Raw genomic sequence first — 57671 nt, 5'->3', positions numbered from 1 at the left:
CGGCGGAGCTGGACGCCGGCCCAGAGCACCGGGAAGGCGAGGAACGCCTGACCCCCGGCGGAGGGATCGCGGGTGATCCAGTTCATCCCGCAGCACAGCACGACGCCCAGGAGGGCGATGAGCACGTAGCCGCCACGGGCGTCGACCCGGGCCGGGTCGGTGCGCCGGTAGACCAGGGCCAGGACGGCGAGCACCGCGGCGCACACCCAGGAGGCGACCACACCCCGCGCCGTCACCGCGTTGGGCCCGAACAGCGAGAAGACCAGCAACGTCACCGCACAGACCAGCAGCACCGGGACGGCGGTCCGCGCCGCCGCACGGGGGGTCCGCGCCCTCATCCGCTGGGTGATCTGCACCCTCAGGTGATCGGCACCCCAGGAGATCGCCCGGACCCGCCCGTCCGGTCGGCCCCCCGGACGGGTGAGGCCGGCCACCGACGGCGACGGGCCCCCCACCGGAGTGGGGGGCCCGCCGTGGTGGATGGTGCGGTGTCAGTGCCTCAACTCGGGCCGGGCCTGCACCCGAGCCGAGGCACCGGTGGTCACCGCAGCCAGGTGCCGAACAGCTGGCGCAGCAGCGAGGCCAGCTTCTTCACCACGCTGCCGCCCGTGCTGGGCTCCGCCTCCTCGGTCACCTGCACCTCGACCGTCGCGGTCGAGCCGGAGGTGACCCCGGTGCCCGTGACCTCGACCGTGCCGGTGGCCACCGAGCCCGGGACGCGCACCCGGACCGTCGCAGCACCCTCGGCGTCGGTCGTGACCCGACCCAGTCGCCGGCCGTCCACGGTCACCTCGACCCGCTCCGAGGGGCCGAAGCCGCTCACCGAGAAGGTCACCAGGTCGCCGCGGCTGAAGGTCGACGGCGAGACCGCCACCTCGGCCGTCGGCTGCTGCGGCTCCTCGGAGGCGTCCCCGACGGTCACCCGGCCGGTGAACTCCTCCGGGCTGAGCGGCGAGTTCTCCTCCAGGTAGGCCTGGAAGGAGTCGAAGTCGATCAGACCGGTCTGCTCCGTGGTGCCCTCGGCGAAGGTGGTGAAGTTGTCGCCGCCGGAGGCCAGGAAGCTGTTGGTCGCCACCCGGTAGGTGCCGTCGAGGTCGATCGGCTCCCCCGAGATCCGGATGCTGTCGACGATGATCCGCTCACCGGCGGCCGCCTCCGGGTCGTAGGACCAGGTCAGCTCCTCCGACGTGCCCAGCGCCAGGAACGGCCGCGAGCTGCCCTCGGGCTGCCACTGCTGCTCCAGCACCTGCACCAGCTGCGCCCCGGTCAACGAGACGACGACCAGGTCGTTGGCGAACGGGGTGACCTCGTTGGCCTCGGCCAGCGTGATCTCACCGTCCTCGCCGTAGAGCAGGTCGGCCCGCAGACCGCCGGGGTTGACCAGGCCGAGGTCGGCCGGCTCGATCGCACTGTCGGCTGCGCCGGCGACGTAGCTGTCCGCGACCAGGCCACCGAGGGCCGAGTACGAACCACGGTCCTCGGCCGGCTGACCGTCCGGGCCGGTGGTGAAGGCCCGGGTGATGTCGGCCGTGACCGACCCGACGACCTGGCTGCCGACCTCCTCGGCGATCGCCTCGGCGGCCGCGACCGTCTCGGCGACCTCGGCCACCCGCGGGTAGGCGACGACCAGCTCCTCCTCGGGAACCTCGGTCAGTGCCAGGTTCTCCACCGTCGAGGCGGTGACCTCGTCGGTCGACTCGTCGTAGCTGAGCACGATCCGCCCGAGGTCCGCGGCGTAGGAACCGGTCTGGATGACCGGACGGGTCTCGTCGGTGCCCGGGACCGGCGCCTGCCAGGCGTAGGTCTGGTGCGTGTGCCCGGTGAAGATCGCGTCCACATCGGCGTCCACGCCGTTGACGATCGCGGCGAACGCGGTGTCGGCGGCGAGCTCGGCCTCCAGCGTGCTGGTGGCCTCACCCCCCGGCGCGCCCTCGTGGGCGACCAGGACGATGACCTCGGCCTCGTCCCCGACCCCGTCGGTGAGGACGTCGGTCACCCGGTTCGCGGCCTCGACCGGGTCGCCGAACGTGATGCCCTCGATGCCCGCCGGGGAGACCAGCGAGCTCGTCTCCTGGGTGACGACGCCGATGACCCCGACGGTGACGCCGGCGGCCTCCACCAGCTCGTACTCCGGCAGCACCGCCTCACCGTCGCTGCCGTAGACGTTGGCGCCCAGGTAGTCGAAGTCGGCCAGACCGCTCTCGCCGTCGACCCCGACCCGGCCGGTCAGGTCGGCGAAGCCGCGGTCGAACTCGTGGTTGCCCACGGCCGAGGCGTCGAGGCCCATCTCGTTGAGCACCTCGATCGTCGGCCGGTCCTGCTGGCTGGAGGAGACGAACGGTGAGGCACCGATGTTGTCCCCGGCCGACAGCAGGACGGTCGCGTCGACGTCGTCCCGGGCCCGCTGCTGCTCGATGGTGCCCGCGAGGGCCACCGCGTCGCCGAGCCGGCCGTGGAAGTCGTTGATGCCCAGCAGCTGCAGGTCGACGGTGTCGCCGTCGTCCCCGGTGCCGCCGCCGGCGCCCGGCTCACCCAGGTCCAGACCCAGGATGATCGGGTCGTGGTCGGAGGACCGGAACGGGTCCGCGTCGTACCAGCCCGGGTACCCGTCGTACTGGTAGCCGTAGGACTCGACGGAGTTGATGTTCCAGATGTCGACGCCGGTGACGTCGGTGACCAGCGCCGGGGAGCCGAACGCGTGGTCCAGGGAGCCGACCCGGCCGCTGAAGACGTAGGTGCTCTCGCCGGTCACCGCCCCGAGGTTGGTGTACCCAGCCCCGACGAGGACGTCGAGCGGGTCCTCCATCGTGTAGCTGTTGAAGTCACCGATCAGCAGGGTGGAGTCGGGCGCGCTCTCCAGCGAGTCGACGAAGGCGACCAGGCGCTCGGCCTCGGCGACGCGGGTGGCGTTGGCGTTGCCCTGGCCGTCGCCGCTGTCCTCGTCGCCCTCGGGCGCCGAGCCCTTGGACTTGAAGTGGTTCACCACGACGGTGAACTCCTCACCGGCCGCGCGGAACGTCTGCGCCAGCGGCTGGCGGGCCAGCCCGGCCCACACGTCGTCGGTGTCGACCACCGACTCACCCACCAGCTCGACCGCGGCCGGCTGGTAGATGAAGGCGTTGCGGATGACGTCCTGGTCCTCGACCGGCGGCAGCACCGCCGGCGAGGGGACGAACGCCCAGCGGTCCTCGCCGGCCGCGGCGTTCAGCGCGGCGGTGAGTGCGGCCAGGGCCTCGTCGCGGTCCTCCCCGAACTTGACCGAGTTCTCGATCTCCTCGAGGGCGACGACCTCGGCACCGAGGGAGTTGATCGCCGCGACGATCTTGGCCTCCTGCTCGGCCAGCTCCGCGGCGTTCTCGGCCCCGCGGGCATCGCCGCCGAAGCTGGTGAAGTAGTTGAGGACGTTGAACGAGGCGACCTGGACGTCGCCGCCGACCTCCTCGGGAGCGTCGGTCCGCGGGTTGCTGTCGTCGAAGGACGCCGTGCCGGCGGTCTCCGCGGTGACGACGGTGGCCGGCTGCGCACGCCAGGCGTCGAAGCGGTAGTCGAGGACGTAGGGCACGTCGCCGAAGGAGGTGACCTGGTCCCCGACCCGGATGGCGTCCTCGGCGGAGCCGTAGCTGGGCGCCAGGCCGGCGGTCGCGAGGTTGGTGCTGCGGCCGTCGTCCAGCAGGAGCACCTTCTCGGCGTTCTCCGCCTCGTAGGCGATGGCGGCCTCGCCCGGCTCGACGACGTCGGTGGCCTGGCGCAGCGGCTCGGTGCCGGCGGCCAGCATGACCTCGCCGTAGCGGTTGAGGTTGTAGACCTCGGTGACCGTGTACGCGCCGGTGGGCTGGAAGAGCATGCCCTCCAGCGACTCGCGCTCCTCGCCGCCGGTCTGCGCCCAGTCGATGCTGACCGGGGCAGGCAGGGCGGCGTCCTCGGCGCACAGCGCCACCGCGGTGGCCTCGACCTGGGTCAGGCCGAAGTACTCGGCGACCTCGCCGGTGACCTGGACGGCGTCGCCGATCTCCAGGCCGTCGGCGGAGCCGAAGACGTTGACCGCGGTGGACGCGTCGCCCTGCGTCGCCGTCGGGTCCTGCACGTACACGCTGCCGAAGCCGTCGGGGCTGCTCGTCACGACGCCGGCGACGGTGACCGTGTCGCCCACCAGCGGGCTCTCGTCCCCGGTGCCCTGCACGTCGGTGATGGCGGTGAGGCCGTCGGTGGCGCAGTCGACCGGCTCCGGGTCGGGCTCCGGCTCCGGCTCGACGACCGCGTTGGCCGCGCCGAACGTGTTGGTGGCGGTGACCACCCAGACGCCGTCGATCAGCTGGATCGAACCCTCGGCGGGGCTGCTGGCGGTCTCGGCGACCCCGACGTCGGTGGAGTCGACCGGCTGGCCGCTGATGGTGCCGGTGAACGTGCCCTCGTAGGAGAGGAACTGCACGACCGTGCCGCTGGCGTCGACGAGCGCGATGCCGTCGGGAGCGCCGTTCTGCAGGCCGGAGAACTCCACGACCACCGTGCCGGACTCGCCGACCACGCCGGAGAGGGCCTTCGTGTCGTAGACCTGGCCGTTGTTGCCGTTGACACCGACCAACGTCCAGCCAGTGAGGTCGGTGCCCGGCGCCGCGGCGACCTCGACCCGCTCGTTGACGTCGGTTCCGTCGTTGTCGTAGTGGAACTCGCTGATGAACGGGCTGCCCGCGGGCGGCTCGAGCGCCAGTGCGGGGGACGCGCCGAGCAGCGCACCCCCGACGGCGACGGCGGTGACGGCAGCGACTCTGCGCGCTGTCATCGAGTGGGCAAAGGGCACGTGTGGCCTCCGGGTGCGACGGATCGGTACGACGCCGAGGACTGTCACCTAGTGGTGTGAACGCGACGTGTCGACATGAAAGCAGTCAGTCGTCGCGACGGACAGGTCCTGTTCATCTCCGTCTGCACCGAACCTGCCCGGTCTGCACCGGACCTGCCCGAGACCAGCCGGCCCGATCAGCCGCATCAGTCGCCGTGGAGCAGGTCGGCGACCGCCTGGGTGACCGCCCGGGCGGCCCCGTGGGCCGCGACCGCCGGCCCCGGCGCCCGCTCGGCGTCGACCGACATGCCGAGGGCGACGAGGACCGCGTCGGGCCGGGCCCGGAGCAGCCGGTCCAGCCACGCCGTCTGCCAGGGGCTGCGGTAGGCGTCCCGCACGGCGACCACCACCGGCCGGCCGGTCGCCGCGGTGACCACGTCGTCGGCCGAGACGCCGTCCTCGGTGACCGTCTGCAGCCCGGCCAGCAGGCCGTGCTCGGCCAGCGGCTCGGCCAGGCTCCAGGCGGCGTCCCCGACCGCCAGGTTGGTGCCGGCCCGCAGCTCGACCACGACCGCCGGCCCGGTCAGCGGGACGACCCCCCGCGCACGGAGGGCGGCCCGGGCGGCGGCCCGCCCGGTGTCCGGCGCGGGCACCGGCGGGGCGGGGCGTCCGGCCGCGGCCAGTCGCTGCCGCAGCGCGGTCACCCGGGCCGCGGCGTCCTCCAGCCGGTCCTCGGCCAGCGTGCCGTCGGCGACGGCGGCCCGCACCGCCGACCGGACAGCCGCGCAGTGCTCCTCGCCGTCCTCGGCGCCCAGCAGCAGCAGGTCGGCGCCGGCGGCCAGGGAGCGGACGGCCGCCCCGGCCAGCCCGTGCGCGGCCCGGACCCCGGCCATGTCGAGCGCGTCGGTGACGACGACCCCGGTGAAGCCGAGCTCGTCCCGGAGGAGGTCGACCAGCAGCCGGCGGCTGAGCGTCGCCGGCGCCGCGTCCAGCGCCGGGAAGACGACGTGCGCGGTCATCACCAGGTCGACCCCGGCGCGGACGGCGGCGGCGAAGGGCGGCAGCTCCCGTGCCCGGAAGGTGGCCTCGTCGGCGTCGATGACCGGCAGGCCGAGGTGCGAGTCGACCGTGGTCGACCCGTGCCCGGGGAAGTGCTTGGCGGCTGCGGCGACGCCGGCGGCCTGCAGCCCCTGGACGTAGGCCACCCCGTGCCGGGCGACCAGCGCCGGGTCGGCGCCGAACGAGCGGACGCCGATGACCGGGTTGCGCACGTCGCTGTTCACGTCCACCGACGGCGCGAGGTCGACGTTCACCCCGACCTGGCGCAGCTGCCCGCCGATCCCGGTGGCCACCGCGGTGGTCAGCGCCTCGTCGTCGACGACACCGAGGGCGGCGTTGCCCGGCCAGCTGCTGCCCACCGTGTACTCCAGGCGGGTCACGTCCCCGCCCTCCTCGTCCAGCGCCACCAGCACGTCGCCGCGCACGGCCCGGGCTGCGGCGGTGATCGCCGCGACCCGTTCGGGCACCGGCGGGTCCTCGCCGGTGAGGTTCTGGCCGTACAGGCAGATCCCGGCGAGTCCGTCGTCCAGTGCGTCGGTGACCCAGGCCGGGAGCGTCGGGCCGGTGAAGCCCGGCATCAGGCAGGCGTTGACCAGCCGGTCCAGGTCGGAGGTGTCGTGGTGCTCGGTGGCCATGCTGCGGAGCTCCTCGTCGGGGGAAGGGGGTGTGGCCGGGCCGGTCACGACGGGGCGGGCACCCGGCGGTGCCCGTTCGTGGCGATCCGGTCGCGGACGGCGAGCGCGGCCCCGATCGGGGCCACCGGCACTCCTCCGGGCACCAGCTGGACCCGGTCGGCGATCCGCAGGCTGTCCAGGAACGGCGAGCCGGACGCCTGTCGCCGGCACTGGTGCGCCACCGCCGCCAGCAGCGGGACGCCCACCTCCGCGACGCCCCCGCCGAGCACCACGTGCTCGACGTCGCAGGTGAGCACCAGCAGCCGGACGGCGGCGGCGACCGCCCCGGCGAAGGCGTCCCGGACCCGCACGGCGGCGGGCTCCCCGGCGTCCGCGGCCTCGAACAGCTCCACCGCGGCGGGCCGGCCGGTGCGGCTCGGCCAGGCCGCGCCCAGCGCCGCCCCGGAGGCGTAGAGCTCCAGGCACCCGCGCTGGCCGCACGAGCAGCGCGGGCCCGCCGGGTCGTGCGGGATGTGCCCGATCTCCCCGGCGCCGCCGCGATGGCCGCGCCGCAGCTCCCCGCCGAGCAGCAGCCCGGCGGCCACCCCGGTGCCCAGGGAGAGGAAGGCGAGGTCGCCGCGCAGCCCGAGCACCCGGGCGGCACCGACGGCGGCGACGTTCAGGTCGTTCTCCACGGTCACCGGCACGCCGCCCAGCCGGTCGGCCAGCAGCAGGGCGAGCGCGACCGGCTGCTCGGAGATGCCCAGGTTCACCGCGTGGGAGACCTCGCCGGTCAGCGGGGCGACCAGGCCGGGCACCCCGGCGCCGACACCGGCGAGCTCGGCCGGCGCGATCCCGGCGGTGTGGCACAGCTGCTCCACGACCTCGGCCGCGGCACCGACCACGCCCTCGGTGCCCGGCCGGCTGGGCACCCGCACGCTGGCCTGCACCGTCCCGGCGTCGTCCAGCAGCACGCCGAGCACCTTGGTGCCGCCGATGTCCAGCCCGACGCTCCACCCGCCCGCGCCTCCCCGGAGGGGAGTCACCTCCTCGCCTGCCCGCAGCGCGGTCACCCCTTCACCGCCCCGGCCACCAGACCGGAGCTCATCCGCCGCTGGACGAACAGGAAGAACAGGATGACCGGCACGGTGATCAGCGCCGCTCCGGCCATGACCACCCCCCAGTCGGTGGCCCGGTTGGCCTCGACCAGGCCCTGCAGCCACAGCGGCAGGGTGCGCTCGGCCGGGTCGGTCATCACCACCAGCGCGAGGGTGTACTCGTTCCAGGCCTGCAGGAACCCGTACACCCCGGAGGCGACCAGCCCGGGGGCCAGCAGCGGGAAGGTGATCCGGAAGAAGGCCCCGGTCCGCGACAGCCCGTCCATCATCGCGGCCTCCTCCAGCTCGATCGGCACGCCGCTGACGAAGCCGCGCAGCATCCAGATCGTGAACGGCAGGACGGCGGCGACGTAGACGATCGACAGGCCCACCACGGAGTTGACCAGCTGCCAGGTGTCCAGCATCTGGTACTGGGAGATGAACAGCCCCTCGGCCGGGATCATCTGCACGACCAGCACCGTCACGATGAAGCTCTTGCGGCCGCGGAACCGGAACCGGCTGATCGCGAGCGCCGCGACGAAGGCGAAGAGGATCGCGGCGGCCAGGGTCAGGCCGGTGACGGCGAGGGAGACCTTGAACGCCTCGTAGAACGACGGGTCGGTGAGCACCCGGCGGAAGTTCGACAGGGTGCCGCCGAAGGGCAGGAACGACGGCTCCGGGGTGCGCAGCCGGTTGGTCGGCAGGAACGCACTGTTGATCATCCAGTAGACCGGGAAGACCCAGGCCAGCGCGGTCAGCACCGCCAGGACGTCGAGCAGCCGGCGGGCCGCGGTGCCCCGGCGACGCGGCCGGCGCCGGGCGGGCACCTCCCGCGCCCGGGCCGGTACCGCGGTGGCCGGCGGCGGGACGACGGAGGTCACGACTCCTCCTCGCGCAGCATCCGGCGGATGTAGGCGGTGGTCAGCAGCAGCGTGATCACCAGCATGATCGTGGCCATCGCCCCGGCCATGGAGAACTCCTTGGACAGCGAGTAGATGTAGGTGCCCAGCAGGTGGGTCTCCCGGGTCGGCGCGCCGGCCCGCTGCAGCACGTGGATCTGGGTGAACACCCGCAGGTCCCAGATGACCTGGAGCAGGGCCACCACGAACAGCACCGGCTTGATCATCGGGAGCGCCAGCCCCCACAGCCGCTGCCAGCTGCTCGCCCCGTCGAGCTGCGCGGCCTCCATGCACTCCTCGGGCACCTGCAGCAGCCCCGCGTACACGGTGAAGACGACGAACGGCACGCTCATCCAGACCACGATCACCGTGGCCACGGCGTAGAAGGACAGCGGCTCGATCAGCCACGAGTGGCCGCGCTGCCCCTCCATCCCCAGGGGGCCGGCGAGCACCCAGTTCACGACGCCGTACTGGGAGTCGAAGAGCCACTGCCAGACGGTCATCGTGGCCAGCACCGGGGTGCCCCAGGCCAGCAGCATGCCGACCTGCAGGGTGATCCGGGCGGCGCGGCCGACCCTGGTCATCAGCACCGCCAGGGCGATGCCCAGCGCCATGGTCAGCGCCGCGTTGACCAGGCAGAAGGCGATCGACCGGGCGATCACCCCCCAGACGTAGGGGTCCGACAGCAGGGTGACGTAGTTGTCCAGGCCGACCCACTCGGCCGGGCGGCCGAACTGCTGGGCCAGGCCGTACTCCTGGAACGAGAAGACGAACTGGCGGACCAGCGGGTAGCCCAGGCCCACCGCGAGCGGGACCAGGGCCGGGACGAGCAGGAGGTAGGGCCCCAGGCGGGAGCGGAGCGGTCGCTGCCGGCGCCGTGGGGTCGCAGGGCTGCTCCCGGTCGCCGGGTGCGGGGGGCGGGGCGGGGCGGGTGCGGTCGTCGCAGGTGCGGGTGGCGCGGACATGGGGGCTCCTGGATCCGGGCAGGACCGGGCCGGGGGACGCGATCGCGGCGCGTGGGCACCGGACGGCGGGCGGGCGCGGTCACGCCCCCCGGCGGACGAGGTCAGGCGGTCAGTTGAGCGTGTCGGTGATCAGCTCGTCCGCCTCGGCCGCGGCCGTGGCCGGGTCGGTGCCGCTGGCGATCTCCTGGAAGAGGTCCTCCAGGATCCGGGCGCCCTCGACGTCGGCCCACTTCTCGGCCGGCGGCGTCAGCTCGGCGTCGACCGCCGCGGCGAGTGCCGCCTGGGCGTAGACGTCGTCGCCGAGCGCGTCGGCGTACTCGGTGTTGCCCGGGATCAGCCCGTTCTCGGCCAGCATCGTCTGGTACTCGGGGCTGAAGATGATCCGCAGCAGGTCCCGGGCCAGCTCCTGGTTGCCCGACTTCGCCGGGATGCCGATGTTCGAGCCACCGGCGAACACCGGCGCGACCGAGCCCTCCGCCATGCCGGGGAGGGCGAAGATGCCGGTCTTCTCCTCGTTGCAGGCCTGCTGCTCGGCCAGCAGGGCCTGCGCCGCCTCGGACTCGTCGTCGGCGGCCACGCCCTTGTTGCACTCGGGCAGGTCGATGCTCCAGCGGGCCCACGTCGGGGCGGAGAACATCGCCGCCTCGCCGTTGTTGAAGGCGATCCACGGCTCGTTGGAGTCGGCGTCCCGCGGGGCGCTGGTGGCCGTGCCGAACAGCGCCTGGACCGCAGCCAGCCCCTCCTGCGACTCGGGGGTGGACAGCGCCCCGGCCCACTCGCCGTCCTCCTCGACGGCCAGCTCGCCGCCGTGGCTGTTCAGCCAGGCGACGCCGTTGTACCAGTCCTGACCGGGCAGCCAGAACCCGGAGAAGCTCGGCGCCCCGGTCGGGTTGGCCTGCTGGAGGGTCTGCGCCACCTCGGTGAACTCGGCCAGCGTCGTGGGCACCTCGACCCCCGCGGCGGCGAAGAGCTCCTTGTTGTAGAAGACCGCGCGGGCGCCGGAGTAGTAGGGCACCGCGTAGAGCGTGTCGTCGACCGTGCCGGCGTCGACGAAGCCCTGCAGCAGGTCGTCACCGCCGAGCTCGTCGTACAGGTCGCTGATGTCGCTGAAGGCACCGGCGTAGGTGAACGTCGGGCTCTGCGTGTTGCCGATCTCCACCAGGTCCGGCGTCTGGCTCTCCGACGTCAGCGCCGTCTGCAGCCGCGGGACGAGCCCGTTCCAGTCCTGTTCCTCGATCACCAGGGTCGAGTCGGGGTGCTGGGCCTCGAAGGTCTCGACCAGGTGGTCCCGCAGCTCCTGCGGGGTGTCGGAGCCGGCGAGCCACAGCCGCACCTCGCCCCCGCCACCACCACCGTCGTCACCCGCGGCGTCCCCGCCGCCGCAGGCGGTCAGCGCCAGCATCCCGACGGCCACAGCGGCCAGGCCACTCGTGCGTACGCTCTTCATGTTGGGGTTCCTTCCCGATGCGGGGACGGTGCCGGACAGCGCCGTTCCAGGGGGCGTGCTCTCCCGACGTGCAGGAGGTCGGCTCGGGGTCGTCACGTGACCCCGAGCTGACCGGACAGCACGAGCACGGCGGCCCCGGACAGGGCACCGTGCTCGCCGAGCGAGGTCATCCGCAGCTGGACGTGGCTGCTGACGACCGGGATCGTGCGTTCGCGCAGGGTGGCCAGCGCCGCGTCGCGCAGCGGTCCACCCAGCAGTTCCTCCGGGCCGCAGAGCACGACCTCGGAGAGGTTCAGGGCGCTGACCACCGGGGCCAGCACGATGCCCAGCCGGCGCCCGACCGAGGCCAGCGCGGCGTCCCGGCCGGCGGCGTCGAGCCCGGCGACCCGCCGGCGCATCGCCGGGACGGACAGCACGGTCTCCAGGCAGCCGCGGCGCCCGCAGGCGCAGAGCTCGGGACGGCCGAGCGGGGCACGGTCGTGCTCGTCGCGCTCGTCCAGGGCGGTGACGTGCCCGAGCTCACCGGCGGCGTGCTCGTTGCCCTGGACGAGAGCGCCGTCCAGCACGATGCCGGCACCCACGCCACCGCCGACGGTGAGCACCAGCAGGCCGTTGCCGGAGGCGCCACCCCAGGTGAACTCCCCCAGCGCGGCGGTGTCCGCGTCGTTGGCCACGTGCACCGGCAGCTCCAGCGCCGCGCTCAGCTGCTCGGCGAGCGGCAGGTCGTACCAGCCGCGGTTCGGTGCCTGCAGCACCCGGCCGGAGAGGTCGATGACGCCCGGGGAGCCCACGCCCACCCCGAGCACCGGCCGGGTGGTCGCCGCGACGAGCTCCCGGCACAGCCCCAGCAGCACCTCGACCGCCGCGGCGCCGGTGCAGCCGCCGACCGCCGCCGTCCGGCGCTCCCGGACGGCGCCGGAGAGGTCGAGCACCGCACCGTGCACCCGCTCGTCGTCGGCCAGGTCGACCGCGACGATCTGGAAGGCCTCGGCGTCCAGGCCGACCAGCGTGCCGGGCTTGCCGACCTTGCCGTCGGCCTGCTGGCCCAGCTCGGTCACCAGGCCCTGGGCGAGCAGCGAGGAGACGAGGTCGGAGATCGTCACCCGGGTCAGCCCGGTCGCGCGGGCCAGCTCGGCCCTCGACCGTGGCCCGGCGTGGAAGAGCAGCTGGAGCACCATCGAGCGGTTGCTCGCCCGGGCGTGCTCGGGCAGCACCTTGGCGGTGGAGCGCAGCGCTCGCCGGGGCTGCGGGGGGTCTGCGACGGTGGTCACATTTGTTAGGCAACCGTCCTTACAAACGACTGTCAAGGGGGTGGCGCGCGCGTGAGCAGAACGCAACGCCCCGGTGACCTGACGGCGGCCGCCCCGCGTGCACGGCCGGGCCGGCGATGTGCGGAGGGCGTGGTGTCCTGGCTCAGGACATACCGGACAGGTGTCTCACGACATGCCGGACTGATGTCGCAGGTCATGCCGGACCCTCGGCTGAGGGTCGACCATGTCGAAGGCGCGGCTGGTCATCACGGCTGTTGAGGTGGAGGGCCGGAGCCCGGCCGAGGTGATCGAGGCCTACGGCGTCTCCCGGTCCTGGCTCTATGAGCTGCTGGCCCGCTACCGGACCGAAGGCGACGCCGCCTTCCAGCCCCGCTCCCGGCGGCCACGCAGCTCACCGGGTGCCACCGCCCCGGCCACAGTCGAGATGGTGCTGCGACTCCGCAAGGAGCTGGCCGACTCAGGGCTGGACGCCGGCGCGGACACCATCGGCTGGCACCTGACCCACCGCCACCAGACCAACCTCTCCCGGGCCACGATCCACCGGATCCTCACCCGCGCCGGCGCGGTCACCCCCGAACCCGCCAAGCGGCCCAAGTCCTCCTACATCCGCTTCGCCGCCGACCAGCCGAATGAGACCTGGCAATCGGACTTCACCCACTACCGGCTCACCAACCCCGACGGCACTCCAGGCACAGACATCGAGATCATCACCTGGCTCGACGACCACTCCCGGCTGGCCCTGCACGTCACCGCCCACCCCCGGATCACCGGACCGGTCGTACTCAAGACCTTCCGCCAGGCCGCTGACCTGCACGGCTACCCCGCCTCCACGCTCACCGACAACGGCACCGTCTACACCACCCGCTTCGCCGGCGGCCGCGGCGGCCGCAACCACCTCGAACACGAACTCCGCCGCCTGGGCATCAGGCAGAAGAACTCCCGCCCCAACCACCCCACCACCTGCGGCAAAGTCGAACGCTTCCAGCAGACGCTGAAGAAGTGGCTGCTCGCCCAGCCCATCCAGCCCGGCACGATCGCCGACCTGCAGGCCCTCATCGACGTCTTCGTCGACACCTACAACTGCCACCGCCCGCACCGATCCCTGCCCCGCCGGGCCACCCCGGCCACCGCCTACACCGCGCGGCCGAAAGCCGGCCCCGGCGCCGACGGCAGTCGCGACACCCACGACCGGGTCCGCACCGACCGCATCGACTCCACCGGCTGCGTCACCCTCCGACTGGCCGGTCGCCTCCACCACATCGGCGTCGGCCGAACCCACTACGGAACCCACGTCCTGCTGCTCGTCCAGGACCTGCACGTCCGCGTCATCGACGCCGCCACCGGCGAACTCCTCCGCGAGCTCACCATCGACCCAACCCGCGACTACCAGCCCACCGGTCGACCACCCGGCCCCACCCGCAAATGACAAACGCCCGAACCCACATTCCGTGGGTCCGGGCGTCCGGGATGTCTTGCGACATCACATGTGCGGAGGGCGTGGGATTCGAACCCACGAAGAGGGATTACCTCTTAGCGGTTTTCAAGGAAGCTGAGGGCCCTCTGCTGACCTGCATCGGAGCTCATATGCGCAGCTCAGAGACGGGCGGCCCTGACCGCTGATCACCCCGAATGGCCCCGGTTTGCCGTCGCTACGGGCTCGTAGCGGGCACGAGATTAGGCACGCGATCCAGGTCCTGAGCAGGACCGATGCACGTCCGGCCGCTCGAGAACCAACCGTCGGCCAACGTGGGTTCGCCGACCACCCCGCCTCTGACGCTGCCGAGTACGCAAGGAGACGACCACCGCGGCCGTAAGGACGTGAGGGACTCTTCCGGGGCTCGTGGGCGTGGCGTGCTCAACGACCGTGGGATGTTGATGAGTCACTGACCTCGATAGTGGCGCAGCTCGCCTGATAGATGCGCGAACCTGGGCGGCCCTCGCAGGCCCCCGCCAGGGGGCCACCGCGTCTCACCGACCCCGCAGGCTGGCGCCGGTCCCGCCCAACACGGCCACCTCGACCGTCACCGTCGCGCTGGCAACCCGGCTACCACTGCTTGAACGCCCGCCGACCCTTGACACTCGGGGGCCAACACGCTGGATCGGCGGCCCGGCCGACCCTAGCGTTGGGGATGACACCGGGCGGACCCAGCCCGATACGGCCAATGAGGCACGGCTCCCAAAGTGCACCTATACGACCCCCGTCACGCTTGTCCCACGCTCGCGGCACAACTCGGCTGCACCTCGACTGACCTTCAGCGACAGGGCAGCCATGCCAGAACCCGCGCTGTGCTGATCTCGGACGCAGCGACGACTCGCAATCAGGACCTAGCGGCGCCCTTGTCCCCGCTGGGCTGACCGCCCACCCCATCGACCGAGGACTCGAGGACGGCCGCCATTACACCTCGGGCCGCATGCAGGCCCTCGATCGACGCTTCGACCCGTTCGCGCCAGCCCTGGATCACCAGGCCCACCAACAGCGACTCGGGAATTCGCTGGGGAAGGGAACTGACTGCGTTCGCCGCACCCTCGAAGCACCTGGCGACGTCGGACACGGCCTGTCTTACCTGGGGTCCAGCAGTGAGCCGCACCGTAGACAGGGGCAGCGCTAGCTCGATGCTGGCCTCCGTCAGCTGGCGATTCCAGTGCTCAGCCCATTTGCGCCCAAACAGTCCGCGTCGAACGCCGGGCCGCCCGACAAGATCGACCATGCGGCGCAGGTGCGCCACCGCGATCACTACTGCAGCATCGAACTGCACACAGGCATCGACCTCGGCAGCACGGGCGCCCCTGGCGCGCTCCTCGGCCCACTGCGCCTCACGGGCGCTCGCTCGGTCAGCGAACTCACGTTGCTGCAGACGTCGCTGCTGCTGACCGCTTCGCCATACCACGAACATCGAGCCAACAACGGCGATGATTGCCGCCGCCAACGTGGCTACCGCCGGGATGCGAACGTCACCCATACGGTCTTCCTGCGCAATCTCAATGGAGGACCTCGCCAAGCGCGCGCGACGATGTTGCAACTCGCGGTAGACACCACTGAAGGAGCGAGGGAACTGGGCGCTAAGCCGGCCATCAGGCAAGACCTAGCAGGTTCAGAGAAGGCGGCAGCCCCGTCGCTGGCCTGCCCGAAACGCAATAACCGAAGCTCAAGACGTTGCAGCCTTGACCAGTAACGATCACTAGAATCCCCCTTGCCGTCACTACGGACACGTAGCGGACACGAAGTCCGGGGTGCGACCTAGCCCGCGACTAGGACGCGCACCTGATGGGCGCAAGCCACCCTTATCGCCAATTGACCTATTCCAAGCTAGAACCCGTAGCTGATGCTGGGTAATGCCCCCAAGACAAGAGATCAGTAGAACCCCCGAGGATAGACAAGAGACGGCGGCCGGATATCAAAGCCTGCTTATGAATGACGGGGTCAAGCGCCGCGGCATTTGTCGAGATCTTGATGACGCCTGAGATCTCTTCCTCAAACAGATAGACGAAACGGCGAAGCACATCAACGCGGGTCCCGCTCCCGATGAGATCGACTGCCTCATCATCAGTCAACAGGGACGCTTGTGCTAGCCACTCAAGCTTTGCTCCAACCTCGCTCAACTCCGCGCGCAACGCAGGATCCTCACGAGAACGGAGTGGGATGCCCACGCTGCCAGGTACCCGCGGTCCGCTGCCGGCGTCGTTCGCGCCCGGGACATCGCCCGCAGCCCTCATCCCACCCCCGCGCAAGCCGGCAAGAATGCTCGCTAGATATGCGGGCAGCTTGGTGTAGTCATCTCCATAAGGGACTGAGACAATTCGATCGGCCGCGTGAGGAGCGGTAACTTCACTATCGAGCACAAGGCGGTAGTGGGCAAAAGTTGAAGTCGTCAAATCCTGCGACATCCAGCGACGCAATGCAGAGAAGTTTGGATCGTCGAGGCCCGCTCCGAACCCAACAAAGAGCAATGTACGAACGTAGACTGTCGCTCGAAGGAAGTTCGCTGATTCAGGGCTACGAAGCACATCGGCATAACTGGATGACCCGAAGACGACGCTTTCAGCGTCCGACCAGTGGCCATGTAGGTGGATGACGGCTTTCTCTCGTTCCCTCAGTACGCGCTGTAGGCGGGGAGTGTCGCGCCACGTGACTGAAGGCAGGCCCAGCGTGTCCTCTAGTAGATCGTCGTAATTCGTCGTCGCGACTATCGCCCCAGCCGACACCAAGTCCTTGATCGCGTCCAGAAGTGTGGTATCCGTTGCCTTTAGACTTCCGACGGTTTCACGCAACCACGTGGCATACTCCGGGTCCCGTCGGCCTCCCAAGCCATCCGTGGCCTTCTCGGCGGCGACAATCAAGTCATTCTCATACCCGCTGTTGACGTCCTCCTTGGCGCGGGCAACCCACTTCGCATCACGAGCCCCCAAGCTGAGGCATCGGTCGAGGCCATCTTCGATCAGGCCACGCCAACTGGCGAGGGGGTTCCTAGATGTAGCGGAGGAGGTCACCCCGGTTCCAACGACGATGCATAGCTGACGATTCTGCAAAGCCTCCCGAATGCTGTTCATAGCGGCCGCAGGGGACGACATTGTCATGCTCCTTGTGCGCGGAGTGTGGCCGAGACGGCGGGTAGACGAGACAGGACGGAATACTGAGCGCGTACGTCATCGTAAAGCGTTGTGCTACCTGGGGCTTTTACGGTCACCAGCATGCTCCAAGTGAGGTCGGGAGATGAGGCAACCAAAACACCTCCCTCTCTGGCCAAATGACTGATGTCCAATCTTGGTCGCGCAATCTTGGTAGCTGCGTCCCGGAAGGTGTGCGCCCCCGACCTCACTGAATCCCACTTGCCCTCTGCGCGGAGCGCGCCTTCGTCTTGCTTGACGCCGTGTCCTATATTCTGAGTGACTGGCTCGCTACCAAGCCGATACCCTCGCTGCAAGAGGCGGGTCGCTTCAGCAGACTGCGTGATGGTATTGAGCCGATAGGACTTAGAGCCCTTCTTACTGAAAGAGAACACGTTGGCATGCGGCCGGAACGTCAATTCCAGACCAGCTCGCGTGTAGTCAACACTATCGGACGCGTCCACAGCGGTGGTTGTTGCCAAGGTGTAGCGCAGGGACATGGAACCCGTCAGTCCGTCCGGCACAGGGATAGCGAGGGGTATGTATTCGCCTCGCGATATCGAACCCGTGTATAAAACGTGAACCACGTCGGGCGGGCCGTCAAGTAGGAACTCATAGTCAGTTCTAAAAATCCCAAGACCGATCTCTTCGGCATTCAAGCCGCGACGCCCCGGCTCGGTGAAGTGCAATGCGAATGCACGCAAGTTGGCTCCACTGACGCGACCGCGTCCTAGAACGCGCGCAACGCTGGCCAGGCTGTGCGTCACGAGCGGAGCGCTGCAGCTGGTGCCATAAAATGAAAGGGCCCGTCCGTCGTTATCTACACCAAGGAAAGGATCATCTTTGGTGCCACCGAAGGCGAGACCGGAAGGCCTCAGGAGCGCACCAGCTCTGCCTGGCCCAACTGCGCTGTAAGCTGCCCTGCCCGGCTTTGATGCAATGGTGTCGGCCGACCCGACAGCGAGCACGTTCGTCCCGTCGGCGGGAACCATAACTCGATTTAGCCCACCAGCTTTCGGGTCCTCGCCGTTGTTTCCTGCGGCCACGATGAAGAGGACGCCTTCTCGATGGGAGATTTCATCGATGGTGCTTGTCCAGCGGTCAATCGTAGCGTCATCCATAAGTCGATTCGGCGCGGTGCTGATAGTTACAACGTCGTACCGCCCCCGTGTGACCTGCTCTTCAAGTACATCAAGAAGCCAATACATCTGCAGATCGGCTTCGGGTCCCGCCTGCGGGAAGGCCGCATAGTGGTCGATAACCATATTCGCCGGCGTAGGCAACTCTGTGTCATTCAGGTGTCCGTAGAGCAGCGCACTCGTTACGATCGCACCGTGCCGCTGCGAGCGTCCGTCAGCACCAACCATCCCGACGTCAATTGTCTTGACCCGACCCGCCCAATACGGGCTTTGTTCGTTCACACCCCCGTCGAAGACTGCGACTCGCAGTGGGCGATCCTCAATTGGACGTCGAGCGAGCGGCGGTTCGTAGGGCCATGTCTCAAGTTGGACTTCAGGCACGACCCGCGGTGTCGGCATTGGCTGCAAGGACCGCAACGGATTGAATCGCTGCAAGTCAATGATTGCTGCACTTTCCACCCTAATAGGGACAAATGTCGAGGTTCCTGCTGTCCGTAGCCACTCACTCTGAGTGACGCCACCGACGCTGTCCACCAATCGAAACCATTTCCCGATGGTGTCGTCACTGGCTGGCACGGGAATCCCGGCGCGGCTCACCGACGGGTGAAATGCTGCCTCGAAGAGATTCAAACGGGTAAGCCGTTCTGGATCTTCGGCGTGGTCGACAACGACTGCAGGCGCGGCAACTCCGATCGTGTCGATGGAGCGCAGGTCTTGCTGAACCCGCTTGGCCGAAGAAGCAGCCCGGGTGGCAACAATTCGGCTCAACTCTGCAAGCGGTTGGGAAAGCGCAGCATAGATCGACTTCGTGGGGACGTCCTGCAGGATCTCGCCGGCCTTATTCGGTGTTGTGCCCCGTGATGGACGCGCGCCGATCAGGATGAGGCCCGATTCCTCCAAGAGGGCTGCGGGAAAGCTGCTCGCCGCGAGAAACTGGGGAAGCAGCTTGATCTCCACGATAGGAAGGTCACCTTGGAACCCCGGTTCAAGGGCAAGTAAGCCTTCGTTGAGTTGCTCCAGCTGAGGCGCGAGTCGCTGAGCGTTCTGGTCCACGGTGTACGGGATGAACTTGTCACCCGATCCGCGCCCGGGCGATCCAGCTTGCAGGCGCAGTTTCTCGCCGCCCACGAGTAGAGGGCGCGACAGAGGTGCTTCGAGCGGCCGGCGAGGAGAACTCACAGGTCTAGGTTCCTAGACTGACGCCTGAGCTGCAAGCTCTCGCGCACTTAAGCTCATAAATCCTTGAGGTCTTGATCCCGAAATCGCTTACCAATCGTCACGTGACTCAAGTTCAAGGCTCGACCGATGTGCCGCGCCGACCAACCTCGTTCCCTTAAGGCATCGACGAGGAGGTCGCGTGTGGACTTAGAAATCGGCTCAGGTTGGCTACCGACAGCAGCCACTAGGTCCTCGAGGGAGGTTTCTCTGTCCGCCAAGGCAGCCCGACGTGCGGCGCGCAATGAAAGATTCTCGAGATTCGCGCCGTTGGCCCCATCTGTGATGGTTGCAATAAGGGCTAAGTCTGCAGCCCCCAGGCTTGGTAGATAGCGGCCCAGGATTCTTTGACGCAGACTCTTGTCAGGCGTCGTGAGGTTCAATGCCTCCTCGAATCTGCGGTAGCTTGCGCGATCAAGAAGGTCTGGGTGGTTGGTCGCAGCGATCAGGAGGTGGCCAGCCGGCCACCGATCAAGCGCGAGCAGTAACACGTTCACCAGTCGTCGTAACTCACCCATCTCGTTGGGCATAGCGCGCTCCGCAGCAATTGCATCGAACTCGTCGATGAACAGGACGACGGGAAGATTGGCTGCTGCTTCCAACGCCGCCGCAAGGTTCTGCCCGGAGCGTCCGAGCTCCGAACTCATGACGGCGGCCAGATCAAGAACAAGTAGTGGCTGTCTGATTTCTCGAGCAATCCAGCGAGCTGTCATTGTCTTGCCGGTTCCGGGGGGGCCCGTCAGCAGCAAAGTTCGAGTGGGAGAGATCGATCTCTTGGCCAACATGCCGCTGGTGTACTCCTGCGCAATACGTCGCAGCGAGTCATCCAGGTGGTGGGCAAGTTCGGGTTGCTCTGGAGTGCGCGTGTCCAGCCTTAAGTATGGCGGCAAACCCGCCACAAGTTGCGCCAAGACCGGCTCGGTATCAGGAGGGTTCGGCGCGCCTTGTTTAGCCTGATTGTTGACTGGTGCGGTATCAGACGACCACGCCGGCGGGGGAAACACCAGGTCGCCAAGGCGACTAGGTCCCTCCCAGCCGTACAGCGGGTCACGGCTTGGTTCACGGGATGGTGTCTCGCTAGTGGGGGCAGCTTGAGCCGAGGCGAGGAGGATAGCTTCGTAGAGGGCCGCGTCAGCTTTCTGCGCAAATGCCCCAGGACGTCGCAAACTGCGACGGAGCAGGTTGCGCATCCCGTCTCGGTCGCCACGAAGCCCAGCCTGGAGGCCTTGGAGGAAAGCTCGCTGGGCGGAATCCAGAGCGGGACCTCCTGCATCGAACAGAGTGCTCGCGTCTCTGGTCGTCAACCCGTGTCCTTGCTTCGAAAGTGGATGGCCACCGGCCAGGGTGGTAACCCTAGACGTTCTGGGCTTGCGGCTTACCAGAGGATACCCCCAAGGGCACGGTCGACGGCCCCATCTTGGGCCTGCCGACGCTTGCTTCTGGTGCCCGCGCGCGAGGCGGGTCATGCGCCCGGTGTGGACGTAGCTGTCTGATGCGAAGTCGTAGCCGGCGCGGGCTGGGTCTCGCCGGGCCCGAGGCAGGCCCGAGGCAGGCCCGAGGCAGGCTAGCCGAGCCGTCGACCCAGAAGACCGCAGCGGGGGCTTAGTTGGCCGTTGATGTCGGAACTGGCTCCGGTCCTGCGCCAACCGTAGGCAACCTAGGGATACGCATCCGTCGGCGCCCGCACCCCTCCTCATGTCACAAACGGGCTTGGTCTCAACGGGCCCACTAGGTCGGGTTTCGGTCATGGCCCGCAGCAACTCTTGGCCGCTGTCGAAGGGACCGTACGTGGGGACGATCGGGGTCACCCCGCGGTAAGCCTGCTGGCTGGCACCAACACGAGGGCAGACGGCCTGGTCCGCCAGCGGGCCAGCCAGTACAACGAGCCCCCTGCGTTCTTAGGCGACGCCGCAGCCGGATGCGATCCACCGTGGCTGTACGACCTGGACAGTCAGCCCGACTTACCGCGCCTCAGACGCGAAGCCCAGTTCTCAGCCACCGCGCACCCCAAACCAAGTCCGACACACCTCTTGCACCCGCGGTCAGCCCGATTCGTCGTGACGAGTGGAAACAGCCTCGGCAACGTAGGGGTGGCACCTCGGCCCGATCACCCCGCGAGCGAGTGGCCCCATGTCCACGTGGCGCTCGGCCACTGCACGGCACCGCGCATGCGGCAGCGACGCGCCGCCGCCGCATCGGGTCGTGCGGCCATCCAGATTCCCATGGCGTCGTCATGGCACCCGCACGTCCCGTCTCACCACCGACACCGCATCAGGGCGACTGGGTCGGCGTCCTCGGCGAGCTCGCGAAACAACTCGACCGCGGTCTGGTCTGGACCGAGAGCTGACCGCGCTCATCAGTGCGTTGGATGCGGCCCTGACCTCGTTCGACCGCCGCATCCGACGGGGGTGGGGTGACGTTTTCCCTAGTCGGGTCGGCATGAGGGTGACATCGCTTAGGACCCTCGTCACCCCGCGTCCAGTCACTGCCAGCGCGACCGACTCCTAGAGCACAGCAGGCCTGCTGGTGCCCGCTGTCCACAGCACTACGGGTGTAGTCCACACCCTCGGACGACCACCGCTTGTGCACCTGCCATGCGAACAGGATCTCGATCCGAGAACGCGCCGGCCCGCCGATGCCGCAGGAATCCGAGCTGTTGTGCCGGCCGTCCGATGTCACCCATCGACACGTTCCTGCGCCTGCTCCCGGAAGAACGGCAGCACCTTCGTCGGCGGTGTGCTGCCAGTTGTCGACAGCACTAATGCGAGGAGCAGACGTGGCAGCACACAGCACCCGCTCGATCGGTCCGCTGCACGACGTCGACAGCGCGGCCGAGTACCTCCACTGCGGACGACGGCTGATCTACCGCCTGGTCGCCGAGCGCAGGGTCAAGTTCACCTACGCCGGCCGCTCCCTGCGCTTCTGGCAGTCCGACCTCGATGCCTACCTCGATGCCCGCGCGGTCGAGCCCATCGCTCCGCCCGCTGTCCGGCGCTGACCGACGCAGCAGCCGCTACCGGTCTCCTGAGCAACGAGGAAGACCGAACGTCCGTCCAAGGTCCCCGCTCAACCGTGTCGAACAACGAGCCCCCCGGAGGTCGTCCACGTGGCCCAGGCCAGACGGCGCTTCGGCCGCGTGCGCAAGCTGCCCTCCGGTCGATGGCAGGCTCGGTACTCGGGGCCCGACGGTAAAGACCGGACCGCTCCCACCACCTTCGCGACCAAGACGGATGCCGCTCGTTTCCTGACCGCGACCGAGGTGGACATGGCGCGAGGCGCCTGGCTCGACCCCCATCGGAGCGGTGTCAGGCTCCGCGAATACAGCCAGTCCTGGCTCGCTGAGCGCACTGTCCGAGGACGTCCACTGGCCATCCGGACCCGGGAGACGTACCAGCACTCGCTCGACCGCTGGGTGCTACCGGCGCTGGGCGACCTGCCGCTGGACCGCATCACGCCCGCCCTGGTGCGCCAGTGGCACGCGCAGACCAGCGCCGCCACGGGCCCGACAGCCACCCGACAGGCCTACGCCGTCCTGCGCGCCATCCTCTCCACCGCTGTTGCCGACGATGCCCTGGGCCGCAACCCGTGCCGCATCACGGGCGCCGGGCAGGCGCGCAGCGACGAGCGGCCATTGCTCGACCTCGAGCAGGTCCAGCAGCTCGCCGCCGGCATGCCTGTCCACCTACGCGGCCTCGTCCAGCTCGCCTTCTGGAGCCACCTACGGCTGGGTGAGCTCGTCGCCCTGCGCATCGAAGACGTCGACCTGGACGCGGGCACCGTGGCGGTGCGACGCCAGGTCGTCGAGACCGACGACGGGCCGCGCGAAGGCGCTCCCAAGGCTGGGAGCCAGCGGACAGTGCACCTGCCCGACCAGGGAGTCGACGCGCTGGACGAGCACCTCCGCGTGCGCGGATCGGCTTCACCCGCCGACCGGCTGTTCGCCAGGCCTGACGGCAGCACCCTGCGCGCCCACCACGTGCACGCGGCGTGGGCCACAGCACGAACCAGGGCCGCACTGCCCGGGGCGCACTTGCACGATCTCCGCCACGCCGGCCTGACGCTGGCGGCCCAGAGCGGGGCAACCCTCGCCGAGGTGATGCGCCGGGCCGGCCACTCCTCGTCACGCGCGGCCATGATCTACCAGCACGCCGCGGAGAGCCGGGACGCCGAAGTGGCAGCACGACTGGGCCGCCTCGCAGCGGGCACGCGCGTGAACCGTACGGGCACGCAGCGGGCACGCCGGGGGCGCTGAGACCCGGTACCAGGCCCAGCGCCAGGTCGAGCCCGTACGAACGTGCTGATCAGAGCGGAGGGCGTGGGATTCGAACCCACGAGGAGCTTTCACCCCTAGCGGTTTTCAAGACCGCCGCCATCGGCCACTAGGCGAGCCCTCCTGGCGGTCCGAGGCTAGCGCCCCACCCCCGGAACGGGGCCGGCGGCGGACGCACGGGCCGCCGACCGGAGTCGAGGCCGGCCTCCGCCCGGCGCCGCGTCGCCACTGCGTGCTCCGTCGGGATGGCACCGTCGGGCATGATGGGGGCACTGGCGGTGTTCCACCTCGTGATGGTCCGCGCTCGTGCGCGTCGACCTCCCACCGCCTGATCCCTCAGCGAAGGACACTCCCTGTCTGTGACCGTCCCCCCGCAGTCCCCCACCCGTCGCCGCGAGCGCAGCGCCTCCCGCGAGGCCGCCACCCGTGACGCCGACCGGATCGCCGCGCGCGACGAGAAGCGCGCCCAGCAGATCTGGGTGGACGGCGCTGCTCCCGAGCTCCCCTCCCGGGCCACCCGCCCCGAGAAGGTGGTCTTCCACCTCGGCCCGACCAACTCCGGCAAGACCTACGAGTCGCTGCAGGCGCTGGCCGCCACCGGCTCGGGCGTCTACGCCGCCCCGCTGCGCCAGCTGGCGCACGAGGCCTACGCCAAGCTCTCCGCCCAGCTCCCGCCCGGCACCGTCGGCCTGTCCACCGGCGAGGAGGAGATCGACCCGAACGCGGCGATCGTCTGCTGCACCGTGGAGAAGGCCCCCGACCGGGGCGAGCTGCTCGTCCTGGACGAGTCCCACTGGGTCACCGACCCCGACCGTGGCCACCACTGGGCCCGGCTGCTGCTGACCGGTGAGTACCGCGAGATGCACCTCATCTCCGCCGCCGAGGCCTACCTGGTGCTCAAGCCACTGGTCACCGACGCCCAGCAGGTGCAGGTCGTCAACCACAAGCGGTTGTCGCGCCTCGACGTCCTCAAGGCACCGGTGCGCACCGACGCCGTCCGCCCGCAGACCCTGGTCGTGGCCTTCTCCCGCAAGGCCGTCTACGCCGTCGCCGCCGAGCTGGACCAGCACCGGCCCGGCAAGGTCGGCGTGCTCTACGGCGCGCTGCCGCCGGCCACCCGCCGCCAGGTCATCGACCGGTTCACCCGCGGCGAGTTCGACGTGCTGGTGACCACCGACGTCATCGGCCACGGCATCAACGTGCCGGCCACCACGGTGCTGTTCGCCGAGACCACCAAGTTCGACGGCCAGGAGCTGCGCCCGCTGCGCACCTGGGAGGTCGCCCAGATCGCCGGGCGCGCCGGCCGGTACGGGCTCACCGGGCACGGCCAGACCGGCATCCTGATCGGCGTCGCCGGGCTCAAGCCGGTCGGCGCGCTGGTCGGTGCCGGCGCCGCGGTCGCCCGCGGCGACGAGATGAGCGACCTGCCCAAGCGCCGACCCCGCCTCCGCCCGGAGCTGGAGGACCTCGGCGCGTTCGAGGCGGTCGACCTGCCCGAGGCGCTGACCCGCTGGATGGCCTGGGCGCGGGTCGCGACCCAGGACGAGGGCATGACCGCCGACGACGTCACCGGCCTGGTGCTGCGGGTGCACGCCCTGCTGCCGCTGCTGCGCGGACCGCTCGGCGAGGCCGGCGACCTGCAGACGGTGTGGCGGCTGATCAACCTGGCCATCGACTACAATCCGCCGCGGCGCACCCGCTGGCTGGTGCTGGCCCGGGCCGCCCTGCAGCACGCGGTCGGTCTCCCGGTGCCGGTCGAGACCGTGCTCCCCGAGTACCCCGTCAAGGGCTCGGTCGAGGAGTACGAGCAGGCCGCTGCCGCCGCGCGGGACGCCCAGACCCTGCTCCGCCAGTTCCCCGGCGTGGCCGGCCTGGACAGCGACGACGCCGCCGAGCTCGAGGAGGCGTGCGCCGAGACGATCACCGAGCTGCTGCCCGACGCGATCGCCATCGGCCGCTCGGGCACGTGCACCGAGTGCGGCACCTCGATCGCCCCGTGGTTCACCACCTGCCGCCCGTGCAGCGGCCCGCGGTCCGGGCGGGGCGCCGCTGAGCGGTCCCGTCCGGCCGGCGGCGGCCGCGGCCGGGGTGGCGCCCGGACGGGCGACCGTCCCGCGCCGACCGCCAACACCGGTGGGGGCGCCGGCCGGCGCAACCGGTCCGCCCGGGGGTCACGCCGCAGCTGACCGGTCCGGTCCCGCTACCGGCGACCGGCCGCCACCGTCTGGGCGGCGTCCCGCACCTCGCCGACCAGCTCCTCCAGCACGTCCTCGAGCGCGACCACGCCGACGGTCCGACCGCCGTCGTCACGGACGACGGCCAGGTGCGCGCCGTCCCGCTGCATGGTCGCCAGCACGTCGCGCAGCCCCTGGTCGGTCGTCGCACCGGCCAGGGGCCGGATGAGCGCCGGGGCGATCGGGGCGTCCCGCTCCTCCGACGGGACGGCGAGGAAGTCCTTGAGGTGCACGTAGCCCGCGAGGCCGCCGTCGTCGTCGGTGACCGGGAACCGTGAGAAACCGGTGGCCGCGCACACGTCCTCGAGCTCGCCGACGGTGATCCGGCGCGGCACGGTGACCAGGTCCGCCGTCGGGATCGCCACGTCGGCGGTGCGCTGCTCGTCGAACTGCAGCGCACCGGTGAGCAGCTGGTGCTCCCGCTCGTCGATCAGTCCCTCGCGGCGCGACTCCCCGATCAGGCCGGTCACCTGGTCGCGGGTGAACGTGGAGCTGACCTCGTCCTGCGGCGTCACCCGCAGTGCCCGCAGCACCAGGTTGGCCACCTGGTTGAGCAGCCAGATCAGCGGGTGCAGCGCGCGGACGACCCAGTACAGCGGCGGCCCGAGCAGCAGCGCCGCCCGCTCCGGGCCGGCCAGGGAGATGTTCTTGGGCACCATCTCGCCCAGCACCATGTGCAGGAACACCACGACGGCGAGCGCGATGGCGAACGCGATCGGGTGCACCAGCGCCTCGGGCAGGCCCGCCGCGGCGAAGGGCCCCTCGAGCAGGTGCGCCACGGCCGGCTCGCCCACGGCGCCCAGCCCCAGCGAGCAGACCGTGATGCCCAGCTGGGCACCGGCCATCATCAACGAGACGTTCTCGATCGCCTTCAACGTCGTCCGGGCACCGCGCACGCCCTCGGCCGCGCGCGGCTCGATCTGGGTGCGCCGCGCAGAGACCAGCGCGAACTCGGCTCCCACGAAGAAGGCGTTCCCGGCCAGCAGGAACACCGCGAGCAGGATGGCCACGGTGTCGCTCATCGGGCGTTCTCCGTCTCGGTCTGTCGGGCCGAGGCCGCGGTCGCGCCCCCGGTGCGGCGCATCCGCACCCGGTCGACCCGGTGGCCGTCCAGCCGGGTCACCGTCACCGCCACCTCGGTCGGGACGGGGACGCCGTCCGGATCGGGGTGGGTGACGTCACGGGCCGGCAGGACGACGCGGTCCCCGACCCGCGGCAGCCGGCCCAGCCGCTCGGTGAGCAGCCCGCCGAGGGTGTCCGTGCCCTCGCCCTCGGGCAGCTCCAGCCCGACGGCCTCCCCGGCCTCGTCGGGCCGCAGCAGGCCGGAGAGCACCCAGGACCCGTCCGGTGCCCGTCGCTGCCGGTGGACGGGAGCGTCCTGCTCGTCGTCGATCTCGCCGACGATCTCCTCGATGAGGTCCTCCAGGGTCACGATGCCGGCGGTGCCGCCGTACTCGTCGACCACCACGGCCACCTGCAGCCCCGGCTCGCGGAGCGTCTCCAGCAACGGGTCGAGCTCGACGGTCTCCGGCACCGCGCGCACCGGCACCATCACCTCGCCCACCGTGCGGGTCGCCCGCTGTGCCGCCGGCACCGCCATCGCGTGCTTGAAGTGCACCACCCCGACGACGTCGTCGACGCCCTCCCCCTCCACGGGGAACCGCGCGTGACCGCTGGAGGCAGCCAGCGCCAGCAGGTCGGCGACCGGCTGGTCGGCGCGGAGGAAGCGGACGCGGGGACGCGGGGTCATCACGTCGGCCGCCGTCCGGTCACCGAACTCGATGGACCGGGCGATGAGGTCGGCCGTGCCCTCGTCCAGCGTCCCGGCCTGCCCGGACCGGTTGACCAGCGAGGCCAGCTCCTGCGGGGCCCGCGCGGAGGCGAGCTCCTCGGTCGGGGTGATGCCCATCAGGTGCAGCAACCGGTTCGCCGACCCGTTGAGGAAGGTGATCAGCGGGCGGGTCGCGGTCGTGAAGGCCCGCTGTGGCCCGGCCACGAACTTCCCCACCCGGGTCGGTTCGGCGATCGCCCAGTTCTTGGGCACGAGCTCGCCGAAGACCATCTGCACCCCGGTGGCGACGGCGAGTGCCACCCCGACCGAGATCGCGGTCACCGCCCCGTCGCCCAGGCCGGTCAGCCCCAGCGGCCCGCGCAGCAGCGTGGCCAGCGACGGCTCGGCGATGAACCCGACGACCAGGCTGGTCACGGTGATGCCCAGCTGCGCCCCGGAGAGCTGGGTGGACAGCGACCGCATCGCCGCGACGACCCCGGCCGCCCGGCGGTCACCGGCCTCCGCCTCCGCCTCCAGGGTGACCCGGTCGGCGGCGATGAGCGAGAACTCCGCGGCGACGAAGACCGCGTTGGCAGCGACGAGGAGGACGGCGGCCAACAAGAGCAACCACTCGATCACCGGCCGCCGCTCCTCGGGACGTCCTGCCGCGAGCCGAGCTGGGTCACACTGTTCCTCTCCGTTGGGCGATCTGGACGTGCCGCATCACCCTGCAGTGCCCACAGGACGGCCTCTGCACGCCTGACCGGTGGCGGCCATCCCCGCAACGCAGGAGCGGACCAGCTGGTTCCACGGTAGGACTGATCACCAGCCCTCCTCGGCCCGCACCACGTCGCGACGGTCGGCCGGGGGAGGCGTCCACGACACAGGGAGCTGCTGGATGACCGGGGAGACCCGCCACGAGACCACCGAGCCGGACACCGACAGCCTCACCGACGATGCCCCCAGCCGGCTGGTCCGGATCGCCTACCGGGCGGAGAACGGCCTACGGGACCAGCTGGCCCGGGTGGCCCGGCGCCGCGGCTGGCACCCGGCCGCGCTGACCTTCCCCGGCTACGGTGCCGGCGGTCGCGCACGGGTGCTGGGACGGTTGCTGCTCGCGCCCACCGGCACCGATCCCGGCGCCCGGCGGGACATCCCGGGCTGGCGCCGGTTCCTCACCCTGGAGGAACCGGGCGGCGAGGTCGACGTCGTGCTCGACGGCGTCCGGCACCGGGTCCGGTCCGACGCGGCCGGGCTGGTCGACGTCACCCTCGACGCCGCGCTCCCCCCCGGGCCGGCGGGCGTGGAGTTCCGACTGCCCGGACGCGAGCCGGTCCCGGCCACGGTGCACATGGCCGGGCCGGACGTGCGCCGGGGCGTGGTCTGCGACGTCGACGACACGGTCTGGATCACCGGGCTGCGACACCCGCTGCGGGCAGCCTGGCGCACGCTCGCCCGGTCCAGCAGCGGGCGCACGATGGTGCCGGGCATGGCCGGCCTGCTGACCCGGCTGGTGCAGGACCACCCGCACGCGCCGGTGGTCTACCTGAGCAACGGCCCGTGGAACCTGGCCGGCCCGGTGGCCCGGTTCCTCGACCGGAACCGGTTCCCGGCGGGGGCGCTGCTGATGACCGACTGGGGCATCACCCCGCGCGGCTGGTTCCGCGACGGCCGGGCGCACAAGAGCGGGTCCCTGGAGCGGCTGGCCGCCGACCTGCCCGACATCCGCTGGGTGCTGGTGGGCGACGACGGCGAGCACGACCCGGCGATCTACCAGGACTTCGCGCGCCGCCACCCGGACCGGGTGGAGGCGATCGCGCTGCGCCAGGTCCTGCCGGGCGGCGGTCAGCCGGACGGTGGTCAGCAGGACGGTGCCGTGGGTGCGGTGCCGGTCGTCCGGGCTCCGGACGGCGCCGAGCTGGCCGCCCGCCTGGACGCCACGCTCGACCTGCCACCCGCTGCCCCGGCCGGCCCCGAGGCCTGGCTGCTCTCCGACGCCGAGCGCGGCAACGGCGCGACCCGCGTCCGGGCGTGGACCGAGGGCAACCGGGTGCGGCCGATCGTGCACGGCAGCAGCTACTTCTCCACCCTGGCCGACGCGCTCGCCGGTGCCGGGCGCGGCGACGTGGTGTTCCTCGCCGGCTGGCGTGGCGACACCGACGAGCTGCTCACCGAGGACGGGCTGACCGTGGGCAAGGCCCTGTCGGACGCCGTCCGCCGCGGCGCCCTGGTCAAGGGGCTGATCTGGCGGTCACACCTGGAGTCGATGGCGTTCTCCGCCGAGCAGAACCGGGACCTCTCCCGGGACGTGAACGAGACCGGCGGCGAGGTCCTCCTCGACCAGCGGGTCCGGCCGATGGGCAGCCACCACCAGAAGTTCGTCGTCGTCCGGCACCGGGACCGCCCGGCCGAGGACGTCGCCTTCGTCGGCGGGATCGACGTGGCGCACAGCCGTCGGGACGACGCGGGGCACGAGGGCGACCCGCAGCCCCGTCCGTTCGCCGACGCCTACGGCGACACCCCGGCGTGGCACGACGTCCAGGTCGAGCTGCACGGACCGGTCGTCCGGGAGGTCGAGACGGTGTTCCGGGAGCGGTGGGAGGACCCCGCCGCGCTCACCCGGATGCCGTGGCACGTGCTGCCCGACCTGCTCCGTGGGCAGGACCGCACGCCCTCGTCCCTGCCCGAGGCGCTGCCGGCGCCGCAGGGCGAGGGGTCGTGCGCCGTCCAGCTGCTGCGCACCTATCCCAACCGCTGGCCCGGCTACCCCTTCGCCCCGGACGGCGAGCGCAGCGTCGCCCGTGGCTACGCCAAGGCACTGGCCCGGGCCGAGCACCTGGTCTACGTGGAGGACCAGTACATGTGGTCCACCGACGTCGCCCGGGTGTTCGCCGATGCGCTGCGCGCCCGGCCGAGCTTGCGCCTGGTCGTCGTCGTGCCCCGGCACCCGGACAAGGACAGCCCGGTCAGCATCCTGCCGGCGGCCATCGGGCAGTCCCGCGCCCTGGAGATGGTCCGGGCAGCCGGCGAGGACCGGGTGCAGGTCTTCGACGTGGAGAACCCACGGGGCAAGCCGGTGTACGTGCACGCCAAGGTCTGCGTCGTCGACGACGTGTGGGCCACGGTCGGCAGCGACAACTTCAACCGGCGGTCCTGGACGCACGACTCGGAGCTGACCGCGGCCGTGCTCGACGCCGACCGCGACCCGCGGGAACCGGTCGACCCGGGCGGGCACGGAGACGGTGCCCGCCGGTTCGCCCGGGAGCTGCGGCTGACGCTGATGCGCGAGCACCTGGACCGGGCCGACGGCGACGACGACGACCTGCTCCACCCGGACGACGCCGTCGCGGCGTTCCGGCAGAGCGCCGCCGCCCTGGACGCCTGGCACGCCGGCGGACGTCGCGGCCCCCGCCCTCCCGGCCGACTGCGCGAGCACGTCGTCGAGCGTCCGGCCACGTGGAAGCGGGTCCTGGCCGCTCCCGCCTACCGCTACTTCATCGACCCCGACGGCCGCCCGCCGCAGCTCAAGGTCCGCCGCAGCGTGTGAGCGCCCTCAGGACTGCGCCGGGGCGTCCTGGTGCGGGGGCGAGCCCGCCCGGTGTGCCCGCACGATCCGCCAGACCCCGATGGTCAGCAGCGGGAGCGCGAAGACGGCGATGAAGCCGTAGGCCATCAGCGTGTACCCCTGGGCGACCAGGGCGATGATGCCGACCTGGGAGAGCAGCGCACCGGCCAGCACGACCCCTCCGGTGAACAGCGCCGACTGCAGCCGGGTGAGCCGGCGCCGGCCCAGTTCGGCGAGGGTGTCGTCGACCCGGTCCACGATGGCGTGGGTGGATCCGGTCGCCGTCTCGATCAGGGTGAAGATGACCACTGCGGCGAAGACCGCGACCAGCGCCGGTCCGCCGACCGACTGCAGCATGACCAGCCAGGGCACCTCGGCGCCGAGCACGTCGTCGTCGGGGTAGAAGGCCAGCAGGCACAGGTAGGTGAGCACGAACGGGATGATCGACAGCAGCCCGGTGACCAGGCCGCCGAGGACGGCGTCCCGGCGGCGCCGCTGGCGGTGCAACGTGAACAGCACGGCGGGCATGACCGTCAGGTTGTAGCCGACGTACAGCAGCCCGACCCCGATCGCGGCGAACGCCGTGGCGCCCTCGCTGTAGGAGGAGGTGCCGCTCATCAGCGTGTCGGTCGTGTCGCCCCACCGCTGGGTCAGCACGGTGACGGCGAAGGCGAGGTAGGCGACGTAGAGAACGACGGTGCCGACCGACTTGGCCTTCTCGATGAAGGCACCGCCGTAGAAGTTGAACAGCGCCACGGCGCCGATGACCAGCACCACGCCGACCCAGCCGGGCAGCCCGATGGTCTGCTCGCCGATGGTGCCGGCGGCCGCGGCCATCACCGCGATCACGATGACGACCATGATCAGGAAGAGCACGTCGAAGGCCAGCCAGAACGGCCCGATCAGCGCCTTCATGAACGAGCGGTAGTTGTAGACGTGGAAGGTCCGGGCGAACTCGTAGGCCAGCCCGGACATCAGCGCGAAGCCCAGCAGGACCGCGGCGATGCTCCACAGCCCGAGCGCACCGAAGCGGGCGCCGTACTGCACGACCTCCCGGCCGGTGGCGTAGCCGCCGCCGATGAGGACGGACTGGAAGACCACGGCGGGCAGGATCCAGCGGCCGTACCGCCCGCCCATCAGCCCAGGGGCGGATGACGTCTGGTGGGGCGTACCGGCCATGCGGCTCACCTGCTCGACTCGACGCGGTGCGGGACCTGTCTCGTTCGGTGGGCGACGACCCTGCCACGTCGGCCGGTCCGGCACCAGGTTTGCCAAGCCCCGGTCGCACGGCCAGGGTGGGGGTCCGCCGCCCGGAGCAGCCCGCCGACGAGGAGCGATGCCGATGGCCCGCGACACCGTGGCCGTGACCTGCTGGCCCCAGGAGCTGCGCCTGCGGGACACCTTCACCATCGCCCGCTCCTCGACCGACACCGAGGAGGTCCTCGTCGTCCGGGTCGAGGCCGGCGGCGTGACCGGACACGGCGAGGGCGCCCCGGTCGCCTACGCGGGCGAGTCGGTGGCCGGCATGGCGGCGGCGGTGCAGGACCACGGCGCGGACCTGCTCGGGCACGACCTGCGGGACCTGGAGGGGATCGCCCGCCGGCTCCGGGCCTGGGACGGCCCGCAGGGCGCGAAGATGGCGCTGGACGGCGCGGCGCACGACTGGGCCGGCCGGCACGCCGGGCTGCCGGTGTGGCGGATGCTCGGCCTGGACGGCGTGCAGCCCCCGACCAGCTTCACGATCGGCATCTCCACCGTGGAGGAGACCGTCGACCGGGTGCGCCGGGCGCCGGGGTTCGAGGTCTACAAGGTCAAGGTCGGCGGCCCGGACGACCTGGCGCGGCTGGCCGCGATCCGGGAGGTCTCCCCGGCGCGGCTGCGGGTCGACGGCAACGAGGGCTGGACGCTGGACGGCGTCCGGGAGCTGCTGCCGCAGCTGCGGCAGCTGGGCGTGGAGATGATCGAGCAGCCCTTCCCCCGCGCCGACCTGGACGCCTACGCCCGCTACCGGGAGCTCCCCGACCGGCTGCCGGTCTTCCTCGACGAGAGCTGCACCGACCTCGGCTCGGTCGCCCCGGCCGCGGGCCTCGCGGACGGGATCGTCGTGAAGCTGGCCAAGTGCGGCGGGATCCGGGAGGCCCACCGGATGGTGCACGCGGCGGCGGCGCTGGGGTTGCGGGTCATGCTCGGCTGCATGATCGAGTCCCAGCTCGGCATCGCCCAGGCCGCCCAGCTGGGCCCGCTGGCCGACCTGGTGGACCTGGACGGGCACCTGCTGGTCGCCGACGAGCCGTTCACCGGGCTGGGGTTCTCGGCCGGCCGGGTCGTGCTGCCCGATGCGCCCGGGCTGGGCGTCACCCCGGCGGAGGACCGATGAGCACCGACGGAGGCCCGATGAGCACCGAGGGCGATCAGCCCAGCACCGAACGGCTGGCCGTGCTCACCGCCGGCCAGCTCGCCGAGTCCTACGCCAAGACCGCTCACGGGGTGCTCCGCTACGGCCCGCGCGAGGTGGTCTGCGTCGTGGACGAGGTGCACGCCGGGCGCCGCGCGGTGGACGTCGTCCCGTTCTGCGACCACCCGGCCCCCGTCGTCCCCGACGTGGCGGCGGCGGCCGCGCTCGGCGCCACCACCGTGCTGCTGGGGGTCGCCCCGCTGGGCGGCCGGCTGACCCCGGCCTGGCGCGCGGTGCTCGCCGACGCCCTGCGGCTGGGGATGGACGTCGAGGCCGGGCTGCACACCGACCTGCGCACCGACCCCACGCTCGCCGCCCTCGCCGCCGAGCACGAGGCGCAGATCCGCGACCTGCGGGCGGCCCCGGACGACCTGGACGTGCCCGGCAGCGAGCCGGTGCCCGCCCGGGTGGTGCACACCGTCGGCTCGGACTGCGCGATCGGCAAGATGAGCGTCGTCCTCGAGCTGGACCGCGCCGCCCGGGCCCGGTCGCTGGCCTCGGTCTTCGTGGCGACCGGTCAGACCGGGGTGGCCATCTCCGGCTGGGGCATCGCGGTGGACTCGGTGGTGTCGGACTACGTGGCCGGCGCCGCCGACCGGCTGGTCCGCGAGGGCGCCACCCGCGGGGACCTGCTCTGGCTGGAGGGGCAGGGCTCGATCTACCACCCCGCCTACTCCGGGGTCACCCTCGGCCTGCTGCACGGCGCCTCGGCCGACGCACTGGTGCTCTGCCACCTGGCCGGGCGCACCGCGATCGCCGACTACCCGCAGACGGCCCTGCCGCCGCTGGCCGGGATCGTCCGCGGCTACGAGCAGGCGGCCGGCTGGGTGCGGCCGGCACCGGTCGTCGCGGTCGCGCTGAACACCGCCGGGCTCTCCGACGACGACGCGCGGGCCGCGGTCGCCGCCGCGGAGGCGGAGACCGGCCTGGTCGCCGACGACGTGGTCCGCTTCGGCCCCGACCGGGTGCTCGACGCGGTGCTGGCCGCCCTGGGCTGACCCGGGGAGCGGCGCGGGCGCGTCACCCCGCCGGGCGGCTCACTGGTCGATGGTCACGTCGTTCCACGGGAGCATCGGCTCCGCCCACGGGAAGACGACGAGCAGCAGCAACGCGCAGACGGCCAGCACCAGGAACAGCGAGAGCAGCGCCTTGCTCGTCCGCCCACCCGGGAGGCTGCGCCAGATCCAGCCGTACATCAGGAGTCCTCTCCGCCCTCGAGCAGCGCCGGCGGGCCGTCGGGCGCATCGACCTTGGCGACCGGGTCGCCGTCCAGGCCGGCGTGCACGATCAGGCGCTGCCGCGCGGAGTACTTCGGGTGGCAGGTGGTCAGGGTCAGGTACGTGCCCGACGGCGCCGCACCGGCCGCGCCCGGCGTCGGGGCGATGACGTCGACGTCGGACGGCCGGACGATGTGCTGGCCGGGGATCCCGCTGGGGTCGGTGGCGAAGTCGCCGGTGCCCGGGTCGCCGAGCACCCGGTACACGAACCACGCGTCCGCGGTCTCCACCACGATCGGGTCGCCCGGCCGGAGCTGGTCCAGGTCCATGAACGGCGATCCCTTGCCCACCCGGTGCCCGGCCACCGCCAGGTTGCCGGCCTGCCCGGGCATCGCCGTCCCGGCGTAGTGGCCCGGCCCCTGCGACAGCTGCGCCTCGTCGGTGCCCTGCAGCACGACCTGCTGGTAGTCCTCACCCAGCCGCGGGATGCGCAGCACCGCGAGCGGCTCGCCGGCCGCCGGCTCGACCAGCACCGGGAGCACGGCCGTGGGCTCCGGGGCATCCGCCCAGACGTCGCGGATCTCCTCGGTCAGCTGGTCCTGCCGGCGGTCGTTGAGCAAGTCGGTGACGTAGACCTCGTAGACGACGAACAGCAGCAGGACCAGCCCCACGGTCACCATCAGCTCGCCGAACCCGCGGGTCAGCACCACCCAGACCGGCTCCCGCGGGCGCTCCGCCGGCAGGGGGTCCGGCTCCCGGTCGAGCTGGTCGAACAGGGAGCCCGGGTCCCGGGGAGACTCCTCCGACAGGAGGGGCAGTGTTCGGCCGGGGCTCACCTGCTGCATCGGCTGCGTGTCCATGACGGTGCGATGCTAGGTGAGCAACGCCCCGTCACCGCGCGGCGCGCGGAGCTCAGGACGGACGGATCCTCCCCAGCAGGTGCTCGGTGCCCGCCTTCGCGTCCCGGACGGCGACGTCCCAGCCGGCCTCGGCCTGCTCGGTCGAGAGCGTGACCGTCGCCGGGAGCAGCAGCGGCTTGCGGAACGCCACGTCCACCGACAGCGCCTCGGGGAGCCGGCCGGCCAGCGCCGCCAGCGTGCGGCTCTTCACCCACATGCCGTGCGCGATCGCCCGCTTGAAGCCGAAGGCCTTGGCGGTGACCCCGGAGAGGTGGATCGGGTTCACGTCACCGGAGACCGCCGCATAGCGGCGCCCGGTGTCGGCGGGCACCTGCCACCGGGCGTTGACGCGCTCCAGCTCCCCCACCGACACCCGGACGTCGGCGTCCGGCGCGCCGTCGGGCGCCGTCGCCCCGCGGGCCAGGTACGTGGACCGGCTGCGCCAGACCTCCGCACCCCCGGCGGAGACCGTGGCGCAGAGGTCGACGGTCGCCCCGCGCACGTGCCCGGCGAACCGCTCGGCCCACACCTCGACGTCCAGCGCCGCGCCGGTGCCGATCGGCGCCAGCTGCTCGATCTGGTTGCGCACGTGCACCAGGCCGGGCAGCGCGAGCGGGAACGCCCGGTCGGTCATCAGCGCCACCTGCAGGGGGAAGGCGAGCAGGTGGGGGTAGGTCACCGGCAGGCTGTCGGCGAGCGGGAACCGGCAGACCCGGGCGTAGTCCGCCAGGTGCGCGGGGTCGACCTCGACGCCGAGCCGGGCCAGCCGGGTGTCGGGCAGCTCGCCGCCCCGGCCACGCGCGGTGAGCGCGGCCCGGGCGAACAGGGCCGGCATCGCCGGCGGGGCGTCGAGCACGGTGCGCGTCACGTCAGGCCCCCAGCAGCGACTGGCCGCAGACCCGGACGACCTGGCCGTTGACCCCGGCGCTGCCCGGCTGGGCCAGCCAGGCGATCGTCTCGGCGACGTCGACCGGCAGCCCGCCCTGCTGCAGCGAGTTGAGCCGGGAGCCGACCTCGCGGGTGCCCAGCGGCATCTTCGCGGTCATCTCGGTGACGATGAAGCCCGGCGCGACGGCGTTGATCGTGGCCCCGCGCTCGGCGAACTCCGGCGCCCAGGCGCGCACCATGCCGATGACCCCGGCCTTGGACGCCGCGTAGTTGGTCTGCCCGCGGTTGCCGGCGATCCCGGACTGGGAACTCACGCTGACCACCCGGGCACCCGGCTTGAGCGCTCCCTCGGTGTCCAGCAGCGCCTGGGTGAGGTCCAGCTGTGCCTGCAGGTTCACCGCCATCACCGAGTTCCAGCGGGCGGCGTCCATGTTGACCAGCAGCTTGTCCCGGGTGATGCCGGCGTTGTGCACGACGACGTCCACCCCGCCGTGCCGGGCCACCAGCTGGGCGGCCAGCCGCGGACCGGCGTCGGCGCCGGTGATGTCCAGCGACACCGCCGTCCCGCCGACCTCGTTGGCGACCTCGGCCAGCTGCTCCCCGGCCGCGGGCACGTCGACGGCGACCACGTGGGCGCCGTCCCGGGCCAGCACCCGGGCGATGGCCGCACCGATGCCGCGGGCGGCCCCGGTCACCACGGCGACCTTGCCCGCCAGCGGCCGGTCGGCGTCCTCCCCGGTGGGCAGGTCGGCGGTCGTGACGGCGAGCACCTGGCCGTCGACGTAGGCCGACCGGCCGGAGAGGAAGAACCGCAGCGGACTGGCCAGCGACCCCTCCGCGCCGAGGGGCACGTGCACCAGGTTCGCCGTCGACCCGCTGCGCAGCTCCTTGGCCAGCGACCGGACCAGCCCCTCCAGCGCCTGCCGGGCGGCGGCCTGGGCCGGGTACGACGTCTCCCCCGGCGGGTCGGCCAGCACCAGCACCCGGCCCGACGGCCGCAGCCGCTTGAGCGCGGGGGCGAGGAAGTCGTGGGCCGCGGCCAGGTCGGCCGGACCGGTCAGCCCGGTCGCGTCCAGGAGGACGGCCGCCAGCCGCTCCCCGTCGGTCGAGCCGTCGGCGGCCACCGGGGACACGACGGTCACCCCGGCGTCGCGCAGCAGCCCGGTGACCTCCTCGCGCAGCCGGCCCTCGCCGGCCGACCCGACCACCGCCGGGCCCGGCAGCACCGGCTGCCCGGGCTCGTACCGGCGCAGCTCCGCCGGCCGGGGCAGCCCCAGCTGCCTGGTGATGGTCGTGCCGAGGCCGGAGTTCGCGAAGTCGCGGTACCAGTCGCTCATGGAAGGTCCTTCCGTGGTGCGTGGGGTGGGTCAAGCCGCCCGACCTGAGGTTGGACCGCGCCATGGCACGGCTCAACCTCAGGTGGACCGGGTCAACCCGGACAGCAGACGGGCTTGGTCAGGACTCGAGGATGGCGACGACGCCCTGGCCGCCGGCGGCGCAGATGGAGATCAGCCCGCGCTTGCCCGGCCCCGCCTCGTGCAGCGTCTTGGCCAGCGTCGCGACGATCCGGCCGCCGGTCGCGGCGAACGGGTGCCCAGCGGCCAGCGACGAGCCGTGCACGTTGAGCTTGGCCCGGTCGATCGAGCCCAGCGGCGCGTCCAGCCCGAGCTTCTCCTTGCAGTACTCCGGGCTCTCCCAGACCTTCAGCGTCGCGAGCACCGTGGAGGCGAACGCCTCGTGGACCTCGTAGAAGTCGAAGTCCTGCAGGGTCAGCCCGTTGCGGGCCAGCAGCACCGGCACCGCGTAGGCCGGGGCCATCAGCAGCCCCTCGCCGCCGTGCACGTAGTCGACCGCGGCGGTCTGCGCGTCGACCAGGTGGGCCAGCACCGGCAGGTCGTGCTCGGCGGCCCACTCGTCGGAGGCGAGCAGGACGGCGGAGGCGCCGTCGGTCAGCGGGGTGGAGTTGCCCGCCGTCATCGTGGCGCCCTCCCCCTGCCCGAAGACCGGCTTCAGCCTCGCCAGCTTCTCCAGCGAGGTGTCCGGACGCAGGTTCTGGTCGCGGGTGAGGCCGAGGAACGGCGTCACCAGGTCGTCGAAGAAGCCGCGGTCGTAGGCGGCGGCGAGGGCCTGGTGCGAGCGGACGGTCAGCTCGTCCTGCTCCTCCCGGCCGATCTCCCATTCCGCAGCGGTGATCGCCGCGTGGTCGCCCATCGCCAGGCCGGTGCGCGGCTCGGCGTTGCGGGGGACCTCGGGGATGAGCTGCCCGGGCCGGATCCCGGACAGTGCCTTGAGCCGCTGCTGCAGCGTCTTCGCGTTGTTCACCGCCAGCAGCACCCGCCGGATGTCCTCGTTGAGCGCCATCGGCGCGTCGGAGGTGGTGTCGACGCCCCCGGCGATGCCGGACTCGACCTGCCCCAGGGCGATCTTGTTGGCGACCAGGACGGCCGCCTCCAGGCCGGTGCCGCAGGCCTGCTGGACGTCGTAGGCCGGCGTCGCGGCCGACAACCGGGAGCCCAGCACGCTCTCCCGGGTGAGGTTGAAGTCGCGGGCGTGCTTGAGGACGGCGCCGGCGACGACCTCGCCCACCTGCTGACCCTGCAGCCCGAAGCGGGCGACGAGCCCGTCGAGGGTGGCGGTGAGCATGTCCTGGTTGCTCGCCCGGGCGTAGGCGCCGTTGGAGCGGGCGAACGGGATGCGGTTGCCGCCGACGATCGCGGCCTTCCGGGTCTGCGGTGCCATGGGGACCTCCAGGAGGTGGTCACCACCAAAATGGCCATTTTGGTGGGGTCGACTCAGGTCAATGCTCGATACCGACGGTATCAGGTACCGTCGGTTGCGTGAACACGGAGACGGCGGCCAGCCCACGCGATCGGCGCGACTCCCGCTGGGACGAGCACCGCCGGGCGCGCCGCGAGCAGCTGGTCGACGCCGCCCTGGCCGCGGTCGGCAAGCACGGTGCCGGCGTGGGCATGGAGGAGATCGCGGCCGAGGCCGGCACCAGCAAGACCGTCGTCTACCGGCACTTCACCGACCGCAGCGAGCTCTACGTCGCCGTCTGCGCGCGGGTCGCCGAGCAGCTCACCCGCAAGCTGCGGGAGGCGATGGGCAGCAGCGACCACCCGCGGCAGATGGTGACCGCCGCCGTGGAGACCTACCTGGCCTTCATCGAGGCCGACCCCGAGGTCTACCGGTTCGTCGTCGGGCAGGCGCTGGCGGACCGCCCGGTCGATGCCGACCCGATCAGCAGCCTGTCCGACCTGGTCGGCGACGAGGTCGGCGCGCTGGTCGGCGCCGCGCTGACCAGCGCCGGGCAGGACACCGCCGCGGCCGCCCCCTGGGGGCACGGCGTCATCGGCCTGGTCCGGGCCGCCGCCGACTGGTGGTTGCGCGCCGACCGCCCCATGCCCCGTACCGAGCTGGCGACCCACCTCACCGACCTGGCCTGGCTGGGCCTGCGCGGTGTCGTCGCCCCGGACCCCTCAACCCAGACCCCCGCGAGTCCGATGGAGGAATCATGACCAGCACCCCCACCCCCCTGACGCCGGTCGACGCCGCGCGGCTCACCGAGGTCCTCGACGGCCGCTGGGCGCAGGTACGCCGGGACAGCCGCGAGCAGCTGGGCGACGCCCGGTACGCCCCCGTGTACGGCGAGTCGATGACCGAGGCGCGGGAACGGGTCACCGCGCTGGCAGCGGAGCTGGCCACCACCGGCCGGGTCTCCCTCGGCTTCCCCGTCGAGTACGGCGGCGCGGACGACGCCGGCGGCTCGGTCACCGCGATCGAGATGCTCGCCCAGGCCGACCTGTCGCTGATGGTCAAGGCCGGCGTGCAGTGGGGGCTGTTCGGCGGTGCGGTCCAGGCGCTGGGCACGAAGCGCCAGCACGACCGGTACCTGCCCGACATCATGAGCTTCGCCCTGCCCGGCTGCTTCGCCATGACCGAGACCGGCCACGGCTCCGACGTCCAGCAGCTGCGCACCACCTGCACCTACGACCCGGCCACGCAGACCTTCGACCTGCACACCCCGCACGAGGCCGCGCGCAAGGACTACATCGGCAACGCCGCCAAGGACGGCCGGATGGCCGTCGTCTTCGCCCAGCTGGTCACCCTGGGCGAGGGACGGGGCGTGCACGCGTTCCTGGTCCCGATCCGGGACGCCGAGGGCGCCCCGGTGCCCGGCGTGACGATCGGCGACGACGGCCCGAAGGCGGGGCTGCTCGGCGTGGACAACGGGCGGCTGACCTTCGACCACGTCACCGTGCCCCGCGACATGCTGCTGGACCGCTACGGCCAGGTGGCCGCCGACGGCACCTACACCAGCTCGATCGAGAACGAGACCCGACGGTTCTTCACCATGCTCGGCACCCTGGTGCGCGGGCGGGTCAGCGTGGGCGGCTCGGCCGGGTCGGCGACCAAGGTGGCCCTGGAGATCGCCGTCCGCTACGGCGACACCCGCCGCCAGTTCTCCGCCCCCGGCGAGGACCGCGAGGTCGTGATCAACGACTACCTGGTGCACCAGCGCAAGCTGCTGCCCGCGCTGGCGACGACCTACGCCCTGAGCTTCGCGCAGGAGGAGCTGACCTCGACCATGCACGACGTGCTCGGGGCGGACGACGTCGACGAGGTGGCGCAGCGCGAGCTGGAGTCCCGGGCGGCCGGGCTGAAGGCCGTGACCACCTGGCACGCCACCCGGACCATCCAGCTGTGCCGCGAGGCCTGCGGCGGGGCGGGCTACCTGGCGGAGAACCGGCTGCCCACGCTGAAGGCCGACACCGACGTCTTCACCACCTTCGAGGGCGACAACACCGTGCTGATGCAGCTGGTCGCCAAGGGCCTGCTCACCGGCTACCGGGACGCGTTCGGCTCGCTGGACGGCTGGGGCCGGGCCGCGTTCGTCGCCGAGCAGGTGCGCGAGACGGTGCTGGAGCGGACGGCGGCGCGCGGGCTGATCCAGCGGCTGGTCGACGCCGTGCCCGGCCGGGACGAGGACGTCTCGATGCTCGACCGGGGCTGGCAGCTGGCCGCGTTCGAGGACCGCGAGAAGCACGTCCTGGAGAGCGCGATCCGGCGGCTGCGTGGCGGCGCTGCGACCAAGAAGGACCGGCCGTTCGACATCTTCAACGACGTGCAGGACCACGTGCTCGCCGCAGCCCAGGCGCACATCGACCGGGTGGTGCTGGAGGCCTTCGTCGCGGGCATCGAGCGCACTCCCGACCCGGCCGCGAAGGCGCTGCTGGCCCGGCTCTGCGACCTCTACGCGCTGAGCACCATCGAGGCCGACAAGGGCTGGTTCCTCGAGCACGGCCGGCTCACCCCCACCCGGGCCAAGGCGTTGACCGGGGTGGTGAACGACCTGCTCAAGGAGCTGCGGCCGCACATGCGCACGCTGGTCGACGCCTTCGCCGTCCCCGAGGCCTGGCTCAACTGCGCGATCGTGGCCGAGGAGCCCGGCCGGCAGGAGGCGATGGCCGCGCACGACGACGCGCTGCGCGCCGGTGGGGCCGAGCCCCAGCAGGACGCCACCGCGACCGACCTGGAGATGGCCCCCGCCCAGTAGCAGGGCCCTCAGCTGCGGTTGGCCTCCGGGTGCACCCCCGGGGCCGGCTCGATCCCCGGCGGGACGCGCTGCGGGCCGGCCTCGGCCGGCCGCGGCGCGTCCTGCGGGTGCAGCCGGACCGCCAGCAGCGCGACGTCGTCCTCGGTGTCGGGCAGGTACATCCGCTGCAGCAGCCGGTCGCACAGCTGCTGCAGCGGCAGCTCGGTGAGCCCGGCCAGCACCCGGCAGAGCTCCGCGACCCCGGCGTCGAGGTCCCGGTCGCGCCGCTCCACGAGACCGTCGGTGTAGAGCAGCAGGGTGCCACCGCGGCCGATGACCGCGACCCGGTCGCTGCGCACGGTGTCCGGGTCGACCCCGAGCAGCAGGTCGGGGTCACCGCCGTCCAGGACGGTCACCTCCCCGTCCGCGCTCAGCAGCACGGGCGGCGGGTGCCCGGCGGTCGCCCAGCGGACGCGGGTCTCGGCTGCCGCCAGCTCCGGGGGGTCCTGCTCCAGCCGGGCGATCAACGCGGTGGCCATCACGTCGAGGTCCAGCCCGGCGCTGGCCCGGTCCAGGCCGGTGAGCACCTCCGCCGGGGTGCCACCGGTGTGGTGCCCGATGCCGCGCAGCAGCCCGCGCAGCTGGCCCATCGCCGCCGCCGCCCGGCTGTCGTGCCCGACGACGTCCCCGATCACCAGCATGGTCGCCCCGTCGGGCTGGACGAAGGCGTCGTACCAGTCGCCGCCGACCTCGGCCCCGGCCGCAGCCGGCACGTACCGGACGGCGATCTCGCAGTGGTCCGGTGCCGGCGGCGCGGTCAGCATGCTGCGCTGCAGGGTCTCGGCCAGCTGCCGTTGCTGATCGAACATCCGGGCCTGCTGCAGCGCCACCCCGGCCCGCCGCCCGAGCTCGAGGGCGGTGTCCAGCTCGACGTCGGTGTGCCGGCCCCGCTCGGCGCTCACGTACAGGCCCAGCGCCCCGAGGGTGCGCCCGCGGCTGACCAGTGGGACGACGATGCCGGAGTCGGGGTCCAACCGGGCCAGCTGCTCGCGGGCCGCGGCGTCCGGCAGCGCCCGGGCGACGTAGGCGGCGTCCAGGCCCGGTACGCGCAGCGGCCGTCCGGTGCGGGTGACCACCCGGGCGGCGGCGTGCTCGGTCATCCCGGCGACCATCCCGCGCACGTAGTCGGCCAGCTCCGCCGACCTGGCGCGGTCCCGGTGCGCCGAGGCCAGCTGGCGCATCCGGCCGTGCTCGTCGGTGACGACGACCCAGCACCAGTCGCCGAGCGCAGGTACCACCAGCTCGGCCAGCCGGCCCAGCTGCTCGGTGATCTCGAGGGTCCCCGAGAACACCCGCCCGATCTCGGCCAGCAGCTCCAGCCGGACGTTGGCCGCGGCCATCTCCGCCAGTGCGGCGTCCCGCTGGGCGTCCGCGTGCAGCCGGGAGACGCTCAGCCCGATCTGCGCGGTGAGCGCGGAGAGCAGCTCGACGTCCTCGGAGGTGAAGACGTGGTCCTCGGCCCAGACCGCGGTGAAGCTCCCCAGCAGGCGGCCCTCCAGCCGCAGCGGCAGAGCGGCGAGGGCCCGGACGCCGACCAGGTCACCGACGTGCGCCATCCGCGGGAAACGGGCCACCGCCACCGCCCGGTCACCCAGCAGCACCGGCTCCCCGTGCCGGGCCACGTACTGGGTGGGGAGCTCGTCGTCGAGCGGGAGCTCCACGCCCTCCTCGGACAGGACGGCATCGGTGCTCGACTCGACGGCGTCGACGAGACGACGGGTCATGTGCAGCCGCAGCGGACCGCGGCCGGCGGCGAAGACGGCCAGCGCGCTGGCGTCGGCGCCCAGCACGGCCGCGCCGCGCAGGGCCGCCTCGGCCAGCTCCGACATCCGGTCGGCGTTGGCCAGCTCGGCAGCGACCTCGGCGATCACCGCGGCGCGCTGGACCGCAGCCAGCCGCAGCTGCGCCTGCTGCCGCGCCTCGGTGACGTCCACGGTGGTGCCGAGCAGGCGCACGGGCTCACCCGACTGGTCCCGGGCCACCCGGCCCCGGGAGACCGTCCAGCGCACCTCGCCATCGGTCCGCAGCACCCGCATCTCGACGACGAACTCACCCGTGCCGGTGAGGGCCGCGTCCATCGCCTGCTGCAGCGCACCGTGGTCGCCGGGGTGGATCCGCTGCCCCATCTCCTCGTCGCCGAGCAGCACGACCGGGCCCGGGAGCCCGAAGATCGCGGCGTTGCGCTCGTCCCAGGTGGTCACCCCGGTGCGCAGATCGCGTTCCCAGCTGCCGACCTCGCTGGCCTCCAGGGTCAGCTCCAGCCGGCTCAGCGAGGAGCGCACCGCGATCGAGGCGGCGACCAGCTCCAGCTCGGTGACGACGGTGGCGGCCACCTCCCCGGCGAGGACGACGTCGTCCTCGCTCCAGGCCCGGACCTCCGGGGAGAGCAGGGTCAGCGCACCCACCACGTCACCGGCGGCGAGCACCAGCGGCACGGACAGGCAGCTGCGGACCTCGCCGGAGGCCACCGCCGACTGTCCGGCGACCCGCGGGTCGGTGGCGGCGTCGGGCACCACCAGCGGTGCCCGCAGGCGAGCAGCGACGCTGCCGGGCACCTGGCCCAGCGGGGTGGCCGAGCCCAGCGCCGTCGGCCGACCACAGCCGCCGACCCGCACCGCGACGTCGGTGAGCAGCACGACCTGCGCCGTCGGGACGGCCAGCAGCCGGCTGGCGAGGTGGGCCAGCCGGTCGAACGGCGCACTCCCGGGCAGCTCGGCGAGCAGTCGTCGGGCCACCGCGACCCGAGCCGGATCGCCCAGCGGGTCCGGTTCGGCAGGCGTGCTCGGTGCGGGCACGGCTGGCAGCCTCCCCCTGCTGGCGCCGGCCAGGCCGGACACGGGTGCCGGCGGCCGCCGGCACGCCCTGCTCGTGGCGGGCTGCTCCATGCTGGCACGTCCGGCAGAGGAGGCCCGGCACCGGCGGCCGGAGCGGTGTCCCCCGCGGGGGTGGGGCGGCCTCAAGGAGGTCGGCGGTCCGGCCGATCCAGAAGAGGTGACGTCGACCCTCCCGGACCGCTGGGACTGCCGCCCGCTGCTCGCGGGCGAGGAGGACCTGACCGTCGTCTTCCAGCCGATCGTCGACCTGGCCTCGGCCACGGTCGCGGGCTACGAGGCGCTCGCGCGGTTCCCGGGCACCGCCTCCCCGGACGTGTGGTTCGCCGCCGCCGCCGAGGCCGGCCTGGGTGCCGAGCTGGAGGCGCTCGCCCTGCGGAAGGCACTGGCCGCCCTCCCGGACCTGCCGCCCAACACGTTCCTGACCGTCAACGTCAGCCCGCACCTGCTGGGCACCGCGCCGGTCGCCGCCGCCCTCGCCCAGCCGGCCACGCTGCGCCGGGTGGTCGTCGAGCTGACCGAGCACATGCCCACCCCGGACCTGGCGGCGCTGCGCGAGCAGACCGCTGCGCTGCGGGGCCGGGGTGCGCTGATCGCCATCGACGACGCCGGCTCCGGCTACGCCGGCCTCCAGCAGCTCGCCGAGGTCCGGCCGCAGCTGGTCAAGCTCGACCGGGCCCTGGTCGCCGGCGCCGACACCGACCCGGTGAAGGCCGCGCTGGCGGAGATGGTGGGCACCTTCACCAGCCGGATCGACGCCTGGCTGCTCGCCGAGGGCGTGGAGACCGTGGGCGAGCTCGCCCTCTTCGCCCGGCTCGGCGTCCCGCTGGCCCAGGGCTGGCTGTTCGGCCGCCCCGCACCGCACTTCGCCCCGCTGTCCCCGCAGGTCACGCAGCTGGTGCGCACCCAGGTGGCCCGCGCCCAGCTGACCGAGAGCGTCGCCAGCCTGCTGCGCCCGCTCCGCCAGCGGGAGGCCTTCGACGGCGACGACGGACCGCCGCCCTACGTCGTGCTGGACCGCGCCGAGGTGCCCACCGAGCTGGTGCTCGCCGACCCGCGGACCGGTGTGCCGTACCGGGCGCCGGTGTCACTGCGCGTGCACCCGTCGGCCGGGGTCACCGAGACCCTGCAGCGCGCGCTCACCCGCCCGCCCGTGCACCGGTTCGACCCGGTGCTGTGCACCGACCGCAGCGGCGCCGTCCTCGGCCTGCTGCGGATCGAGGACCTGGCGTCCGCGGCCGCCACCTGAGCCCCCGGGGGCCCTGACCCCGCCCCCGGGTGCACCACCCCGGCCCGCCGCCCGGCGGACGGGTCCCGCACCACCTGCGCACTGGAGCCCGCATGAAGACCTTCGCCTGCGGGGACGTCGTCCCCGGCTGCACCGTCACGTTCACCGGCCCCGACGAGGACGCCGTCCTCGGTCAGGTCGCCGCCCACGCGACCGCCGACCACGGACTGGGCAGCGTGCCGCCGGAACTGGTCGACCAGGTCCGCGCCCACATCGTCGCGGCCTAGGGGCAGCTCCCCCGGCCCCTGCACCGGGGCCGGGGCCTCCCTCAGGCGCTGGCGTCGGTGAGCCGCTGCCGCTCCTCGTCGGTGAGCACCAGGTCGAGCATCGGCAGCAGGTCGGCCAGCTGCTCGACCGAGCGGCCGCTGGCGATCGGCGCGGTGACCGACGGCTGGTCGGCCAGCCAGCGGAGCGCGACCGCGGCACCGGTGACGGTGTGGGCCTCGGCCACCTCGGCCAGCGCGGACAGCACCCGGTCGCCCTTCTCCCCCACGTACTGCGCGGCGCCCTTGGCCCGCGGCGAGTCGATGGTCTCCCCCGCCCGGTACTTGCCGGTCAGGAAGCCGCGCGCCAGCCCGAAGTAGGGCATCGACCCCAGGCCGCGGTCGGCCACCACGCCGGCCAGCTCGGCCTCGTAGCCCTCGCGCTCCATCAGGTTGTAGTGCGGCTGCAGCGCGACGTAGCCGGTGACGCCCAGCTGCGTCGCGGTGTCCAGCGCCTCGGTCAGCCGCTTCGCCGAGTAGTTCGACGCCGCCGCGTACCGGACCTTGCCGGCCTGCACCAGCTCGTCGAAGGCGGTGAGCGTCTCCTCCAGCGGCGTCGTCTCGTCGTCGTAGTGGGCGTAGTACAGGTCGATGGTGTCGACCTGCAGGTTGCGCAGCGACCGCTCCGCCGCCGCCCGGATCTCCGGGGCGGAGAGCGGGTGCTCCTTGTCCCCCGGCGACGCCTTGGTGGCCACCACCATCCGGTCGCGCACGCCGCGCTCGGCCATCCAGCTGCCGAAGATCGTCTCGGAGACGCCGTCGCCGTACATCTCGGCGGTGTCGACGAACGGCGACTGGGTGCTGGGGACGGCGTCGAGGAAGCGGTCGAGCAGGGCGAAGGACGTCGGCTCGTCCGCCGTCCAGCCGAAGACGTTGCCACCCAGGCAGAGGTCGCTGACGGTCAGATCGGTCCCGGGGAGCTGAGGCATGACCGCAACGCTAGTTGAAGGACCCTCCTGCCCCCCACCGCTCGCAAGCTCGCGGCGGGCCCCTGCAGGAGGGCCACAAAAGCGTGACCACTGGGACCAGGGAGCAGGAAATCCCCGGAAATCCGGGCTCCCGGCTCGCCAACACCCTGGTCGACATGGCAACGTGCCCGCCGTTCCTGGTCGACGACGGGGTCGGCCAGCTCCGCCCACCGGACCCCCGCTGCACACCTGGTGTCCAGCGAGTTGGCACGCTGGAGACCCGGAGGTCCACCTGGACGACGGGGGAACGCCCCCGGCCCGACCAGGCACGACACCACGACTGCGCCCATCCCGCACCGGGATGGGCTGCTCCACCACCGCGAGAGGAACACCATGAACAAGGCCGAACTCGTCTCCGCCATCTCCAAGCGCGTCGACGTCCCCGCGTCGACCGTCGACTCGGTGATCAACGGGCTCCAGGAGGAGCTCGTCGAGGCCATCACCCGGGGCGACAAGGTCGCCGTGCCCGGTCTGCTGACCGTCGAGCGCTCGCAGCGTTCGGCCCGCACCGGCCGCAACCCGCAGACCGGTGAGTCGATCGAGATCGCCGCAGCGCACACCGCGAAGGTGACCGCCGGCTCCAACCTGAAGAAGGCCGCCGCCGCCGTCCCGGTCTCCTGACGGCGGGCCCTCCGGCGAGGGCCGCACCGAGCACCACCCCGGCGCCCCCACTCGCTCCTGACCACCGTGTCAGGATGCGAGCGGGGGCGCCGCTCATCGGGGAGCGGGCCCGCGACGAGCGGAGTGCCCGCGTGACGGCTGTGCAGACCGACCTGTCCGTGACCACCGACCCGGCCGAGGTCGGGCTGGACGCCGGCCGGCTGCAGCGGCTGGACCGCCGGCTGGCCCGCTACGTCGACGAGGGCCAGCTGCCCGGCTTCCTGGTCACCGTCGCCCGGCACGGCCGGCTGGTGCACGTCGGCCGGCACGGGCAGCGCGACGTCGAGGCCGGCCGCCCGGTCACCGAGGACACCCGGTGGCGGATCTACTCGATGACCAAGCCGGTCACCTCCGTCGCGGCGATGTCGCTGTACGAGGAGGGGGCCTTCGAGCTCACCGACCCGATCAGCCGCTGGCTGCCCGAGTTCGCCGAGACGCGGGTCTGGACCGCCGGCCCGGCGCAGAAGCCGGTGACCGTGCCGCTGATGGAGCCGATCCGGGTCTGGCACCTGCTGACGCACACCTCCGGGCTGACCTACGGCTTCCACCACGCCCACCCGGTCGACGGGCTCTACCGGCTGCGCGGCCACGAGTGGGGCTCTCCGCCCGGGGCCGACTCCGCGGAGGTCGTGCGCCAGTTCGCGGAGATGCCACTGCTGTTCCAGCCGGGCACCGAGTGGAACTACGGCGTCTCCACCGACGTGCTGGGCCGGTTGGTCGAGGTGATCGCCGGCAAGCCGCTGGACGAGGTGTTCGCCGAGCGGGTGTTCGAGCCGCTGGGCATGACCCAGACCTCCTTCGGGCTGCGCGCCGACGACGACGTCGAGGCCCTCGCCCAGCTCTACGGGCCCGGGCTCACGCTGCTGCCGGCCCCGTTCGCGCAGGCCGCCCTGCGCAAGCCCACCTTCCTCGCCGGGGGTGCCGGGCTGGTCTCCACGGCGGGTGACTACCTGAGGTTCGTCGAGATGCTGCGCCGCGGCGGTCAGGTCGGGGAGGACCCGGACGCCGGTCGGGTGCTGGGCTCCCGCACCGTGGCGCACATGGTCCGCAACCACCTCCCCGGGGGTGCGGACCTGGAGTCCGCCGGCCGGCCGCTCTACGCGGAGACCCCGTTGCGCGGCGTCGGCTTCGGGCTGGGGTTCTCCATGGTCCTGGACCCGGTGCGCTACGGCGGGGTGTCCAGCGTGGGCACCTACAGCTGGGGCGGGGCGGCCTCCACGGAGTTCTACGTCGACCCGGTGGAGGACCTGACGGTCACCTTCTACACGCAGCTGCTGCCCTCGAGCACCCTCCCGGTGCGCGCCCACCTGCGCCCCCTGGTCCAGCAGGCCCTCCGCTGACGAGGCACAGGAAGCTGTCCACCCAGTTCTCGGGCCGATACCGGGTGAAGAGCCTCCTGTGCCTGACACGAAGATGAGGACATGGAGTCCCGTCACGTCCTGTTGCCCGACGCGCGCACGCTGCACGGGCACTGGGACCCCTCGCTCCCGCCGGCGCTGACCGTCGAGCCGGGGACGACGGTGCGCATCGGCACCCTGGACTCCGGCTGGTGGACCGGCGCGCACAACGGCGACCACGGCCTGGACATGGTCGGCCGGCCCCGGCACCCGGTGCACGATCCCGCGTACGGGCACGCGCTGACCGGTCCGGTGGCGGTCGCCGGCGCGCAGCCCGGTCAGGTGCTGAGCGTCCGGATCGACGACGTCGTCCCGGCCGCGTTCGGGACCACCTACGTCGGCCTGCGCTCGACCCCGCTGAACGAGCGGCTGGGGGTGACCGCGGAACCGGTGGTGCACAGCTGGCGGCTCGACCCCGCCGCCGGGATCGGCCGCAACCAGGCCGGGCACTCGATCGCGCTGCGGCCGTTCCTCGGGGTGATGGGCGTGCCGCCGGCCGAGCCGGGTGAGCACTCGACGATCCCGCCCTACTGGCACGGCGGGAACATCGACTGCCGCGAGCTGGTCGCCGGGGCGACGCTGTACCTGCCGGTGACCGTGCCCGGCGGGCTGCTGTCGGTCGGCGACGGGCACGCCGCGCAGGGCGACGGCGAGGTGGCCGGGACGGCGATCGAGTGCCCGATGGACGCCGTCGACCTGACCCTGGACGTGCTGCCGGACCTCTTCGGCGCCCCGGTGACGACGCCGGTCGCGAAGACCCCGGCCGGCTGGGTGACGATGGGCGTGGCCGACGACCTGGACGAGGCGATGGCGATCGCGCTGGACGCGATGCTCGACGTGATGGCCGCGCTGCACGGGATCGGCCGCTCCGACGCGCTCGCCCTGGCCAGCGTGGTGGTCGACCTGCGGGTCACCCAGGTGGTCAACCAGGTCGTCGGGGTGCACGCCGTCCTCCCCTGGGGCGCCATCCGCTGATCCGAGGGGCCGAAGTCGCGATCCCGGCCCCCACCACAATGGCCATTGTGGTGGGAGGGGTCAGTCGCCGGTGGTGCCGTCGGTGCACTCGCGCAGCAGGTCGGCGTGGCCGTTGTGCCGGGCGTACTCCTCGATCATGTGCAGGTACACCCAGCGCAGCGAGACCTGCTCGCCGTACCGCAGTCCGGCGCTGAGGTCGTCGAGCGAGCCCTGCCCGGCGGCGACCGCGCGGCTGGCCTCGACCTCGGCGGTGAAGGCGGCCAGCTCCGCCGGGACGGCGGTGGTCGGGTCGTCGCCCTCGGCCCCCACCCCGGTGAACTCCGCGTCCTCCTCGTCGGTCCAGTAGACCGTCGGCGCCTCGCGGCCGGCGACGACGCGGGTGAACCAGTACCGCTCGACGTCGGTCATGTGCCGGAGCAGCCCGCGCAGGCTCAACGACGAGGGCGGCACCGACCGCTCACCCAGTTGCTCGGGCGTCAGGCCGGCGCACGTGGTCAGCAGCGTCGCCCGGTGGACGTCCAGCCAGGCCTCCACCGCGGCGCGCTCGCCGTCGGTGAACGGCGGGTCGACCCGGGTGGGCGCAGGCGGCAGCGCAGTCACCCGACCAGTCTGCCGGGCCGACCGTCCTCACCCGGGGCGCGCTCCGCTGAGGCCCCTGGGCCTCAGCGGGTCCGGCGCCGTCGCAGGGGCCCGCCACGAGCCTGCGAGTGGGGGGGCGACGGGGTCCTTCTTCAGTCGCCGGTGGCGCCGTCGATGCGCTCGCGCAGGAGGTCGGCGTGGCCGTTGTGCCGGGCGTACTCCTCGATCATGTGCAGGTACACCCAGCGCAGCGAGACCTGCTCCCGACTCCGGCTGGTGCGGCCCCGGCCCAGGTCGTCCAACGACCCGAACCCGTCGGCGATGTCGCGGCTGACCTCGCACTCCTCGGCGAACCGGGCGAACTCCCGGGCCACCGTGTCCGGCTCGTCGGCGTCCCGGCCCACGCCGTCGAAGTCACCGTCCGGGTCGTCGGGTGTGCAGTACAGGTCCGGGGCGTCCTGCCCGGCCAGCACCCGGCGGAACCAGCCGCGCTCGACCTCGGTCATGTGCCGCACCAGCCCGCGAAGGCTCAGCGAGGAAGGCGGCACCGACCGCTCGCCCAGCTGCTCGGGGGTGAGGCCGGCGCACTTGGTCAGCAGCGTGCCCCGCTGGTACTCCAGCCAGGCCTGCACCGCGGGGCGTTCGGCGTCCCGGTACGGCGGGTCGACGCGCTCGGGGGCCTGCACGAAGTCGGTCATGACCGCAGATCATGGCGTGGTTGGCTGTCTCGGTGCTGCGCATCGGTGCCCTCGACGTCCCCGACGGCGGGCTGGTCGTCATGGCGATCGTCAACCGCACCCCGGACTCGTTCTACGACGGCGGCGCCACCTTCGCGCTGGACGCCGCGCTGGCCCGCGTCGACCAGGTGGTCGCCGAGGGCGCGGACATGGTGGACGTCGGCGGGGTGAAGGCCGCCCCGGGCGCGGAGGTGGACCCGGCCGAGGAGATCCGGCGGACCGTGGACCTGGTCGCGGCGATCCGCGCCGCGCACCCACGGCTGCCGATCTCGATCGACACCTGGCGGGCCGAGGTGGCCCGGGAGGCGCTCGCCGCCGGCGCCGACGTGGTGAACGACGCCTGGGGCGGGGTCGACCCGGAGCTGGCGGTGGTCGCCGCCGGGGCCGGTGCGGGGATCGTCTGCACCCACGCCGGCGGGCTGCCACCACGGACCCGGCCGCACCGGGTCAGCTACGACGACGTGGTGACCGACATCGTCCGGCGGACGACGGCGCTCGCCGAGGCCGCCGTGGCCGCCGGCGTGGACGCCGAGCGGGTGCTGATCGACCCCGGGCACGACTTCGGCAAGAACACCCGGCACTCGCTGGAGGCCACCCGGCGGCTCGACGAGCTGGTCGCGACGGGCTGGTCGGTGCTGGTCGCGCTGTCGAACAAGGACTTCGTCGGGGAGACCCTCGACCTGCCGGTGGACCAGCGGCTGACCGGCACCCTGGCGGCGACCTCGGTCAGCGCCTGGCTGGGCGCCCGGGTGTTCCGGGTGCACGACGTGGCGGCGACCCGGCAGACGCTGGACATGGTCGCCTCGATCCGCGGCGACCGCCCGCCGGCCCGCACCACCCGCGGCCTGGCCTGAGGGGCGGCGCACCTGCGGAGATAGGTTGCCCGGCATGGCCGCCACCGGGTTCCACACCGCCGACGAGCTCAACGACCTGCTGCCGGGCACCTTCCCCGGACTGCTCGGCATCGTCGTCGACACCCACGAGCCAGGCCGGCTCACCTCGCACCTGGACGTCCGGCCCGAGCTGCTGGCGCCCAACGGCTACCTGCACGCCGGCACCGTGGTCACCCTCGCCGACACCAGCTGCGGCCTGCCCACCCGGGCGCTGCTGCCCGAGGGGTCCAGCGGCTTCACCACCATCGAGCTGAAGAGCAACCACCTGAGCACGGCCCGGGAGGGCCGCATCTCCGCCGTCGCCACCAACGTGCACGCCGGCCGGACGACGCAGGTCTGGGACGCCGTGGTCACCGCCGAGGCCACCGGGAAGACGCTCGCGCTGTTCCGCTGCACGCAGTCCGTCCTCTGGCCCCGCTGACCCGCGGAGCTACCGGCGGGTAGCCCCCGGCTGTGGCGCGCGACACGCCGAATGTGAGACTGGCGTCACCGCACCTGAGTCGAGGAGGACCCCGTGGCGTTCGCCAGTCGCTATCCCGATGTCGAGATCCCCGAGCTGTCCGTACCGCAGTTCGTGCTGGCCGGAGCCGCGGAGCGGGCCGACCGCCCGGCGCTGATCGACGGCCTCTCCGGCGAGACGATCACCCACGGTGAGCTCGCCTTCTACGTCGAGCGGGTCGCCGCCGCGCTGCACGCCCGGGGCCTGCGCAAGGGCGACGTCGTCGCCGTCTTCAGCCCCAACACCATCTGGTACCCGGTGGTCTTCCACGGCATCGCCGCGGCCGGCTGCGTCATCAGCCCGGTCAACGCGCTGTACACGCCGGAGGAGATCGCCTTCCAGCTGAAGGACTCCGGGGCGAAGGTGCTGGTCACCGTCTCGCCGTTCCTGGACCGCGCGCTGGCCGCCGCCGAGCGCTCGCCGGTCGACGAGGTCATCGTGATGGACGGCGCCGAGGGCCACACCTCGCTGCGCGACCTCATCACCGCCGACGCCCCCGCCGTGCAGGTCGACATCGACCCGGCGAACGACCTGATCACGCTCCCGTACTCCAGCGGCACCACCGGGCTGCCCAAGGGCGTCATGCTCACCCACCGCAACCTGGTGGCCAACGTCAGCCAGTCCCGCCCGCTGGCCGGTGTCGACGAGGGCAACGAGCGGATCATCGCCGTCCTGCCGTTCTTCCACATCTACGGCCTGACCGTGCTGATGAACCAGGGCCTGCAGTGGGGCGGCGCCGTCGTCACCCTGCCCCGCTTCGACCTGGAGCAGTTCCTCCGGGTCATCCAGGACCAGAAGATCACCCGGGCCTTCGTCGCCCCGCCCATCGTGCTCGCACTGGCCAAGCACCCGATGGTCGACCAGTTCGACCTCTCCTCGCTGCGCAGCGTCACCTCTGGCGCCGCCCCGCTGGACGAGTCGCTGGCCCAGGCCGCCCAGGACCGGCTGCGCAAGGGCGCCGCCGAGGGCACCGCGGTGGGCCAGGGCTACGGGATGACCGAGCTCTCCCCCGTCTCGCACACCACGCCCGAGGCCGGGCTCGAGCCGGCCGGCGCCGGGGAGACCCCCAAGGGGACGGTCGGCTACGCACTGCCCAACACCGAGTGCCGGCTCATCGACCCGGCCACCGGGGAGGACGCCGGCCCCGGCGAGCGCGGCGAGCTGTGGGTGCGCGGCCCGCAGGTGATGAAGGGCTACCTGAACAACCCGCAGGCCACCGCCGAGACGCTGGACGCCGACGGCTGGCTGCACACCGGTGACGTGGCGATCGTCGACGACGAGGGCCGCTACACCGTGGTCGACCGGGTCAAGGAGCTGATCAAGTACAAGGGCTACCAGGTGGCGCCGGCCGAGCTGGAGGCCGTGCTGCTGAACAACCCGCAGATCGCCGACGCCGCGGTCATCGGGGTGCTGGACAAGGAGAGCGGCGACGAGCTGCCCAAGGCGTTCGTCGTCCGCGCGCCCGGCTCGGAGATCAGCGAGGACGACGTCAAGGCCTACATGGCCGAGCACGTCGCCCCGCACAAGAAGATCCGCCTGGTCGAGTTCATCGACCAGGTCCCGAAGTCGATGGCCGGCAAGATCCTCCGCAAGGACCTCAAGGCCCGCTGAGGCACCACCCCCGCGACGATCATGGAGCCAGCGGGGCGACACGCCGCGGAGAGGCGGCGTGTCGCCACCGGCACCCCATGATCGTCGCGGGCCGGGGGTCGACGCAGGCCGGGCCGGGGGGCGCGGGCAGCCCTAAGGTCGGGGCATGCGTGCGGTGACGATCTCCTCCCCTGGCGGCCCTGAGGTGCTCGGCTGGGGGGAGGTGGCCGACCCGGTCTGCGGGCCTGGTGAGGTGCTCGTCGACGTGGCGGCCACCGCGGTCAACCGCGCCGACACCCTGCAGCGCCAGGGGCACTACCCGGCCCCGCCGGGTGCCAGTGAGGTGCTCGGCCTGGAGTGCAGCGGCGTGATCAGCGAGGTCGGCGCCGAGGTGACCGGCTGGTCGGTCGGCGACGAGGTGTGCGCGCTGCTCTCCGGCGGCGGGTACGCCGAACGGGTCGCCGTCCCCGCCGGTCAGCTGCTCCCCCGGCCGGCCGGCGTCGAGTTGGCGACCGCCGCGGCGCTGCCCGAGGTGGTCTGCACCGTCTGGTCCAACGTCTTCATGCTCGCCGGCCTGCGGGCCGGCGACGTCTTCCTGGTGCACGGCGGCTCCAGCGGCATCGGCACGATGGCGATCCAGCTGGCCGCGCGCGCCGGCGCCCGGGTGGCGACGACGGCCGGCAGCGCGGAGAAGCTGGCCTTCTGCCGCGAGCTGGGCGCCGACATCCTGGTGGACCACCGCGAGCAGGACTTCGTCGAGGTGGTGCGGGAGGCCACCGACGGGCACGGGGCCGACGTCGTCCTGGACATCATCGGGGCCAAGTACCTGGCCCGGAACCTCGACCTGCTGGCCACCGGCGGCCGGTTGGTGGGCATCGGCATGCAGGGCGGCACGAAGGCCGAGATCGACCTCGGCAAGCTGATGCGCAAGCGCGGCTCGGTGCACGCGACGACGCTGCGCTCGCGGCCGGCGACCGGGCCCGGCGGCAAGGCCGAGATCGTGGCGGCGGTGCGGCACGACGTGTGGCCCGACGTCGAACGGGGCGTCGTCCGGCCGATCGTGGACCGCCGGCTGCCGATGTCCCGGGCCGGCGAGGCGCACGCCCTGCTGGAGTCCAGCGCCCACATCGGCAAGGTCCTGCTGCTCCCGGGCTGACGCCGTTCGCGGGGGCGCTGTGCGCCGAGAGCCCGTTCCCAGCCGGAGACGGGGTCTCAGCGCACAGTGCTCGCCGTCAGCGCAGGTCGGCGACGGCCTCGATGAGGCGGTCGACCTCCTCGACGGTGTTGTAGTGCATCAGCCCCAGGCGCACCGCACCACCGGTCTCGTTCACCCCGATGGCGTCGAAGAGCTCCCGGGAGTAGAAGTCGCCGTCCCAGGCGCAGACGCCGCGCCGGGCCAGCTCCGTCGCCGCCTGGCGGGGCCGCATCCGGTCGACGCTGAACGACAGCGTCGGCGTGGTCCAGCTCGGGTCGCCCAGCACCTGCAGGTGCGGCATCGCCCGCAGCGCCGCGTCCAGCCGGGTGAAGAGCTCCTCCTCGTAGCGGCTGACCGCGGCCAGCGAGGTGCGCAGCCGCTCCCGCCGGGTGCCGGCGGCCTCGGGGCAGAGCGCCGCCAGGTGGTCCACCGAGGCCGCCACCCCGGCGTAGAGCTCGAACGGCGGGGCGCCCGTCTCGAACCGGTCGGGCACCCGATCCGAGGCGGGCAGCAGCTTGTCCGGCCACAGCTCCTCGAGCAGCCCCGGGTGGGCGACCACCGCGCCGACGTGCGGGCCGCACCACTTGTAGGCCGAGAGCGCGAGGAAGTCCGCCCCCAGCTCGTCGACGTCCAGCGGGGCGTGCGGTGCGGCGTGCGCGGCGTCGACGAAGACCAGCGCCCCGACCCGGTGCGCCCGCTCCGCGATCGAGGCGACGTGCGGCCGGGTGCCGATCGCGCTGCTGGCGGCGGTGACGGCGACCAGCCGGGTGCGGTCGGTGAGCAGCTCGTCGTACTGCCAGTCCGGCAGCTCCCCGGTCTCGATGTCCACCTCGGCCCACCGCACGCCCAGGCCGATCTCCTCGGCGACCTGCAGCCACGGGCGGATGTTGGCGTCGTGGTCCAGCCGGCTGACCACGATCTCGTCACCGCGGCGCCAGTGCTTGGCCAGCGCCCGGGCCACCGAGTAGGTCAGCGTGGTCATGTTGGGCCCGAGGACCACCCCGCCGGGCACGCCGCCCACCAGGTCGGCCACCGCGGACCGCGCACCGGCGACCAGCTGCTCGGCCCGCGCGGAGGAGGCGAAGACGGCGCCCCGGCCGGCGATCGGCACCCGCATCGCCTGCGAGACGGCGCGCACCACGCTCTCCGGCACCAGCGCGCCCCCGGGCCCGTCGGCGTGCACCAGGCCGTCGGACAGCCCGGGGAACAGCCCTCGGATGCGGGCCACGTCCAGCTGGCCCTCCCCGGACGACATGCGGGGAGCGTAGTCAGTAGCCCGGTCGGAGCGGCCCGCGACCGGCACCCCGGCGGCGCCTCGCGGCGCCGGGGGAAGATGGGGGCATGACAGCACCAGGCACCGGTGGACCACACCCCCAGCAGGTCCTCGTCGTGGGGCCGGACGGGCAGCCGGTCGGGGGCATGCACCTGCCCGAGGGCGAGGACGGGGGCATGGCCGGGGTCGGCGACCTGGTCGAGCAGCCGGCGAAGGTCATGCGGATCGGCACGATGATCAAGCAGCTGCTCGAGGAGGTCCGGGCAGCTCCCCTGGACGACGCCAGCCGCAACCGGCTGCGCGACATCCACGCCTCCTCGATCCGCGAGCTGGAGCAGGGGCTCGCCCCCGAGCTGCGCGAGGAGCTGGACCGGATCACGCTGCCGTTCACCGAGGGCGAGACCCCCTCGGACGCCGAGCTGCGGATCGCCCAGGCGCAGCTGGTCGGCTGGCTGGAAGGCGTCTTCCACGGCATCCAGACGGCGCTGTTCGCCCAGCAGATGGCCGCCCGGGCCCAGCTGGAGGAGATGCGCCGCAAGG

44 protein-coding genes and 1 tRNA gene (2 of these 45 cut by a window edge) are annotated in these 57671 nt (G+C 72.4%); 19 read left to right on the top strand and 26 right to left on the bottom strand.

Features of this window, described 5'->3' with window-relative positions; all coding sequences use genetic code 11:
* The 8 genes from O2V61_RS00760 to O2V61_RS00725 form a co-directional block, all read right to left on the bottom strand.
* Positions 1-338, bottom strand: partial view of a GGDEF domain-containing protein gene (locus O2V61_RS00760; protein WP_269181432.1) — the beginning only. Its footprint begins 688 nt before the window's first position; only the first 338 of its 1026 coding nucleotides appear in the window; its start codon is at positions 336-338; its stop codon lies beyond the left edge, outside the window.
* A gap of 203 nt (positions 339-541) precedes the next feature.
* Complete coding sequence (locus O2V61_RS00755) at positions 542-4780, bottom strand: ExeM/NucH family extracellular endonuclease (RefSeq protein WP_269181431.1); 4239 nt, start codon at positions 4778-4780, stop codon at positions 542-544.
* 203 nt (positions 4781-4983) lie between these two features.
* Complete coding sequence (locus tag O2V61_RS00750; protein ID WP_269181430.1) at positions 4984-6471, bottom strand: glycoside hydrolase family 3 protein; 1488 nt, start codon at positions 6469-6471, stop codon at positions 4984-4986.
* Between the two features lie 44 nt (positions 6472-6515).
* Positions 6516-7523: an ROK family protein gene (locus O2V61_RS00745; protein ID WP_269181429.1), complete on the bottom strand. Its 1008-nt coding sequence runs from the start codon at positions 7521-7523 to the stop codon at positions 6516-6518.
* Positions 7520-8428: a carbohydrate ABC transporter permease gene (locus O2V61_RS00740; protein ID WP_269181428.1), complete on the bottom strand. Its 909-nt coding sequence runs from the start codon at positions 8426-8428 to the stop codon at positions 7520-7522. Before O2V61_RS00740 ends, O2V61_RS00745 begins: the two co-directional genes overlap by 4 nt.
* Entirely contained in the window at positions 8425-9411 is a 987-nt protein-coding gene (locus O2V61_RS00735; RefSeq protein WP_269181427.1) for a carbohydrate ABC transporter permease, read from the bottom strand. The genes O2V61_RS00740 and O2V61_RS00735 overlap by 4 nt, the downstream gene beginning before the upstream one ends.
* Before the next feature lie 109 nt (positions 9412-9520).
* Complete coding sequence (locus O2V61_RS00730; RefSeq protein ID WP_269181426.1) at positions 9521-10858, bottom strand: extracellular solute-binding protein; 1338 nt, start codon at positions 10856-10858, stop codon at positions 9521-9523.
* A gap of 92 nt (positions 10859-10950) precedes the next feature.
* Positions 10951-12129: an ROK family transcriptional regulator gene (locus O2V61_RS00725; RefSeq protein WP_269181425.1), complete on the bottom strand. Its 1179-nt coding sequence runs from the start codon at positions 12127-12129 to the stop codon at positions 10951-10953.
* Between the two features lie 223 nt (positions 12130-12352).
* Here O2V61_RS00725 and O2V61_RS00720 point away from each other — a divergent pair, with 223 nt between their 5' ends.
* Positions 12353-13555, top strand: a complete 1203-nt coding sequence (locus O2V61_RS00720) for an IS481 family transposase (RefSeq protein ID WP_269181424.1) — start codon at positions 12353-12355, stop codon at positions 13553-13555.
* An 892-nt stretch (positions 13556-14447) separates the two neighbouring features.
* On the opposite strand, the gene O2V61_RS00715 is transcribed toward O2V61_RS00720, so the two are convergent.
* The 4 genes from O2V61_RS00715 to O2V61_RS00700 all read right to left on the bottom strand — a co-directional run bounded on the left by O2V61_RS00715 (position 14448) and on the right by O2V61_RS00700 (position 20278).
* Entirely contained in the window at positions 14448-15089 is a 642-nt protein-coding gene (locus O2V61_RS00715) for a hypothetical protein (RefSeq protein WP_269181423.1), read from the bottom strand.
* 337 nt (positions 15090-15426) lie between these two features.
* On the bottom strand, positions 15427-16677 hold the full coding sequence (locus O2V61_RS00710) for an SIR2 family NAD-dependent protein deacylase (protein ID WP_269181422.1): 1251 nt from the start codon (positions 16675-16677) through the stop codon (positions 15427-15429).
* 23 nt (positions 16678-16700) lie between these two features.
* A complete protein-coding gene (locus O2V61_RS00705) occupies positions 16701-19001 on the bottom strand; it encodes a S8 family serine peptidase (RefSeq protein ID WP_269181421.1) in 2301 nt (766 codons plus the stop codon).
* A gap of 104 nt (positions 19002-19105) precedes the next feature.
* The gene (locus tag O2V61_RS00700; RefSeq protein ID WP_269181420.1) at positions 19106-20278 is read right to left on the bottom strand and encodes an ATP-binding protein; all 1173 of its coding nucleotides are present in this window, start codon (positions 20276-20278) and stop codon (positions 19106-19108) included.
* 1586 nt (positions 20279-21864) lie between these two features.
* Between O2V61_RS00700 and O2V61_RS00695 the strand changes: the two genes are divergently transcribed.
* Together O2V61_RS00695 and O2V61_RS00690 are read left to right on the top strand one after the other, a co-directional pair.
* Entirely contained in the window at positions 21865-22086 is a 222-nt protein-coding gene (locus tag O2V61_RS00695) for an excisionase family DNA-binding protein (protein WP_269181419.1), read from the top strand.
* A gap of 108 nt (positions 22087-22194) precedes the next feature.
* Complete coding sequence (locus tag O2V61_RS00690) at positions 22195-23340, top strand: site-specific integrase (protein ID WP_269181418.1); 1146 nt, start codon at positions 22195-22197, stop codon at positions 23338-23340.
* Between the two features lie 55 nt (positions 23341-23395).
* On the opposite strand, the gene O2V61_RS00685 is transcribed toward O2V61_RS00690, so the two are convergent.
* A tRNA-Ser gene (locus O2V61_RS00685) sits at positions 23396-23482 on the bottom strand.
* Between the two features lie 235 nt (positions 23483-23717).
* On the opposite strand from O2V61_RS00685, the gene O2V61_RS00680 reads away from it, so the two are divergent.
* Positions 23718-25544, top strand: a complete 1827-nt coding sequence (locus O2V61_RS00680; RefSeq protein WP_269181417.1) for a helicase-related protein — start codon at positions 23718-23720, stop codon at positions 25542-25544.
* 14 nt (positions 25545-25558) lie between these two features.
* Here the strand turns inward: O2V61_RS00680 and O2V61_RS00675 are convergent, their stop codons facing one another.
* On the bottom strand, positions 25559-26614 hold the full coding sequence (locus O2V61_RS00675) for a hemolysin family protein (protein ID WP_269181416.1): 1056 nt from the start codon (positions 26612-26614) through the stop codon (positions 25559-25561).
* Positions 26611-28002: a hemolysin family protein gene (locus O2V61_RS00670; RefSeq protein ID WP_269181415.1), complete on the bottom strand. Its 1392-nt coding sequence runs from the start codon at positions 28000-28002 to the stop codon at positions 26611-26613. The genes O2V61_RS00675 and O2V61_RS00670 overlap by 4 nt, the downstream gene beginning before the upstream one ends.
* A gap of 259 nt (positions 28003-28261) precedes the next feature.
* Here O2V61_RS00670 and O2V61_RS00665 point away from each other — a divergent pair, with 259 nt between their 5' ends.
* Positions 28262-30910, top strand: a complete 2649-nt coding sequence (locus O2V61_RS00665; protein WP_269181414.1) for a phosphatase domain-containing protein — start codon at positions 28262-28264, stop codon at positions 30908-30910.
* Positions 30911-30916: 6 nt separating this feature from the next.
* Here the strand turns inward: O2V61_RS00665 and O2V61_RS00660 are convergent, their stop codons facing one another.
* Positions 30917-32107 carry a YkvI family membrane protein gene (locus O2V61_RS00660; RefSeq protein ID WP_269181413.1) on the bottom strand — a complete coding sequence of 397 codons (1191 nt, stop codon included), beginning with the start codon at positions 32105-32107 and terminating at the stop codon, positions 30917-30919.
* A gap of 163 nt (positions 32108-32270) precedes the next feature.
* Between O2V61_RS00660 and O2V61_RS00655 the strand changes: the two genes are divergently transcribed.
* Positions 32271-33305: a dipeptide epimerase gene (locus O2V61_RS00655; RefSeq protein WP_269181412.1), complete on the top strand. Its 1035-nt coding sequence runs from the start codon at positions 32271-32273 to the stop codon at positions 33303-33305.
* Positions 33302-34381 carry a DUF1611 domain-containing protein gene (locus O2V61_RS00650; RefSeq protein WP_269181411.1) on the top strand — a complete coding sequence of 360 codons (1080 nt, stop codon included), beginning with the start codon at positions 33302-33304 and terminating at the stop codon, positions 34379-34381. Before O2V61_RS00655 ends, O2V61_RS00650 begins: the two co-directional genes overlap by 4 nt.
* A gap of 39 nt (positions 34382-34420) precedes the next feature.
* Here the strand turns inward: O2V61_RS00650 and O2V61_RS00645 are convergent, their stop codons facing one another.
* From O2V61_RS00645 to O2V61_RS00625, 5 genes are all read right to left on the bottom strand, one after another.
* The gene (locus tag O2V61_RS00645; protein ID WP_269159431.1) at positions 34421-34579 is read right to left on the bottom strand and encodes a hypothetical protein; all 159 of its coding nucleotides are present in this window, start codon (positions 34577-34579) and stop codon (positions 34421-34423) included.
* Entirely contained in the window at positions 34579-35460 is an 882-nt protein-coding gene (locus O2V61_RS00640) for a class E sortase (protein WP_269181410.1), read from the bottom strand. The genes O2V61_RS00645 and O2V61_RS00640 overlap by 1 nt, the downstream gene beginning before the upstream one ends.
* A gap of 52 nt (positions 35461-35512) precedes the next feature.
* Positions 35513-36367 carry a MaoC family dehydratase gene (locus tag O2V61_RS00635; protein WP_269181409.1) on the bottom strand — a complete coding sequence of 285 codons (855 nt, stop codon included), beginning with the start codon at positions 36365-36367 and terminating at the stop codon, positions 35513-35515.
* Position 36368: 1 nt separating this feature from the next.
* Complete coding sequence (locus O2V61_RS00630) at positions 36369-37724, bottom strand: 3-oxoacyl-ACP reductase (protein ID WP_269181408.1); 1356 nt, start codon at positions 37722-37724, stop codon at positions 36369-36371.
* A gap of 118 nt (positions 37725-37842) precedes the next feature.
* On the bottom strand, positions 37843-39126 hold the full coding sequence (locus tag O2V61_RS00625; RefSeq protein ID WP_269181407.1) for an acetyl-CoA C-acetyltransferase: 1284 nt from the start codon (positions 39124-39126) through the stop codon (positions 37843-37845).
* A 98-nt stretch (positions 39127-39224) separates the two neighbouring features.
* Between O2V61_RS00625 and O2V61_RS00620 the strand changes: the two genes are divergently transcribed.
* Both O2V61_RS00620 and O2V61_RS00615 read left to right on the top strand, forming a co-directional pair.
* Positions 39225-39905: a TetR family transcriptional regulator gene (locus tag O2V61_RS00620; protein ID WP_269181406.1), complete on the top strand. Its 681-nt coding sequence runs from the start codon at positions 39225-39227 to the stop codon at positions 39903-39905.
* Positions 39902-41944 carry an acyl-CoA dehydrogenase family protein gene (locus O2V61_RS00615; RefSeq protein WP_269181405.1) on the top strand — a complete coding sequence of 681 codons (2043 nt, stop codon included), beginning with the start codon at positions 39902-39904 and terminating at the stop codon, positions 41942-41944. The genes O2V61_RS00620 and O2V61_RS00615 overlap by 4 nt, the downstream gene beginning before the upstream one ends.
* Positions 41945-41952: 8 nt before the next feature.
* Here O2V61_RS00615 and O2V61_RS00610 read toward each other — a convergent pair whose 3' ends face one another.
* Positions 41953-44778 carry a SpoIIE family protein phosphatase gene (locus O2V61_RS00610; protein ID WP_269181404.1) on the bottom strand — a complete coding sequence of 942 codons (2826 nt, stop codon included), beginning with the start codon at positions 44776-44778 and terminating at the stop codon, positions 41953-41955.
* A gap of 196 nt (positions 44779-44974) precedes the next feature.
* Between O2V61_RS00610 and O2V61_RS00605 the strand changes: the two genes are divergently transcribed.
* Entirely contained in the window at positions 44975-46063 is a 1089-nt protein-coding gene (locus O2V61_RS00605; protein WP_269181403.1) for an EAL domain-containing protein, read from the top strand.
* 92 nt (positions 46064-46155) lie between these two features.
* On the top strand, positions 46156-46329 hold the full coding sequence (locus O2V61_RS00600) for a DUF1059 domain-containing protein (RefSeq protein ID WP_269181402.1): 174 nt from the start codon (positions 46156-46158) through the stop codon (positions 46327-46329).
* A 41-nt stretch (positions 46330-46370) separates the two neighbouring features.
* On the opposite strand, the gene O2V61_RS00595 is transcribed toward O2V61_RS00600, so the two are convergent.
* Positions 46371-47294: an aldo/keto reductase gene (locus tag O2V61_RS00595; protein WP_269181401.1), complete on the bottom strand. Its 924-nt coding sequence runs from the start codon at positions 47292-47294 to the stop codon at positions 46371-46373.
* A gap of 372 nt (positions 47295-47666) precedes the next feature.
* Here O2V61_RS00595 and O2V61_RS00590 point away from each other — a divergent pair, with 372 nt between their 5' ends.
* From O2V61_RS00590 to O2V61_RS00580, 3 genes are all read left to right on the top strand, one after another.
* Positions 47667-47954 carry an HU family DNA-binding protein gene (locus O2V61_RS00590; protein ID WP_269159422.1) on the top strand — a complete coding sequence of 96 codons (288 nt, stop codon included), beginning with the start codon at positions 47667-47669 and terminating at the stop codon, positions 47952-47954.
* A 131-nt stretch (positions 47955-48085) separates the two neighbouring features.
* Positions 48086-49333 carry a serine hydrolase domain-containing protein gene (locus tag O2V61_RS00585; protein ID WP_269181400.1) on the top strand — a complete coding sequence of 416 codons (1248 nt, stop codon included), beginning with the start codon at positions 48086-48088 and terminating at the stop codon, positions 49331-49333.
* A gap of 81 nt (positions 49334-49414) precedes the next feature.
* Positions 49415-50365: an acetamidase/formamidase family protein gene (locus tag O2V61_RS00580; protein WP_269181399.1), complete on the top strand. Its 951-nt coding sequence runs from the start codon at positions 49415-49417 to the stop codon at positions 50363-50365.
* Positions 50366-50425: 60 nt separating this feature from the next.
* On the opposite strand, the gene O2V61_RS00575 is transcribed toward O2V61_RS00580, so the two are convergent.
* Entirely contained in the window at positions 50426-50965 is a 540-nt protein-coding gene (locus tag O2V61_RS00575; protein ID WP_269181398.1) for a DinB family protein, read from the bottom strand.
* Positions 50966-51096: 131 nt separating this feature from the next.
* A complete protein-coding gene (locus O2V61_RS00570) occupies positions 51097-51642 on the bottom strand; it encodes a DinB family protein (RefSeq protein WP_269181397.1) in 546 nt (181 codons plus the stop codon).
* A gap of 11 nt (positions 51643-51653) precedes the next feature.
* Here O2V61_RS00570 and folP point away from each other — a divergent pair, with 11 nt between their 5' ends.
* The 4 genes from folP (at position 51654) to O2V61_RS00550 (ending at position 55819) form a co-directional block, all read left to right on the top strand.
* Positions 51654-52535: a dihydropteroate synthase gene (gene folP, locus O2V61_RS00565; protein ID WP_269181396.1), complete on the top strand. Its 882-nt coding sequence runs from the start codon at positions 51654-51656 to the stop codon at positions 52533-52535.
* 34 nt (positions 52536-52569) lie between these two features.
* Positions 52570-52995, top strand: coding sequence for a PaaI family thioesterase (locus O2V61_RS00560; RefSeq protein WP_036339350.1), 426 nt, complete (start codon positions 52570-52572; stop codon positions 52993-52995).
* A 93-nt stretch (positions 52996-53088) separates the two neighbouring features.
* Positions 53089-54684: a 4-coumarate--CoA ligase family protein gene (locus O2V61_RS00555; protein WP_269181395.1), complete on the top strand. Its 1596-nt coding sequence runs from the start codon at positions 53089-53091 to the stop codon at positions 54682-54684.
* Positions 54685-54829: 145 nt separating this feature from the next.
* A complete protein-coding gene (locus O2V61_RS00550; protein WP_269181394.1) occupies positions 54830-55819 on the top strand; it encodes an NAD(P)H-quinone oxidoreductase in 990 nt (329 codons plus the stop codon).
* A gap of 76 nt (positions 55820-55895) precedes the next feature.
* On the opposite strand, the gene O2V61_RS00545 is transcribed toward O2V61_RS00550, so the two are convergent.
* On the bottom strand, positions 55896-57113 hold the full coding sequence (locus tag O2V61_RS00545) for a cysteine desulfurase-like protein (RefSeq protein ID WP_269181393.1): 1218 nt from the start codon (positions 57111-57113) through the stop codon (positions 55896-55898).
* Positions 57114-57199: 86 nt separating this feature from the next.
* Here O2V61_RS00545 and O2V61_RS00540 point away from each other — a divergent pair, with 86 nt between their 5' ends.
* A protein-coding gene (locus tag O2V61_RS00540) for a bacterial proteasome activator family protein (protein WP_269181392.1) crosses the window boundary here: on the top strand, positions 57200-57671 show its 5' portion. 59 nt of this gene lie beyond the right edge of the window; 472 of the gene's 531 nt are visible here — the first part of the coding sequence; the start codon lies at positions 57200-57202; the stop codon falls past the right edge of the window.

The sequence above is a fragment of the Modestobacter sp. VKM Ac-2985 genome, from assembly GCF_026967925.1.
Lineage (GTDB): Bacteria > Actinomycetota > Actinomycetes > Mycobacteriales > Geodermatophilaceae > Modestobacter.
The sequence above is the reverse complement of the archived record's forward strand: the minus strand, read 5'-3'. Positions and strand labels throughout refer to the sequence as shown.

Excerpts from the sequence above, each read along its gene's own strand:
- O2V61_RS00570 (WP_269181397.1), bottom strand. The coding sequence starts at position 51,642 with ATGACCGACTTCGTGCAGGCCCCCGAGCGCGTCGACCCGCCGTACCGG.
- O2V61_RS00625 (WP_269181407.1), bottom strand. The coding sequence starts at position 39,126 with ATGGCACCGCAGACCCGGAAGGCCGCGATCGTCGGCGGCAACCGCATC.
- O2V61_RS00715 (WP_269181423.1), bottom strand. The coding sequence starts at position 15,089 with ATGGGTGACGTTCGCATCCCGGCGGTAGCCACGTTGGCGGCGGCAATC.
- O2V61_RS00550 (WP_269181394.1), top strand. The coding sequence starts at position 54,830 with ATGCGTGCGGTGACGATCTCCTCCCCTGGCGGCCCTGAGGTGCTCGGC.
- O2V61_RS00720 (WP_269181424.1), top strand. The coding sequence starts at position 12,353 with ATGTCGAAGGCGCGGCTGGTCATCACGGCTGTTGAGGTGGAGGGCCGG.
- O2V61_RS00640 (WP_269181410.1), bottom strand. The coding sequence starts at position 35,460 with ATGGACACGCAGCCGATGCAGCAGGTGAGCCCCGGCCGAACACTGCCC.
- O2V61_RS00735 (WP_269181427.1), bottom strand. The coding sequence starts at position 9,411 with ATGTCCGCGCCACCCGCACCTGCGACGACCGCACCCGCCCCGCCCCGC.
- O2V61_RS00645 (WP_269159431.1), bottom strand. The coding sequence starts at position 34,579 with ATGTACGGCTGGATCTGGCGCAGCCTCCCGGGTGGGCGGACGAGCAAG.
- O2V61_RS00660 (WP_269181413.1), bottom strand. The coding sequence starts at position 32,107 with ATGGCCGGTACGCCCCACCAGACGTCATCCGCCCCTGGGCTGATGGGC.
- O2V61_RS00560 (WP_036339350.1), top strand. The coding sequence starts at position 52,570 with ATGGCCGCCACCGGGTTCCACACCGCCGACGAGCTCAACGACCTGCTG.
- O2V61_RS00755 (WP_269181431.1), bottom strand. The coding sequence starts at position 4,780 with ATGACAGCGCGCAGAGTCGCTGCCGTCACCGCCGTCGCCGTCGGGGGT.
- O2V61_RS00580 (WP_269181399.1), top strand. The coding sequence starts at position 49,415 with ATGGAGTCCCGTCACGTCCTGTTGCCCGACGCGCGCACGCTGCACGGG.
- O2V61_RS00615 (WP_269181405.1), top strand. The coding sequence starts at position 39,902 with ATGACCAGCACCCCCACCCCCCTGACGCCGGTCGACGCCGCGCGGCTC.
- folP (WP_269181396.1), top strand. The coding sequence starts at position 51,654 with ATGGCGTGGTTGGCTGTCTCGGTGCTGCGCATCGGTGCCCTCGACGTC.
- O2V61_RS00710 (WP_269181422.1), bottom strand. The coding sequence starts at position 16,677 with ATGAACAGCATTCGGGAGGCTTTGCAGAATCGTCAGCTATGCATCGTC.
- O2V61_RS00590 (WP_269159422.1), top strand. The coding sequence starts at position 47,667 with ATGAACAAGGCCGAACTCGTCTCCGCCATCTCCAAGCGCGTCGACGTC.
- O2V61_RS00600 (WP_269181402.1), top strand. The coding sequence starts at position 46,156 with ATGAAGACCTTCGCCTGCGGGGACGTCGTCCCCGGCTGCACCGTCACG.
- O2V61_RS00595 (WP_269181401.1), bottom strand. The coding sequence starts at position 47,294 with ATGCCTCAGCTCCCCGGGACCGATCTGACCGTCAGCGACCTCTGCCTG.
- O2V61_RS00675 (WP_269181416.1), bottom strand. The coding sequence starts at position 26,614 with ATGAGCGACACCGTGGCCATCCTGCTCGCGGTGTTCCTGCTGGCCGGG.
- O2V61_RS00750 (WP_269181430.1), bottom strand. The coding sequence starts at position 6,471 with ATGGCCACCGAGCACCACGACACCTCCGACCTGGACCGGCTGGTCAAC.
- O2V61_RS00655 (WP_269181412.1), top strand. The coding sequence starts at position 32,271 with ATGGCCCGCGACACCGTGGCCGTGACCTGCTGGCCCCAGGAGCTGCGC.
- O2V61_RS00545 (WP_269181393.1), bottom strand. The coding sequence starts at position 57,113 with ATGTCGTCCGGGGAGGGCCAGCTGGACGTGGCCCGCATCCGAGGGCTG.
- O2V61_RS00730 (WP_269181426.1), bottom strand. The coding sequence starts at position 10,858 with ATGAAGAGCGTACGCACGAGTGGCCTGGCCGCTGTGGCCGTCGGGATG.
- O2V61_RS00630 (WP_269181408.1), bottom strand. The coding sequence starts at position 37,724 with ATGAGCGACTGGTACCGCGACTTCGCGAACTCCGGCCTCGGCACGACC.
- O2V61_RS00665 (WP_269181414.1), top strand. The coding sequence starts at position 28,262 with ATGACCGGGGAGACCCGCCACGAGACCACCGAGCCGGACACCGACAGC.
- O2V61_RS00700 (WP_269181420.1), bottom strand. The coding sequence starts at position 20,278 with ATGCGCAACCTGCTCCGTCGCAGTTTGCGACGTCCTGGGGCATTTGCG.
- O2V61_RS00650 (WP_269181411.1), top strand. The coding sequence starts at position 33,302 with ATGAGCACCGACGGAGGCCCGATGAGCACCGAGGGCGATCAGCCCAGC.